Annotated in this window: 51 protein-coding genes and 4 pseudogenes (2 of these 55 running past the window's edge); 22 read left to right on the top strand and 33 right to left on the bottom strand. The window is 36.0% G+C overall.

The window, feature by feature from the left end; translation table 11 throughout:
• The 5 genes and pseudogenes from CPS_RS02330 to CPS_RS02310 form a co-directional block, all read left to right on the top strand.
• A protein-coding gene (locus CPS_RS02330; protein ID WP_011041382.1) for a kinase crosses the window boundary here: on the top strand, positions 1 to 387 show its 3' end. Its footprint begins 480 nt before the window's first position; the window shows 387 of its 867 coding nt (coding positions 481-867); the start codon falls outside the window, past its left edge; it ends in the stop codon at positions 385 to 387.
• A gap of 130 nt (positions 388 to 517) precedes the next feature.
• Positions 518 to 1,381 (top strand): alpha/beta hydrolase family protein, encoded by an 864-nt coding sequence (locus CPS_RS02325; protein WP_011041381.1) that lies wholly within the window; start codon positions 518 to 520, stop codon positions 1,379 to 1,381.
• Between the two features lie 417 nt (positions 1,382 to 1,798).
• Positions 1,799 to 2,412: pseudogene (locus tag CPS_RS02320) on the top strand (flavin reductase family protein).
• A 32-nt stretch (positions 2,413 to 2,444) separates the two neighbouring features.
• Entirely contained in the window at positions 2,445 to 2,855 is a 411-nt protein-coding gene (locus CPS_RS02315) for a thiol-disulfide oxidoreductase DCC family protein (protein WP_011041378.1), read from the top strand.
• Positions 2,845 to 3,579, top strand: coding sequence for an SDR family NAD(P)-dependent oxidoreductase (locus CPS_RS02310; protein WP_011041377.1), 735 nt, complete (start codon positions 2,845 to 2,847; stop codon positions 3,577 to 3,579). The genes CPS_RS02315 and CPS_RS02310 overlap by 11 nt, the downstream gene beginning before the upstream one ends.
• Before the next feature lie 50 nt (positions 3,580 to 3,629).
• Here the strand turns inward: CPS_RS02310 and CPS_RS02305 are convergent, their stop codons facing one another.
• From CPS_RS02305 to CPS_RS24335, 3 genes and pseudogenes are all read right to left on the bottom strand, one after another.
• Positions 3,630 to 3,845 carry a TIGR02450 family Trp-rich protein gene (locus CPS_RS02305; RefSeq protein WP_011041375.1) on the bottom strand — a complete coding sequence of 72 codons (216 nt, stop codon included), beginning with the start codon at positions 3,843 to 3,845 and terminating at the stop codon, positions 3,630 to 3,632.
• 20 nt (positions 3,846 to 3,865) lie between these two features.
• Positions 3,866 to 4,366: a CIA30 family protein gene (locus tag CPS_RS02300; RefSeq protein WP_011041374.1), complete on the bottom strand. Its 501-nt coding sequence runs from the start codon at positions 4,364 to 4,366 to the stop codon at positions 3,866 to 3,868.
• An 86-nt stretch (positions 4,367 to 4,452) separates the two neighbouring features.
• Positions 4,453 to 4,620 (bottom strand): annotated as a pseudogene (locus CPS_RS24335) (DUF3081 family protein); the annotation flags it as partial.
• A 329-nt stretch (positions 4,621 to 4,949) separates the two neighbouring features.
• Here CPS_RS24335 and CPS_RS02295 point away from each other — a divergent pair.
• On the top strand, positions 4,950 to 5,471 hold the full coding sequence (locus CPS_RS02295; protein WP_011041373.1) for a hypothetical protein: 522 nt from the start codon (positions 4,950 to 4,952) through the stop codon (positions 5,469 to 5,471).
• A gap of 238 nt (positions 5,472 to 5,709) precedes the next feature.
• Positions 5,710 to 6,399, top strand: coding sequence for a DUF3667 domain-containing protein (locus CPS_RS02290; protein ID WP_011041372.1), 690 nt, complete (start codon positions 5,710 to 5,712; stop codon positions 6,397 to 6,399).
• 82 nt (positions 6,400 to 6,481) lie between these two features.
• Here CPS_RS02290 and CPS_RS23830 read toward each other — a convergent pair whose 3' ends face one another.
• Positions 6,482 to 6,631 (bottom strand): MmcQ/YjbR family DNA-binding protein, encoded by a 150-nt coding sequence (locus CPS_RS23830; protein ID WP_187148286.1) that lies wholly within the window; start codon positions 6,629 to 6,631, stop codon positions 6,482 to 6,484.
• 459 nt (positions 6,632 to 7,090) lie between these two features.
• Here CPS_RS23830 and CPS_RS02280 point away from each other — a divergent pair, with 459 nt between their 5' ends.
• Genes CPS_RS02280 through CPS_RS02265 form a run of 4 tightly spaced genes read left to right on the top strand, consistent with a single transcriptional unit; the run spans position 7,091 to position 11,832 of the window.
• The gene (locus CPS_RS02280) at positions 7,091 to 7,972 is read left to right on the top strand and encodes a kinase (RefSeq protein WP_011041370.1); all 882 of its coding nucleotides are present in this window, start codon (positions 7,091 to 7,093) and stop codon (positions 7,970 to 7,972) included.
• Entirely contained in the window at positions 7,969 to 8,832 is an 864-nt protein-coding gene (locus tag CPS_RS02275; protein ID WP_011041369.1) for an HAD-IIB family hydrolase, read from the top strand. The genes CPS_RS02280 and CPS_RS02275 overlap by 4 nt, the downstream gene beginning before the upstream one ends.
• Positions 8,825 to 10,051: a glycosyl transferase gene (locus CPS_RS02270; RefSeq protein WP_011041368.1), complete on the top strand. Its 1,227-nt coding sequence runs from the start codon at positions 8,825 to 8,827 to the stop codon at positions 10,049 to 10,051. Before CPS_RS02275 ends, CPS_RS02270 begins: the two co-directional genes overlap by 8 nt.
• A 29-nt stretch (positions 10,052 to 10,080) precedes the next feature.
• Entirely contained in the window at positions 10,081 to 11,832 is a 1,752-nt protein-coding gene (locus tag CPS_RS02265) for an alpha-amylase family glycosyl hydrolase (RefSeq protein ID WP_041736585.1), read from the top strand.
• Positions 11,833 to 11,837: 5 nt separating this feature from the next.
• Here the strand turns inward: CPS_RS02265 and CPS_RS23825 are convergent.
• Positions 11,838 to 11,975: pseudogene (locus CPS_RS23825) on the bottom strand (MmcQ/YjbR family DNA-binding protein); the annotation flags it as partial.
• Positions 11,976 to 12,343: 368 nt separating this feature from the next.
• Between CPS_RS23825 and CPS_RS02260 the strand changes: the two are divergent.
• From CPS_RS02260 to CPS_RS24015, 4 genes are all read left to right on the top strand, one after another.
• The gene (locus tag CPS_RS02260; RefSeq protein WP_011041363.1) at positions 12,344 to 13,429 is read left to right on the top strand and encodes a pentapeptide repeat-containing protein; all 1,086 of its coding nucleotides are present in this window, start codon (positions 12,344 to 12,346) and stop codon (positions 13,427 to 13,429) included.
• A gap of 171 nt (positions 13,430 to 13,600) precedes the next feature.
• Positions 13,601 to 14,293 (top strand): DNA-methyltransferase, encoded by a 693-nt coding sequence (locus tag CPS_RS02255; protein WP_011041362.1) that lies wholly within the window; start codon positions 13,601 to 13,603, stop codon positions 14,291 to 14,293.
• Between the two features lie 45 nt (positions 14,294 to 14,338).
• A complete protein-coding gene (locus tag CPS_RS02250) occupies positions 14,339 to 14,722 on the top strand; it encodes a hypothetical protein (protein ID WP_011041361.1) in 384 nt (127 codons plus the stop codon).
• A complete protein-coding gene (locus CPS_RS24015) occupies positions 14,722 to 16,035 on the top strand; it encodes a DUF6575 domain-containing protein (protein WP_011041360.1) in 1,314 nt (437 codons plus the stop codon). Before CPS_RS02250 ends, CPS_RS24015 begins: the two co-directional genes overlap by 1 nt.
• Positions 16,036 to 16,093: 58 nt before the next feature.
• On the opposite strand, the gene CPS_RS02240 is transcribed toward CPS_RS24015, so the two are convergent.
• The 3 genes from CPS_RS02240 to CPS_RS02230 are packed head-to-tail and all read right to left on the bottom strand — an operon-like array spanning position 16,094 to position 17,758.
• Positions 16,094 to 16,453, bottom strand: a complete 360-nt coding sequence (locus tag CPS_RS02240; RefSeq protein WP_041736583.1) for an MmcQ/YjbR family DNA-binding protein — start codon at positions 16,451 to 16,453, stop codon at positions 16,094 to 16,096.
• Between the two features lie 13 nt (positions 16,454 to 16,466).
• A complete protein-coding gene (locus CPS_RS02235; RefSeq protein WP_011041358.1) occupies positions 16,467 to 17,012 on the bottom strand; it encodes a hypothetical protein in 546 nt (181 codons plus the stop codon).
• A complete protein-coding gene (locus CPS_RS02230) occupies positions 17,012 to 17,758 on the bottom strand; it encodes a hypothetical protein (protein ID WP_011041357.1) in 747 nt (248 codons plus the stop codon). Before CPS_RS02230 ends, CPS_RS02235 begins: the two co-directional genes overlap by 1 nt.
• A 333-nt stretch (positions 17,759 to 18,091) precedes the next feature.
• Here CPS_RS02230 and CPS_RS02225 point away from each other — a divergent pair, with 333 nt between their 5' ends.
• Positions 18,092 to 18,850 (top strand): hypothetical protein, encoded by a 759-nt coding sequence (locus CPS_RS02225; protein ID WP_011041356.1) that lies wholly within the window; start codon positions 18,092 to 18,094, stop codon positions 18,848 to 18,850.
• Between the two features lie 835 nt (positions 18,851 to 19,685).
• On the opposite strand, the gene CPS_RS02220 is transcribed toward CPS_RS02225, so the two are convergent.
• From CPS_RS02220 to CPS_RS02200, 5 genes and pseudogenes are all read right to left on the bottom strand, one after another.
• Positions 19,686 to 20,429 carry an HNH endonuclease gene (locus CPS_RS02220; protein WP_011041355.1) on the bottom strand — a complete coding sequence of 248 codons (744 nt, stop codon included), beginning with the start codon at positions 20,427 to 20,429 and terminating at the stop codon, positions 19,686 to 19,688.
• The gene (locus tag CPS_RS22780) at positions 20,426 to 22,033 is read right to left on the bottom strand and encodes an AAA family ATPase (RefSeq protein WP_049757717.1); all 1,608 of its coding nucleotides are present in this window, start codon (positions 22,031 to 22,033) and stop codon (positions 20,426 to 20,428) included. The genes CPS_RS02220 and CPS_RS22780 overlap by 4 nt, the downstream gene beginning before the upstream one ends.
• 5 nt (positions 22,034 to 22,038) lie before the next feature.
• Entirely contained in the window at positions 22,039 to 22,524 is a 486-nt protein-coding gene (locus CPS_RS02210) for a hypothetical protein (RefSeq protein WP_011041353.1), read from the bottom strand.
• A 520-nt stretch (positions 22,525 to 23,044) separates the two neighbouring features.
• On the bottom strand, positions 23,045 to 25,090 hold the full coding sequence (locus CPS_RS02205) for a recombinase family protein (protein ID WP_011041351.1): 2,046 nt from the start codon (positions 25,088 to 25,090) through the stop codon (positions 23,045 to 23,047).
• A gap of 45 nt (positions 25,091 to 25,135) precedes the next feature.
• Positions 25,136 to 25,417, bottom strand: a pseudogene (locus CPS_RS02200) (MmcQ/YjbR family DNA-binding protein); the annotation flags it as partial.
• 125 nt (positions 25,418 to 25,542) lie between these two features.
• Between CPS_RS02200 and CPS_RS02195 the strand changes: the two are divergent.
• Entirely contained in the window at positions 25,543 to 25,851 is a 309-nt protein-coding gene (locus CPS_RS02195) for a hypothetical protein (RefSeq protein ID WP_011041349.1), read from the top strand.
• Positions 25,852 to 25,876: 25 nt separating this feature from the next.
• On the opposite strand, the gene CPS_RS22775 is transcribed toward CPS_RS02195, so the two are convergent.
• The 5 genes from CPS_RS22775 to CPS_RS02165 all read right to left on the bottom strand — a co-directional run bounded on the left by CPS_RS22775 (position 25,877) and on the right by CPS_RS02165 (position 33,358).
• Entirely contained in the window at positions 25,877 to 26,395 is a 519-nt protein-coding gene (locus tag CPS_RS22775) for a TlpA family protein disulfide reductase (protein WP_187148285.1), read from the bottom strand.
• A gap of 8 nt (positions 26,396 to 26,403) precedes the next feature.
• The gene (locus CPS_RS02185) at positions 26,404 to 27,639 is read right to left on the bottom strand and encodes a sialidase family protein (RefSeq protein ID WP_138140225.1); all 1,236 of its coding nucleotides are present in this window, start codon (positions 27,637 to 27,639) and stop codon (positions 26,404 to 26,406) included.
• 22 nt (positions 27,640 to 27,661) lie between these two features.
• Entirely contained in the window at positions 27,662 to 29,770 is a 2,109-nt protein-coding gene (locus tag CPS_RS02180) for a TonB-dependent receptor (RefSeq protein ID WP_011041346.1), read from the bottom strand.
• A 247-nt stretch (positions 29,771 to 30,017) separates the two neighbouring features.
• Positions 30,018 to 32,267, bottom strand: a complete 2,250-nt coding sequence (locus CPS_RS22770) for a TonB-dependent receptor (protein ID WP_011041345.1) — start codon at positions 32,265 to 32,267, stop codon at positions 30,018 to 30,020.
• Positions 32,268 to 32,446: 179 nt separating this feature from the next.
• Positions 32,447 to 33,358, bottom strand: coding sequence for a penicillin-binding transpeptidase domain-containing protein (locus tag CPS_RS02165; protein ID WP_011041344.1), 912 nt, complete (start codon positions 33,356 to 33,358; stop codon positions 32,447 to 32,449).
• Between the two features lie 519 nt (positions 33,359 to 33,877).
• On the opposite strand from CPS_RS02165, the gene CPS_RS02160 reads away from it, so the two are divergent.
• The gene (locus CPS_RS02160) at positions 33,878 to 35,149 is read left to right on the top strand and encodes a S1 family peptidase (RefSeq protein WP_011041343.1); all 1,272 of its coding nucleotides are present in this window, start codon (positions 33,878 to 33,880) and stop codon (positions 35,147 to 35,149) included.
• Positions 35,140 to 36,210, top strand: a complete 1,071-nt coding sequence (locus CPS_RS02155) for an FHA domain-containing protein (protein ID WP_011041342.1) — start codon at positions 35,140 to 35,142, stop codon at positions 36,208 to 36,210. The genes CPS_RS02160 and CPS_RS02155 overlap by 10 nt, the downstream gene beginning before the upstream one ends.
• A gap of 103 nt (positions 36,211 to 36,313) precedes the next feature.
• Here the strand turns inward: CPS_RS02155 and trpS are convergent, their stop codons facing one another.
• Together trpS and rpe are read right to left on the bottom strand one after the other, a co-directional pair.
• On the bottom strand, positions 36,314 to 37,321 hold the full coding sequence (trpS, locus tag CPS_RS02150) for a tryptophan--tRNA ligase (RefSeq protein WP_011041341.1): 1,008 nt from the start codon (positions 37,319 to 37,321) through the stop codon (positions 36,314 to 36,316).
• A 59-nt stretch (positions 37,322 to 37,380) separates the two neighbouring features.
• Positions 37,381 to 38,055 (bottom strand): ribulose-phosphate 3-epimerase, encoded by a 675-nt coding sequence (gene rpe, locus CPS_RS02145; RefSeq protein WP_011041340.1) that lies wholly within the window; start codon positions 38,053 to 38,055, stop codon positions 37,381 to 37,383.
• Between the two features lie 318 nt (positions 38,056 to 38,373).
• Here rpe and CPS_RS02140 point away from each other — a divergent pair, with 318 nt between their 5' ends.
• Together CPS_RS02140 and CPS_RS23110 are read left to right on the top strand one after the other, a co-directional pair.
• Positions 38,374 to 39,063, top strand: coding sequence for a TorF family putative porin (locus tag CPS_RS02140; protein ID WP_011041339.1), 690 nt, complete (start codon positions 38,374 to 38,376; stop codon positions 39,061 to 39,063).
• 447 nt (positions 39,064 to 39,510) lie between these two features.
• The gene (locus CPS_RS23110; RefSeq protein WP_011041337.1) at positions 39,511 to 39,687 is read left to right on the top strand and encodes a DUF2970 domain-containing protein; all 177 of its coding nucleotides are present in this window, start codon (positions 39,511 to 39,513) and stop codon (positions 39,685 to 39,687) included.
• Positions 39,688 to 39,904: 217 nt separating this feature from the next.
• On the opposite strand, the gene CPS_RS02130 is transcribed toward CPS_RS23110, so the two are convergent.
• From CPS_RS02130 to CPS_RS02090, 9 genes are all read right to left on the bottom strand, one after another.
• Positions 39,905 to 40,714, bottom strand: a complete 810-nt coding sequence (locus tag CPS_RS02130) for a Dam family site-specific DNA-(adenine-N6)-methyltransferase (RefSeq protein ID WP_041737245.1) — start codon at positions 40,712 to 40,714, stop codon at positions 39,905 to 39,907.
• A gap of 252 nt (positions 40,715 to 40,966) precedes the next feature.
• On the bottom strand, positions 40,967 to 42,376 hold the full coding sequence (locus CPS_RS02125; RefSeq protein ID WP_011041335.1) for an SPOR domain-containing protein: 1,410 nt from the start codon (positions 42,374 to 42,376) through the stop codon (positions 40,967 to 40,969).
• A gap of 61 nt (positions 42,377 to 42,437) precedes the next feature.
• On the bottom strand, positions 42,438 to 43,502 hold the full coding sequence (gene aroB, locus CPS_RS02120) for a 3-dehydroquinate synthase (protein WP_011041334.1): 1,065 nt from the start codon (positions 43,500 to 43,502) through the stop codon (positions 42,438 to 42,440).
• Between the two features lie 35 nt (positions 43,503 to 43,537).
• The gene (gene aroK / locus CPS_RS02115) at positions 43,538 to 44,056 is read right to left on the bottom strand and encodes a shikimate kinase AroK (RefSeq protein WP_011041333.1); all 519 of its coding nucleotides are present in this window, start codon (positions 44,054 to 44,056) and stop codon (positions 43,538 to 43,540) included.
• A gap of 240 nt (positions 44,057 to 44,296) precedes the next feature.
• Entirely contained in the window at positions 44,297 to 46,417 is a 2,121-nt protein-coding gene (locus CPS_RS02110; protein ID WP_011041332.1) for a type IV pilus secretin PilQ, read from the bottom strand.
• An 11-nt stretch (positions 46,418 to 46,428) separates the two neighbouring features.
• Positions 46,429 to 46,983: a pilus assembly protein PilP gene (locus CPS_RS02105; RefSeq protein WP_011041331.1), complete on the bottom strand. Its 555-nt coding sequence runs from the start codon at positions 46,981 to 46,983 to the stop codon at positions 46,429 to 46,431.
• Positions 46,980 to 47,576: a type 4a pilus biogenesis protein PilO gene (locus CPS_RS02100; RefSeq protein WP_011041330.1), complete on the bottom strand. Its 597-nt coding sequence runs from the start codon at positions 47,574 to 47,576 to the stop codon at positions 46,980 to 46,982. Before CPS_RS02100 ends, CPS_RS02105 begins: the two co-directional genes overlap by 4 nt.
• The gene (locus tag CPS_RS02095; protein ID WP_011041329.1) at positions 47,576 to 48,142 is read right to left on the bottom strand and encodes a PilN domain-containing protein; all 567 of its coding nucleotides are present in this window, start codon (positions 48,140 to 48,142) and stop codon (positions 47,576 to 47,578) included. The genes CPS_RS02100 and CPS_RS02095 overlap by 1 nt, the downstream gene beginning before the upstream one ends.
• The gene (locus CPS_RS02090; protein ID WP_011041328.1) at positions 48,130 to 49,209 is read right to left on the bottom strand and encodes a pilus assembly protein PilM; all 1,080 of its coding nucleotides are present in this window, start codon (positions 49,207 to 49,209) and stop codon (positions 48,130 to 48,132) included. Before CPS_RS02090 ends, CPS_RS02095 begins: the two co-directional genes overlap by 13 nt.
• A gap of 127 nt (positions 49,210 to 49,336) precedes the next feature.
• On the opposite strand from CPS_RS02090, the gene CPS_RS02085 reads away from it, so the two are divergent.
• On the top strand, positions 49,337 to 51,928 hold the full coding sequence (locus CPS_RS02085) for a penicillin-binding protein 1A (protein ID WP_011041327.1): 2,592 nt from the start codon (positions 49,337 to 49,339) through the stop codon (positions 51,926 to 51,928).
• Positions 51,929 to 52,070: 142 nt separating this feature from the next.
• Here the strand turns inward: CPS_RS02085 and argA are convergent, their stop codons facing one another.
• From argA to CPS_RS02065, 4 genes are all read right to left on the bottom strand, one after another.
• Positions 52,071 to 53,381 (bottom strand): amino-acid N-acetyltransferase, encoded by a 1,311-nt coding sequence (gene argA, locus CPS_RS02080; protein ID WP_011041326.1) that lies wholly within the window; start codon positions 53,379 to 53,381, stop codon positions 52,071 to 52,073.
• A 42-nt stretch (positions 53,382 to 53,423) separates the two neighbouring features.
• Complete coding sequence (argH, locus tag CPS_RS02075) at positions 53,424 to 55,361, bottom strand: argininosuccinate lyase (protein WP_011041325.1); 1,938 nt, start codon at positions 55,359 to 55,361, stop codon at positions 53,424 to 53,426.
• 2 nt (positions 55,362 to 55,363) lie between these two features.
• Positions 55,364 to 56,620, bottom strand: a complete 1,257-nt coding sequence (locus CPS_RS02070) for an argininosuccinate synthase (RefSeq protein WP_011041324.1) — start codon at positions 56,618 to 56,620, stop codon at positions 55,364 to 55,366.
• A 117-nt stretch (positions 56,621 to 56,737) separates the two neighbouring features.
• Positions 56,738 to 57,671 carry the 3' portion of an ornithine carbamoyltransferase gene (locus CPS_RS02065; protein ID WP_011041323.1) on the bottom strand. It continues 8 nt past the right edge of the window, so 934 of the gene's 942 nt are visible here — the last part of the coding sequence; the start codon falls outside the window, past its right edge; the stop codon is at positions 56,738 to 56,740.

Genomic DNA, 57,671 nt, shown 5'->3' with positions numbered 1-57,671 from the left:
TGGGGCGTAACATCTCAAACAGACGAGCAATTACAAACACCAATTAACGACCTAGAATTACAACACGATGCAGAGGGTGAATGGCGTAGTTACGTTAATCAACAACTTAAAACGGGTTATGAACCGCTTTACAAAAAAATGGACTTTTGGTTAGCATTACAAGCGCCGTCTTTCGATTGTGTTTATCAATGGCGATTAGAACAAGAGCAAAAATTACAAGCCAAAAACATTGGCTTGTCTCATTCAAAAGTCATGTCGCCTGCAGAGGTATTAAACTTCACTCACTATTTCCAAAGGCTTACCGTACACGGGAGTAATACCCTTTCAAATTCTGCAGATGCTGTTTTTCATTTAGATAATACTCGTCATATTATAGATATCCCTTAAAGGACGATTAGGAAGTCAGGGGGGATTTCTATGTCTCGAGACTCAATATTCCCAGCTATTGATTTTTATCATAAGCCCTGTAGAGTGGTCATACCAGGCAACTCAATATTAAAACTAAAACATCACCTTTATGGCTAACTTTTATTCAACTGAAGTAGAAATTATATGTGTAGATCAGTACGCTATCGCGGCAACAATCTACACGCCACAAGAAGCGCTGAAGGGTGCAATTTTAATAGGCCCTGCGACAGGAATACAAAGACAATTTTATGCGAGCTTTGCTGCTTTTCTTGCAGAAAAAGGCTATGGCGTGATCACCTTTGATAATAGAGGTATTGGTGGTTCTTTAATTGGAAACGTCAGTGAAAGTGATGCGTCATTACAATGTTGGGGGGAAAAAGATATGCCTGCGGTATTGGAGCAATTGAAAACAACCTTTCCTAATACGAAATATCATTTGATTGGACATAGTGCAGGAGGGCAACTTGTTGGGTTAATGCATAATGCGAAGGATTTCACTTCCATCTTTAATTTTGCAAGTTCATCCGGTCAATTAAAGAATATGAACAGAACTTACGCCATAAAGGCACACTTTTTTATGAATTTCTTTATCCCATTAAGTAATACGCTTTTTGGTCATACGAAATCTCAATGGTTAGGAATGGGCGAGCCTTTACCTAAAGTCGTCGCTCAACAATGGCGAGAATGGTGCAATAGTGAAGGCTATGTAAAAGCTTCATTCGGTAAAACAGTTCATACTCATTTATATGACGATTTATCAACGCCATCTATGTGGGTGAATGCAGCTGATGATGAGATCGCAATTGATGAAAATGTTGAGGACATGCTCAGTGTCTTCACAAAAATAAATGCAGAAACACTCACTTTATCTGCTGGTGACTATGCACTAGATGAAATAGGCCATATGAAATTCTTTAGCCGAAAATCTCAGGTTTTATGGATTCATACCTTAAACTGGTTAGAAAAGTATTAAAAATGTGTAAAAGCGCTTAAGTATCTTGAATTGAGTTCTTACCTCTGTAGTAAAGTAGACGCCTTAACTTACCTGGTCATTATTCCTAAATACAAAATTTCGGTAATAAAGAAATCGTTCTCGCTGCTTTTCAGTACGATTAACACCCAACACTTAGAATCAACCTGCCTCCCTTTTTCATCTACAATCTTTACGCCTAACGCTGCTTCAATAACAACCTTTAAGGTGATGATCCCCACCATACTGAGATATTGTTGATAACCAAGATATATGACCTCAATCTTTCACAAGTTTGCTGATAATATTATTTGTTGAGATCCTTTCAATCAACACTTCCGTATTAAGAAATAATGACGACAATTATTTAGGGGATTCACCATTACTTATAAACATTTTGATTATGATAATTTATTGCGAATGGATAGTCGCTATCGTGCAAAATTTATAAACAGCCTATCTGGTTTTAAAAGTGCCAACCTTATAGGCACGCAAGACCATAGAGGGCAAAAAACCTTGCTATATTCAGCTCAGTTGTACACATAGGATCTTCGCCTGCGCTAGTTGGCTTTGTAATGAGGCCCGATAACGGATCCCGACATACGCTTGATAATATCATCTGTACAAAGTGTTACACCATTAATCAGGTATCCGCTAAATTTTACAATTCTGCTCATCAAAGCTCAGCTCGTTATGAAAAAACACAAAGTGAGTTTACACAACTCGGTTTTTCTGAACATTATTTAGGTAATATTAAGGCGCCATTTGTTAAAGAGAGTCGTTTGAAATATGCAGTAAAGTTAAAAGAAATAATGCCAGTATCACTTAATGATACTCTATTTATCATTGGGGAAATAACACATATTATTTGCGATAAAGTAGCTATTAAAGATGATGGTTATATTGATATTGAAGCGCTAGAAACGGTTACCGTATCCGGCTTAGACAGTTACCATAAAAGTGAACGCCTGACACGTTTAAGTTATGCAAAGCCTGAGTCTTTCGCAACAGATATATCACTCAATGGTACATAGACGAAAGGTATGTTTACATTAAGGAGAATATGATGAAAGATAATATTTTAACTATTTTTTATGACGGTCATTGCCCTCTCTGTACTTTAGAAATGCAGAAACTCAAACACTATGACTCCAAAAACCTGATTGTATTAGAGGATTTACATCAAGAAAATTTCACTATGCTTTTTCCTGAAATCGATAATGATAAGGCAATGAAAATTTTACATGGCCAATACCAAGGCAAAACATTACTCGCATTAGACGTAACGCACAGAGCATGGACACTAGTCGGAAGAGGAGCATTCGTTGTGCCCTTAAAGCTTCCAATAATCAAGCAACTAGCCCATGCTGGTTATTTGCTGCTAGCAAAGTACCGACATCCTATATCGAATTGTTTATATGAGCGTTTTGGCATCGGCATAAACACATGTGATAAAGGAACTTGTTATGACAAATAAAGCAACATTAATCGTTGGAGCTAATAGCGATATTGCAAAGGCATTAGCACTAAAAATCATCAACTCTGAATACCCCCAATTGATTATCGTTAGCCGTGATATCACTTTTTATCAGCAAGCATTATTTAGTCAAGCCATTCTCATTGAAACAGCCAGTTATAACGACGAAGATATAGGTAAAGTAGCTGATACGATCAAGCAAATAGGTGCTAGAGATATATCACGCGTTTTCATATGTCACGGAGTATTACACAGTAAAAGTTATCAACCGGAAAAGCGTTTAGAAGATTTTTCAGCTGAAGCTTTTATTAAAGTGATTAATGCTAACACCATTACCCCAATGTTATGGTTAAAACACTTAACACCATTACTCGCTTCCCAACATCGCTGTAAAATAATCATCTTTACCGCAAGGGTTGGTAGTATAAGCGATAACAAATTAGGGGGTTGGTATAGTTATCGTTCTTCAAAGGCTGCAATGAATATGTTAATAAAATCAGCTGCGGTAGAATTAGCACGAAGAGCAAAAAACATTAAATTGATTTCTTTTCATCCCGGTACAACTGACACACCACTTTCCAAGCCTTTTCAGGCAAACGTACCCCAAGGTAAATTGTTTACCTGTGAATTTGTTGCAAAGCAATTATTAACGATTGTTGAAGATACGGTCATTGATGGAGAAGCAAGCTTTCTTGATTGGCAAGGCAAAGATATCCCGTGGTGATAAATTCGTTGACGTTATTTTTAATACCCTTTTAAGACGCTTGCTTTATTTTATTGCCACCCTATTTTCCAATGAAGACTATTTTTTAAATCACGCCAATTAATAGGATATTCATTGTGAGATATAACAGCTTCAATGACACATTCAATAACCCGCTGTTTATCGTCAAATATCACCTTTGTTATCACAAAATGCTTCTCTTGGTTATCCACACTCATTTTTGTCCATTTGCTATGCATCAATGCTTTGGGGCTTACTTTATTCATGATTACACCTTAAAAATTGATTAGCCCATAAACTTAATCGCTTGAACCGATAAAGAAAAATGTTGCCTCTGGTTAGCCTTAATTAAAAAGCCTACATGGGAAATTGATTCAGCTTCAAGCAAAGGCGCATTTTCAATGATTCGACCTCTAAAAGAGGCTTTAAAATCAGTCAAATTGAACGTGTGATCTTCTACCTCTCCTTTTTTAGTATCAAAATCAATTTTATAAGCAAGCTCGTACCCTGCCACTTGGCTTCGAACTCTCAGTTGGTAACGGTTACCATCGCCTAGGACTTTAATGGTAATAGACTCAATATCATCTGGCAGTGTCGGTAACTTTTTAAATATGCTGGTAAAGCCACCATAGTTTTCAATAGAAATATTGCCTGAAAATACAAAGACTTTATTGTCTAACTGAGTATTAGCTACGGATAAACCTCCCATAACACTATCGTTAGTGACCCTCCACTCATCAAGGCTTCGTTCATTATCAAACGTGATTAACACTGTACTTTTTTTCATATGTTTTTTTCCATTCAAACCCTCAGCACAGATCAGTGTGGAGAAAAATAGCGTAATGCATACTACAATTAACTGATTAAGAAACATTATCTTTTCTTGAAGGTTATCTGTTTATCATCAACAAGTTTGGTAGAACCGTTCAATGTAGCCTTTTCCTGATATTGAAACGAAACCTGATTATAAAAAAATATCATCATAACGAGGTCCTTATAACCGATGTAGCATGCATACCCTTCAAAATTGTGCCAAGCTAAAAGCTCGTCTAACTAAAACCTACCATCACATTTTTACCAAGTGAAAGTATTTTATTAAATACACTTAAGTAATTATATAAATTCATACAAATTTTTCACTACGTCTATATAGCTGAACGGCCTGGTAGGCTTAGCTATACCTTCTAAACTTGCCCTTTCACTGTTTGCTTACTTAGAAGTAAGCAGCACATTCCTATATATGTTTGTACGTAGCAGTAGGCGTAATGGTTCAACAATAAAAATAATTTTTGAATAAAATTTGTGAACTATATCGAATACTCAAACGTACAACATGACTAATAACAGTCCATAAAAACGAGAACTTCTGTATGCGTATTTTATTATTCTGTCTTACCCTTCTTTTAATCACGGGGTGTACCAAAAATTATGCTAATAAGACTATAGAGGGCAAAACGTTCCCTTCAGTTACGGGTCAAAATCTTGAACAGAAAATGGTGAGCATTCCAAACGACTTTACAAGTGACTTCACGCTACTCTTAGTTGGTTATAAACAAAACTCACAATTTGATATCGACAGGTGGCTGATAGCTTTAGACATGACAGAAACTAATGTTGATGTTTATGAGATACCCAGTATTCAAGGATTGTTTCCACGCATGTTCAGTACCATGATTGATAATGGTATGCGTAAAGGTATTCCGAAAGAGCTTTGGAAAGGCGTTATTACCGTTTATAAAGATGGCGAGAGCATTCAAGCTTTCACTGGTAATGAAAAACCCAATAATGCACGTGCAATATTGCTGAATAAAGACGGTGTCATTTTATATTTTTACGATGATGGATTTTCAGTGGCGGCATTGAATAATTTAAGAAGCCGCTTGGGAAGTTAATGAATACTTTATAATTCCTTCGATACTGGATGTCCTCTAATCATGAGTGAGTGAGTTACCCTATTATAAATGTACCAAGATTGATGCCTGATCTTTCTTACTCATTTCACTCACCACCAACATAAACGAATTTTCTAACATCAGCCTGACCGAGACCTATCATTTCATTGTCACCCAAAGCCACTAACTCAAAATTAACAGGTTGCATAGCTTGGCGCCTTCGTTCTATGATAAAAGTATGGATTGTAAAAATTGCCAGACAAAACTTCAGGAGACAGCTCACTTTTGCTTAAAATGTGGGCAAAGTACAGCCAGCCTTAATCGACCATTTTTTGTTGTGGCCAAAGACATACTGCATGAATTATTAGATATTGATGGAAGATTGGGGTTTACTCTTCGCACTATGTTAAGCAAACCGGGACAGCTGACGCTCGAATTTAATCAAGGAAAGCGAGTAAAGTATACACCGCCTCTACGTTTATACTTGGCGATCAGCATTCTGTTTTTCATCCTTTTATCTAGCATATATCAAGTTTACGATCCCAATTATGCATTAACAGACTCTATGAGTAGCTATTACTCCAAGGCAATGTTTGTTTTATTCCCAGTATTTGCATTAATTGTGCAGCTCTTTTTTCGGCAGAGCTTCTATATCGGTAATTTAGTTTTTTCCATGCATCTACATAGCATAATCTATTTAATGTTAATGATTATCGCGCCTTTAGAAGCTTTGGAACAATCTCATCTGATATTTTTACTACTTCAAGCTCCTCCTACCTTATATTTGATATGGTATGTATTTTCAGCTTTTAAAACCGTATATCAGCAGAGTTGGTGGAGAATATTAGGAAAAGCCTCGGCAATCTATTTAATATATATGTCTATTCTAGGAATAGTATTTGATGTTGTGATGAAAAATATATTTTAATCTAGTAACTATCTCACAAGATGTAGTTTTAAAAGGCTACTTTAACAATTTTATCGAGTAAAGGTATTAGGCTTTAGTGAAGTTAGCTGCCTATATGCAAAAGAATAGACTGCTGATCCTTCTTAGTCATTTTACTGACTACCAACATATATGAATTATCCATCATACGCTCAATTTCACCTTGTGGAATTGAGCCATCGAGAATGATTGTATTCCATAGTCTCTTATTCATGTAATCATTAGCGCTACTATTATAGTAAAAGTAGCTTATGCCGTATAAAAGTGAGCACAGCAATTTGATACTTCTGATGATAAGTTTCTCTAATAGCCTATTTGAAAACCTTACCATGCTAAAAGCCTTTATCAATCGCAATGACTTGTTGCAATGAGTTAATCATGCTTTATCAATATTTCTTTGTAGCATGTTGTTATCTAAAACACGTTCTACATACTATTTAAAAAACAGTGTATATCTAATTGCTTAATTACTGTTCTTTAATTGCACCAACATTAGGCAATTGTTTTAAAACTGTGCACTTTCAATAGAGTAAAAACACATAACAACAAATCTAATTGATATAAATAATCATTATTTTACAATGAATTATAAAAAGTAATTGGGATCTGACTGGAATGGCATAGGACTTGAAATAACAACCATAACTTGTATTTTTTATTTCGGATGAAAATTATGGTTTCAACTTTTATTAAACAACACAATTTACCTGAAGAATTTAAACTTGCAGTCAACGAATATTACATACCATTGGCAGATCAGATATTTAACCGATTTACGCAAAATAAGGAGGCTTATTTTGTCGGTATAAATGGTTGTCAAGGAAGTGGTAAGTCAACACTAACTGATTTCATTGCCAGCTATTTAACGACACAGTATCAACTCAATGTTGTGGTGATGTCCTTAGATGATTTTTATTTTTCGAGCGAAAAGCGCAGAACGTTAGCACAAGGTATTCACCCTTTATTAGCAACACGAGGCGTACCTGGAACACATGATGTTGTTGAACTTAATCATGTGTTAACCCAGCTAAAGGAAAAGAAAACAGGGTTTTCTATTCAAAAGTTCAACAAAGCTACTGATAACCCTTATCCTGAAAAGCAATGGCCGACCATTGAAAAAACCGCAGATATAATCATAGTGGAAGGTTGGTGCTGGGGCGTAGAGCCACAAACAGTAGAACAACTAAAAGCTCCAATCAATGAACTTGAATGCCAATACGATAAAACTGGGCAATGGCGAGATTATGTTAATCAACAACTTAAAATCGCTTATAAACCTTTGTATAAAAAAATGGATTTCTGGTTAGCACTTCAAGCGCCTTCATTCGATTGCGTGTATAAATGGCGTTTAGAGCAAGAACAAAAATTAAAAGATAGAAATATCGGTTTAGTCAATTCAAAAATTATGTCTCCCGCAGAGATACTAAATTTCACTCAATATTTCCAAAGACTTAGCGTTCAAGGATGCAAAACATTTTCACAATCTGCTGATGCTATTTTCTACTTAGATTACGACCGTAAAATCACAAAAATGTCGATCACGGAAAGTGTATGAGAAAATTGAAAACGCTTATTTTCAGTGATCTAGATGGAACACTGCTAGATCATTTCACTTATCAATCAACCGCTGCAGATAAAACACTTCAGCAGTTAGAAAGTGCTGAGATCCCAGTTATTTTAAATACCAGTAAAACACTCGCAGAATTAGAAATAATTCATCACGATCTCAATTTAAAGACACCATTCATTATAGAAAATGGCGCCGCGATATATATCCCAATAAACACCTTCAAAACGCAGCCTGCGGGTACCGTGGTTATAGATCATTACTGGGTAAAACCATTTAGTTTACCTAGACAATATTGGATAAATTTATTAGCAAAACATACTGATGAATTTAGCCAGTACTACCAGGGTTTTTCAGCCTTATCAGCATCAGAATTATGCAACATCACCGGGTTAAATTTAGCAGAAACTGAACGAGCTAAACAACGACAATTTGCTGAGCCACTTCATTGGTTAGGAGATGAACCGACGAAAAAAGTCTTTATAGATCGATTGATTAATCTAGGTGTCAATGTCGTTCAAGGAGGAAGGTTTATTCATGTAGGGGATTTTTGCGATAAAGGCCAAGCACTAATTTGGTTGACTGAGCGATACCGCGAGCATTTCGATAACGTTTCCATTTTCACTATTGCCTTAGGAGACGGAGAAAATGATATCACTATGTTAGAAGCTGCAGATATAGCGGTTCAAGTACGCTCTCCTGTCCATGACTTTCCCACATTATATCGCCAGTATAAAACCACTCAAACCCAATTATACGGTCCGGAAGGTTGGGCTGAAGCCATTCAAAAACTTTTAGCGAATCAACTACTTTCACCTTCAATTAACTCAGGAGTAAATCATGGCTGATTTTTATCAAAATGGCACAGTAACAACGTTACACAACTTGGCGCAACGTGAACCTGCGGATATGGCAGATGAATTATTAACGTTCTCAAAAACCCGTTCTCTAGGGTTGATGTTACCGTCTTTATTCTCGGAGTTAGAAGGTCAAGCCTTACCTGACATTATTAATAAAGTTAAGGAAGTAAAATACTTATCTGAAATTGTTATTGGATTAGACAGAGCAGATCTTGAGCAATATAAACACGCTTTATCATTTTTTAGTCAGTTACCCCAACATCATCGAGTATTATGGAATGATGGTCCGAGGTTGCAAGCTATAGATGCAAAATTACAAGCACTCGGATTAGCCCCTAAAGAGCTAGGAAAAGGCCGTAATGTTTGGTATTGCATGGGATACATTTTAGCCTCAGGTAAAGCTGAGTCTATTGCATTACATGACTGCGACATTTTGACTTATGAAAGAGATTTACTGGATAGGTTACTCTACCCTGTTGCCAACCCATTGTTTAATTATGAATTTTCTAAAGGTTTTTATGCACGTGTAGCTGACGGAAAAATTAATGGTCGCGTATCTCGTTTATTAGTTACCCCATTAATTAAAGCACTGAAAAAAACAGTGGGTCATTGTGATTACCTTGAATACATGGATAGCTTTTTATACCCATTAGCGGGGGAATTTTCATTTCGTCGAGACGTATTAAATGATATTCGTATCCCAAGCGATTGGGGGTTAGAAATTGGGGTTTTATCCGAGATGTACCGTAATTACTCACCGAACCGTATATGCCAAGTTGATATAGCCTCAACGTATGATCATAAGCACCAAGATTTGTCTTTGGATAACTCCGCTGGCGGCTTATCAAAAATGTCGATTGATATCAGTAAAGCCTTTATTCGAAAGCTCGCCACACAAGGTGAAACATTCACCGCTGAAAAGTTTAGAACGTTAAAAGCAACCTACTATCGTATCGCGCTAGATTACGTGGAAACCTATAGAAATGACGCCATGATGAATGGACTTAAGCTCGATATTCATAATGAAGAAAAAGCGGTAGAAATGTTCGCTGAAAATATCTTAACGGCAGGAAGCACTTTCTTAGAACACCCCATGGAAACGCCTTTTATACCGTCTTGGAATCGTGTTGTAAGTGCTATCCCCGATATTCTCTCGCAATTAAAAGAAGCGGTTGAATTAGATAACGAAGAATTTAGTAAAAAATAGAATTATCAGTATTAAAAGAAGGCGAAACTATGAAACCGCAGGTTGATCAACTAAAACATAAGTTAACTCAGCAGCTTTCGACTATTTATAAAGATGTTCCTCTTGAGCAATCATTTGATGATATTGCACAAAGACTCATGAACGTTATGCGATTATCAAGCGAGGTGGTGGTTGTAAAACCTTTTACCAACCAATGGTCCGAGGAAGATATTATTTTGATCACCTACGGTGATAGCATTATCAAAGCAGATCAACCGCCATTACAAACATTAAAGCATTTTTTAGACACTACCATTGAAAATACCATTAATAGTGTTCACATTTTACCCTTTTTCCCCTACAGCTCAGATGATGGTTTTGCCGTTATTGATTATTCTTCAGTCAATGAATCTTTAGGAACATGGCAAGATATAGAAGATATCAGTAAAGACTATCACTTGATGTCAGATCTTGTGATTAACCACTGCTCCAGCCGAAGTGCTTGGTTTGATAACTTTGTTAAAGGAGAAGGTCAAGGTAGCGATTATTTTTTCACTGCACTACCCGATGATAATTTAACAGATGTAGTGCGCCCACGTACCTCACCATTACTCAAAGAAGTTGAAACGGGTAATGGCAAAAAATTTGTCTGGTGCACCTTTAGCCACGACCAAGTCGACTTTGATTTTCGTAACCCTGAAGTATTAGCGGCATTTACGTCAATCATCAGGCAGTACCTAGACATCGGCGTTAAGATATTCCGCTTAGATGCTATCGCCTTTTTATGGAAAGTAACAGGTACTACCTGCATCAATTTACCTGAAACACATGAGGTTGTTCGGTTATTGAGAACTCTCATTGAATCGGCTGAACCTCAAGCGATTATCATCACCGAAACAAATATCCCTAATACCCAAAACCTGACGTACTTTGGTAATGCTAACGAAGCGCACGGCATTTATAACTTTTCATTACCGCCCCTTCTATTAAACACCCTACTCACAGGTAATTGCTTATATTTAAAACGTTGGTTAATGAGTATGCCTCCGTCACAAGACGGCACCCTATATTTTAATTTTATTGCCTCACATGACGGTATTGGTTTACGTCCGGCTGAAGGTTTATTAAGTGAAAATGAACTTGATACCTTAGTGCACACGGTAGAAAATTTTGGTGGTAAAATTTCATGGCGTACTTCTGATACTGGCGAGCAAAAAGCGTACGAGATGAATATCTCACTCTATGATGCGATGCAAGGGACGGTTGATGGAAAAGATCAATGGAATTTTGAACGTTTTATTTGTGCACATGCCATTATGTTTGCTCTTGAAGGCATACCAGGTATTTATATTCATAGTCTGTTGGGTACGCAAAACGACTATCAAAAATTAGCAAATACCCACCATAACCGGTCTATTAATCGACGTCGTTGGCAAGAAAATGCTTTAGAAGAGGCACTCGCTAATAAAAGTTTACATCATGCACGAGTTCTCTCGACGTTAAAATCATTATTAAATACTCGCATTAAGCAACCAGCCTTTCATCCCAATGCGACGCAGTTTACACTTCATTTAGGTTTACAACTATTTGGCTTTTGGCGACAAAGCCAAGATAGAAAACAAAGTATTTTTTGTGTCAGTAATGTTTCTGATCAACCCATAACACTGCCATTAAGTGAGCTTAATTTAATTATTACGGAATCTTGGTTTGAGCTTATTAGCAAGAAAGAAATCACTGAATTAACACAAAAAATACTATTAACACCTTATCAAACAGTTTGGATCAGTAATGTAATAACATAAACGCATTAAAAATGTATCAGGATTGACTGCTGATCTTTCTTAGTCATTTGGCTCACCACTAACTTAAACGAGTTATCTATCATGCGCTCAATTTCACCTTGTGGAATTGAGCCATCGAGAATGATTGTATTCCACAAGCGCTTAATATCAAGATATATTATACCCATAACAAAAAATACAAATCACTTTACAATAATGTTTTTAAAAACAGATGGAAATCTATATTTAGCTTTTAGTTAGATAAACACCTACTTATTTGATAAATATGAAAATATGGACTAAATATATTAGATAGAATAGTTGGTTTTCATAATACCATTGGCGCGGGTTCACAAGGTGTCAACTTAATTAACTCTTTGCTTGCTGGAAGCAAAACATCATCTGACAATAGAACAAGATAGCTATGCAAATGGTGATATTACTGATAAAAATAAAACAGGACGTTAAGTACTATACTAAGAAAGGTTCAGCCATTTTTTTTTCTTTTTTAGGTAAGTGATTAAATATAATAATGAAAAATATACTCAAAAACATTGAACATTCAAGTCTGTTTTATATTATAGAATTGTTAACTAAAGTTTCTATCATTTTCGCCATTATTGGGTGGTTTATTTCCTATCCAGAACGAACTAGACAGAACATTTTAAATGCATACTCAACCATTTATTCAGCTCAAGAATATAAAGGAAATGCAGGAAGAAAAGAAGCCCTTCAGACACTTGCTAATCATGAAACGTATATAGCTCATTTATCCATCAAGAACGCTATTTTAAAAGGACTTGTTCTAAAAAACATGCAGCTATTTAAGATGGATTTCACTTTATCTTCATTTGATGATGTTGACATATCAAATAGTGAATTCACTTACAGTAAATTCAATTCGGTAATAGCTCAGGATCATGATGTTCCAAGGGGTATGACGAGTATAGGTATTACAGCAATCAATACTAAATTTTACCGAGGAGAGTTTAATGCGACTGAACTTCAAGGTAATTTCAATAAAGCTAAATTTTACAATGCCTCATTTGGCTCAACAAAATTTAGGGGGTCATTCAAAAATACAGAACTAAATGGCACTCTTTTTCAACTAAGTGACACGTACTGCTCCGAGATACCTAAGGATTCTTATTGTAATGATGGGACACCTACAATTGATAGTTCTGATTTTACTGACGCTAATATGAATGGATTAAAAATATGGCATTTATATTCTAATAATTCTGATTATTCAAATGCAAAATTCGATAAAATTGACGGTAGAATATTAAATGAAGGCGAAGAAAAAGAAAATTCTATTCAATTTGATGGTGATAAATTTATTAATACTGAATTCAAGCATGCACGATTAACGGGTGTTACTTTCAACAACTCTATATTCAAAGGAGCCAAGTTTTACTATATTAGTTATATGAATGTTGATTTTGCTGATTCAGATATGAGTAATGCAGAGTTTTATGAGGCAAATTTAACATATACAAAAATAAGTAAAACTCAACTAGATTCCGCATACGTTTGTCGTGTTGAATTGCCAGACAAGTCATATTTAGATCGTGATTGTGATTATTTTAAGAATAAGTATGGAGATGTCATTTATTAAATAACTTTTATAATAATTAGAGTTAGAAAATATATTAATTTTATAAAAGATATAAATTCAAATCCTTTGTTCAATAAGGAAAATTTACTTATTTAGTATTATCTTGTAATAGCCTCCAATTCTGCTAACATGCTGGATCTTTATACAGCTTAAATTTGGCATTAATATCTCATGGACAGTAATTTTATAATAAGTCAAAGCGATGCTGTTGATTTCCTGAAATCTTTACCTGATGAAAGTTTAGATTTAGTCATTACAGATCCTCCATATGAATCTTTAGAAAAACATCGAAAAATAGGCACCACAACTCGTCTAAAACACAGTAAATCCTCTAGTAACAATTGGTTTGAAATATTTCCAAACTCTCGATTCGAAGAACTATTCATTGAAATATATAGAACATTAAAAAATAACACTCATTTTTATTTGCTATGCGATCAAGAAACCGCCTTTATTGTAAAACCAATAGCAGAATCATGTGGCTTTAAATTCTGGAAGCCTATTGTTTGGGATAAGATGAAAATAGGCATGGGATATCATTATCGAGCAAGATATGAATTTATTCTTTTCTTTGAAAAGGGTAAACGAAAATTGAACAATCTTGCGATACCCGATGTATTGCAAGTACCAAGAGTTTATAGAGGTTATCCAACAGAAAAACCCGTTGCTTTGATGGATATATTAATAGAACAAAGTACTGAAAAAGGCTTTCTGATTTGTGATCCCTTTATGGGATCTGGTTCCGTAGGCGTATCAGCCCTATCACTTTCTAGGAAATTTTACGGCAATGATTTATCTATAGATTCCTTGAATCATACTATCGATCGTATAAAAAATATTGAAGAAACTCCCGATACGTGTTAAAAACTTGCTGAACATGGAAGAACTTATATCACAGTGAGTAGTTTAATGGCAGATTGGCCTGAATTTTATCCAGAAAATACCCCTCCTTCAAAAGCAGTGGCTACTGAAGGTACATCCTTTCGATTAGTTAATGAACACCCACCTACTCGTGGGGACTTCAGGTCAACTTATGAGGAGTATCCTAATAGAAAATTTAATCAGTCTGCTATTGCAAATGCTTGTGGAACCTCTCAATTTAGAGAATTAAAAGATATTCAAAAAAAACGTCAATTATTTCCTCCTCTTAGAAATAAAAAAATAGCTGTGGGTGAACTGGTGCCAACTTTAGGCTTAACAATGAAAACTTTTGAGCCAACTCACCATACTGTTTGGTACTTAAAATCAGCCCAACCACAAATTATATTTGAAGTTTTAAAGGAAGAGATCTAATGGAAATACTTCCTAAATCAGCATATTTCGGTAATTTAGAAATTTTTCATGTTTATGAATATTACGAAGGTCCAAAATTATTTAGTGCTGTCAATGGTGTCGGTACTTATTATATAGCCTTTTGGATTGGTTCAAATGATGATGGAGATGAATGGCTATACGCTCCTGTAAGCGATCAAAGATTAATAGAATTAGAACAATCAAAAATAAAATTAAGAGACGTATTTATCTACCCTAATGATTTAGTTTTCAAGGTGGAAACATATTTCAATGAAGATATTACCTCACAAGTTCAGCAATATTCTGCTTCACAACTGACTGATGAAATATTACCTCCAAGCACATTTTATATTGAATTAACGGATAATTTATCCAAGTCATTTCAAGTAGAAGATGGTGAAGATGTTACAGAACTTTATATTAAAAGGTTCGCAGGTAGATTAGCACCAAACTTAGCTTCTATATCTAAGGTTGCGGATGCTTTTTCTTCATTATATTTAGAAATACTAAAGAGCTTAAAAATTAGAAATAAATCACTGACACCTTTAGATGCTCGTCCTGGTTCGTTCATTTTACGCCTTAAATCTCCCAATATAAAAGAATGTCTACCTGTAATTAAAACAATATTTAATATATTAAACGAAGAACAAAATCCTTTCCCGAAGTTATTAGAATTAAATATTGATGTAAGTACTATTGAAACTCTTTTAGAAGAAGTGATTGATGGTAAAGTTAAAATTCAATTTGGTCTTGCAGAAAAGTTTGAAGCTGAATTAAATATATCTAAAGAAAAAGCTTTAGAATCCCTAGAACAATTAAAAGAACAATCTTCTTCATTAATTTCAAGTTTATTAGTACCTCAGGCCAATAATTTATCTAAGATATTTCATGCTGTAGAATTAAAAAGTGAAGGGAGATTTATTACACCTTCTCTTCTAAACTTAACAACAGAAAGACAAGTGGCTTATTACCTTCATGCGGCTAGAACACTAGGTTTATTATCAAAAAACAACGCTATTAATTCAGTTGGATATCAATTCAGTACAATGAGTTATGCTCAAAAAATGAATATAGTTGCAATCAGGTTTGAGAGTAGCGACTGTGGTTGGGCTTGGCTAAAATGGTCAAATAAAAAATCTGTTGATGAATTAGATCCATCCACTGCTACAGCATTTTTGATTGAGAAATGCCCTTCATTAAGTAAAAATACTGCTGAAAGAAGAGCTAAGACATTAAGTATGTGGCAGAGAGAGTTAAAACCTTTTCGTACCATGACATCAGTTTCAGAACAAATAATTCAACCAACTGACTAATGCTATTCAAATCAAACAACTTAAACTTTATCGAATTTAATATAATTTCAAATTCGATTTAAATTTTAATCAAAATCGACTCTTGATCTTTTTTAGTCATTTTACTAACAACTAACATGTAAGAATTATCAATTAATCGTAGTACCTCATTTTCAGGCACTGAGCTATCAAAATAGATGCTTATCCAGTGCTTTTTGTCCATATGGTATCCTTCAGTTATTGCAGGATATATATCTCGCAAAGCAGCACCTTCATCAGGATCACATTTTAAATTCATCATCATTAAATTGTTTCTTTCTCCAACCAAGGCAAACATTTTATTTTTAACTTTAAAGACAGATGTATCTTCACCAAACGGAAACTCCAAAGTAGATTCAGGTTTAGATAAAATATATTTTTTTAGGTTTTCAAATTCCATCATATCACTCTACTTATATTAAAAAGTTTGGCTTAGGTTTAAGCGTTTGCATCTTAGTGGAACCTGTTCTATTTTTCTTTTCACGATTACCATTACTATGTTTCTTTAGACAGTCACACAAAACCATATTTTCTGATATTAAATATTCAATTCCTGCGGTGATGTCTTTATCCCAACGAATAAATTTGTGTTTTACGTATCGGTGATTATAACAGTGTAACAATGCCTCTTTGACAGAAAAACCTGCTTTTAAATAATGGTATAAATTAAAATCAGGTAATTCACAGCAATCTTTTACATTTCTTAATATTTGTAATTGTGGAGGATTTTTTTTGTCTCGACTGTAAAATAAAAGCTCTTCTTTAAACGAGTCGTTAATATAATCTGACAGTACGCTAGGTTTAAAACACTTTGCCTTTTCAAATAGGTCTTCAAAACGAGGATCAATATCAACTAGAATATCTACTTCTTTTAATATCCAGTTATTTTTAACTAAATTATAATCATTTTCTGATGCTAGCTTTTCACTTATATCTTTAATTAATTTTAAGTTTTTCATTATGTATACCTTCTTTTATTATTTTTTATATTGGTACTTTTTGATTGTTCAGTAGGAACTAATTGACTTGAGGTACCTCTAGTTAATGAACTTTGACAAGATGGTGATGAATTATCATGGCATTCACTTAAGGTATTAATAATTTGTTTGTTTTGTTGGTAATAGTGTTCTTTATATCGTTTTTTTCTTTTTGTTGCAGGTTGATACTGACAGTGATCAAGACCTACTCTTTTTAATACAGATAAATTAAAAGCATGTTTTAACACCCTGACGATACTTTTTTGTTGCAGCTCAATCCTTGTTTCTCCATTGATCACTTTGCCTATTATCATGTTCAAATGTGGATTGTCTTGGTCATGTAAATTTATAAACAGATGATCTTTTATCTCTTCAGCAGATACATTTAAGAAATTGATTAATTCAATGACTATATCTTTACTTATTAACTTCCACTGTTCTAATGTAATTTCTACAGGTAAATTGGGAGGTAAAGAAAAACACACACTTTGGGCAAAAGAATTAAATCCACGACCTCCCTTTTTACGTTTTGCCGTGTGTAATTCTTGTTTAGTGATGTTCAACACCGTCTTTAAATAAAAACGCTCTATATTGCCAAATATGGGCTTTATAGTGGTTTTACCTTTGTGGTTTTTGTGATCATCCGAGACTAAGTATCTTAGAAATTTTAGTAAACCTACGCCTTTTTGCTTTATTGGTTGTGTCACAACCGTCCAGTTTTTTAACATAATTGATTTTCATTGTTTGATACATTAAACATATCAAACAGGAAATTTATTTAAAGAGGAAGAGTGAAAAATGGAAGAAAACCAAATAGCTAATGAGATATTTTTCACTCTTTCCAGATAGGACAACCTGTCACTTCGTTAAGGATTGTCCCTCTGTCAGTACTAACAAAAAATATATAATAGTATATAGAGCCTTGTATTTTAAGCGTTTTATTTAATTATCACGTTGACAGTAAAGTTTTTTATTTGTATTATCACTTCATATTCAATTTTGGAATAACAACCATGTAAAACTTACGAATATATAATAACAACAATATGAGGATATATAATATGAAAAAATTATTTGGAAGAAAACAAGATGAATTAGGCACAAATAACAAGAAAAAGTTTCATTTAGAACGAACGAATACACATACAATTCGGGATAAAGAAGGAAATACAATTCACTACGAAGAAGACGTGATTTTCAAAACAGTTAAAAATACACAGCCACATTATTTCCAGACTTATACACAGCATTTAGATGGCTTAAACACTTTAACTAAGCAAGAAAATAACATAATAAGAAGATTGGCAGATCTAGCAGACTTTGAGTCGAGTATTATTAATTTAAATTCATCTATCAAAAAACAGATCATTAAAACACTAGAAATTGAATTAAAGACATTTGATAATATTTTACTGATTCTAAAAAAGAAACAAGTATTATTTCATTTAGATAAAAGCGTATTTGTACTCAATCCATTTTATTTTGGTAAAGGTGCATGGACAGATCAGCTAGAGCTTAGAAAGGCGATAAAAATAACAAAAACAAACGATCAGCCTTATAAGTTTGATTATTCAAATCTCGTTATCGCTTATAAAGATACACCTAAAAAAACAGATAAAGTTAGCTGTGTAAAAACTGATGTGCCTATTAGCAAAGAACAAAATGATAATCACAGTTCTAAAAAGATTAATTTAACTTTTTTAGAACGTCTTAAATTCGTATTTTTCAGCTCAAAGAAATATCCAAAATTAGAAACACCACTTGATAATAAACAGGTCAATGAAAGCTCCCCACCTGATAATGATTCTAAATTACACTAATCAGTAATATATACTAAAGAATGAATTTATTTAAAATCCTCTAGAAATAGCTGGATTTTAAATATCGTTATCACTTCTAACAAGGCGTAATGTACATTTATATAATAAGCTTTATGCCTTGAGTTAATTCCCATTTAAATTTATTTTCAACCTGTTATTTTTTAACCAGTAACAAATAATGAACCTAAATAAGGTAAACCATTCACTTATGGTTTATTTCTAATACCAGAAATGTCTGTTCTTTACCCACAGATAGGCTTTTAGGCTTTTTAGTAAATTAGCCAGATGGGTAAATTTATTTAAGAGCCTTAAAGTCAATGTTTAAGGTTTAAATAATTAAACTGTTAACCTTATTGTCAGATTATAAATAAATCCCGCTATTCAGCCTTTCACCTGCCTCAAATGAAAGATTCAAACAACTATGAGGTATATGCTGCATTAAGCTTAAGATAATCAATTGAAACAAAAGGTCTTTATAAAAATAATAACGATCAATGCTTAAGTGTTTAAATAAATAAAAACTCTCATTAAGGAAAATGTTTAGCATTACCATACTGTTAGACAATATATACTAAAGAAGAGTAATTTCAAAAAACCTTGATAAATAGCGGTTTTTCTCACTTTGTTATTCATCATGAAGATGTATAAAGTACATTTATAAAAGGCAAAAACTACCTTTTGTCAAAGTACATGCTGATTATTGGAGTGTCGAAAGTATGTTTAATCATAAAATCCAAAAATACTAATTAGTTGACGTAACCATTTGAAAAAATCAATTTATGCCACAAAAATAATATTAGTGAATAAAAGTTAGATTTTTATTGGTAGCTCTATCTTAAACATAATCAAGTACTAAAGTAGAAGCTTTCAGAATCAAATCATCTAATTCTTCAGATACTATGTCTGCTTCTCTCATCAGAGACATCAATTCAATAAACTTAGGATCTGTGAGTAAGTTCGTAGCTGTAGAAGCCGAGTAAGAAGATGTAGGTTGGCACTCATTAAGTAGTCCCTGGACTAAATTAACTAACTTATTTTTACTACGAGTATTATTTCTTACTAAATATTCATTCCAACGTTCAAAACCTAGATCAATCATTTCACTGATTTTTTCACCTATTTCATAACGGCAAAATACCGATCTATCTGAGCTGTTTAATTGTGTCACTTCAATTGTGCTCTGACCTTTATCAGATTTTGCCCTAAACCGATATAAACGCATTGATAGGTGATTTTTTGGGTCTTCAACATATGGATTAATTATTGGATCACCGATTACATCATGTTGACCTTTAGCTCCATTGCACTTCTTACAAGATGGTAACAGATTTTCCCATAGAACCACCTTTTCTGGATAATGATTTTTATCCTCAAAATGCTCAACTTCCATATAGTTGCTTGCAGAAGTCAACGGGCATTCACAATAAGCACATTTACTATGACTAGATCTCAGCAGTGGTATTTTTATATGGTCATGGTTCCAAACCGATTTTTTAGTAGCTTTAAAGCTTTCCGTGAGTTCAAAAACTTTCTCATCTGATAAATAATCAGGTTTAGTTTCTCTTTCCAATTTTATCATTCGACTTCACTTTTTACTGACACTAAGTCAAGTTTAAGGAGTTTTCTTAAATGGTTATTTGGATGGAGTAAGTTATCTAGTTCAGTAAAAGAAGCTTTTGCGAGTAAATAGTTATCTTGTTCAATAGCAACCTCAAATTCTTTAATTCTCTGGTGGTATTCATCTGTTCTTGTATCAGACATACCCATAATATCATGAAGTATTTCTTCAACAGTCCAACCTTGGCAGCCATATTCTGTATTTATAATATCATTAGCTAAATTATTATTTTCACTGTTTTCCATAAGTACAAGAGATGAGTTATTTTTAATTACATTCGATATAATATGAGGTGAATGTGTCGCAATAATAAAATGACACGCTGTGTAATTTTTAAATGAATTATGAATAACTGAAATGATATTAGATTGCCAGTGTGGATGTAGACTTATCTCAGGCTCATCTATTAATATTAAGGAGTTATTGAGTATTTTTGATGATATTCCGAAAATAAGATTTAATACACATAATTGACCTGAACTTAATCTACTAGAATCAATACTTTGCTTTTCAAATTTTAGATTATAAAAATAAATATTTGAAACAAATAATACGTCATATTCAATTAACGTTTTTACATAACCAGTCATCAATGTATAGCTATTAAAATCAATGTCAAAATCCAACTCTCTATTCATAGAGTCATGATATTGATTTGATTCTATAGTGAATAAATTAGGCTCTAATTTATGTAAACCATCTATAGCTTTTATAATTTCGGTTTTATCTTGATTTTTTTTACTTTCAATTTCTTTTTCTGTATTTTTACCTACACTAGAAAATCTAGTATCTCTATATCTGTTTGAAACCACTCTTTCTGCTAATTCTTTACTGTTATTATTTAAATATTTAAAACTATCTTTTATTTTAAGTGTAAATTTTATTTTCTCCGAGAAACCTAACATTCTAAATAAATGACTAAAATTAGTCTTATGATGCTCAGATAAAGATCCACAAATAGACATTGTTAATTGTTTAACTTTTGGATGAACATAATCATCACTTTGATGATTTAAATATTCATTTTTTTCTTCTGTATTTACCCCTATATTGTAATAATTGAAATAGGAATCTGATTGCAATATAGGGAACTTATTATAAGGACTTTCCGAAATTGCAATTATACTGCTCTCTTTGTCATAATCAGCTTTATTACATACCGTAGCCGATGTTTTGAAATTATAGATATATCGAAATGAATTTTGATTTAAGTTTATTTTTTTACCATCGAATCCAATTATTTCTCTTGGTGCATCTGTTTTTTCAAACGAAATACTTATTTTTTCATCTTTTTTTTCGAAAACCAAATTAGATTTAATTTTAAAATCGACTAATGAAGATTTATATCTATTTTCTAGGTGTTTATCCAACATATCCCTATGCTGTTCATGCTGTTCATGCTGAAGCTGATAACGATTAAGAGAATTAATTATTTGAACTAAACACTCCGTTTTCCCCGACCCATTTTCGCCTACCAGAAAAGTATACTTATTATCTAAATCATTACATTCATTTGATATGAATTTATGATTTGTTCCGTTTAATTCAAAACTCAATAACTTCATTCTAGTTAAATTCCAAACATAGAGTTACTATTTTTCGATGTATTATTCGACATATTATTATTACCAATAGATAAATGAGAATGATCACCATGGATATTTAAACCTAATGGACGAAAATCAAGCTTATAAACTTCTAAAATATTACCTTTATGATTACCCGATTCTACAATAATATCTTCACCCAACTTGATTTGGAAACCGTGGACACTTGCAATAAGAGATAAATCAGGGTGCTTCAATTTAGAATCTACAATTAAATCCAAATAATGTTGTTCCTTTTTTGATCCTACAGAAACGAGATGTTTTATTGAAAGCCAAACACGAGGTATTTTTCCTTTACGTATTACTAGAGGGTGCCAACCATCTTCTGAAGTAAATATATGTTTTGTATTGATTAGGGCGTTACTGCAAATAATGAGTTCATTATAAAGCTCTCCTTGCTCATAATTATTATCTAATATTTCTATTGTTCTTGAATCAATACCATCCATAGTTTCTACATTACCCATATAAGAAATAGGAATTCAGTATATTTAAAACTATTACACAAAGAAAGCCGCCGACTATTTTATTTATGTCTTTATTAAATAAATGCTAATAGTGATTTTTTTGTAAAATTCTAAAGTATTTGGAAATTACATTTAATGTTGGAAGAAGATGGCTAAAATTGAAACTAACATGCCAGCAATGCACACATTTCCACATAACAGTCTAAATATGACTAAAGTTCACTATAATGAACAGTAACCTAGTCAACTGCATTGGTATGATCGGTGAGGGACTCTTTTATAAACATTAAAGTACATAACCCTTTAATAATAAATTTAAAGCTTTGGTGATAATCTGAATAATCACCCCAAATAGCCGCATACCAATCCATCACACAAATAAAAGTTAAATCAACAACAAGAATTAAATAATTTCAAATCATTCACACGAGGTATATGTCTATGTATATACCTCGTGTGAAAGCATATTAGAATGACTAGTCATACACTTATTATCGAGGAATTAACTAACCTCAAACCAATACTGCTCTTCATTGAATTTAACGCTAAAATCATTCCCTCCTGCTTTAAAAGAATCTGCCAAAATTTTTGGGTAAGACATTACATGACTAAAGTTTTTTTCTAAATTTAACAGTCCCTCATTTTCTGATTCATTTAAAGAGGTTGCAGACATATTCATTTTTCCGTCAATCAACATCATGACAAGATCATAAAACGCATCTTTAAACGCATCCTGATATGAGCTTTCAATCTTGGATGAAAACTTAAAGCTTGGTAAACGAACAGTTGAAAAAATGGTTCCTGTTGCAATCTCATCTTTAATATCTACTAATTGTATTACATTACTTTTATAAAAAATTAGAGCTTTTAAACGCAGGGTGTCGACATAAACATGAGAAATTAATGATGTAAGTAAACTATTAACTTTTTGACGTTTAAAATATACGTCATCATTTTCTTTTGATTGATTTGAAATATCGATTTCTTTTATCAATTTTTTAAAAGACATTTCATCTAAGTTCACTGATGAAGTGCGTGTTAACATATTTCCTAATTTAACTTTTTCATTACTCCATTTACTATTTAATGTACGTTTTTCCTTTCTTAATTCAATTAGCTTTAGTTTTATTTCATCAGCGAAATCGGGATCATTGTCATCATCAAATTCCATGTATTTATGAAACTGTTTGCTTATTTTATTTAAGTTCGCTTCCACAATATCGATAATATTTTGCTGTTGGCTAATTTCCCCAACGCTTGGTAATTGAATATTACTAATTAATTCAGAAAAATTTGTTCCTTGAACAAACTGCAGCACGTTATATTCTAATATACTGTAGTTAATACTCGTAGCTGAACAACCACCTTTAATGCGAGCATTTGAACATTGTAAGTATACCCAACGTTTGCCTTTTTTACTGGTTCCCTTATCTGAATGAACCATACTTGATTGACACTTTCTGCAGAGAGCTAATCCATTAAATAAATTTGAAAATCTTTTTCCTTTTTTACCTCGTTTTCCTTTAAATTTTTCTTCTCGTTGATGAGTTGCGCGATCAAATTTGTCTTTAGATATTATTACAGGGAAAAATTCTTCAATTGCTTCACCATCATTTTCAAAATACGGTTTCTCTACTGGATAAGATTCATTAAAATCATCATGATGTGTATATTCTTTTTTCACTAATAATTTAGGCTGATATATACCGTAAACTGCTTTATTTGTAATAATTCTGTTTATATTTGATGCATGCCAGTAGTCTGTTCTTTTTCTTTTACCACTTTTGATAATGGGAATATTTTCGTTATTTAAAATTCTGGCAATTTCAATAGAACTAAATTTAGTATTTTCAACGGATATTGACAGCTCAACTTCATTATCAATCGCATCTCCTGTAGCCAAGTCAAAAATTAACTTCACCGTATTCACTTCTATTTCTTTTATTTCATATACGAATCGATCATTTTCTTTAACTATTTTCAACCAAAATGGACACATTTTTGTTAAAGCTGTAACTTTCTTATCTGTACCCGCTTTATTCTTAGCATCAGCCCTAGCAGCTTCTTTTTTTCTCTTCCATACCTTTCCTATACGATAAGATTTGTCTACACTTTCTTGATGCGCTTTTGCCAACATCATTACACTTGTTACAATATCTGATAGCTCACAACCTTGCTCATAAACCTTCCCATCCGCTAACGTAAGAATTGATATTCCTTGTTTAAGAATACCTAAAAATAAATGCATACTTGTAGTGACTTGAGCACGGGATAATCGATCTAGAGATTCAACTAATAAATGAGTTTCTTTAGGATTTGATATCTCCCCCCTTTTTAAAGCATTTAAAAAATAATTAAGACCAGATTCAGGGGCAAGGTTAACTGACTTGTATGCTGACTTTCCGAGATCTTTGTAATCCTTAACTATCTTAATATTATTTTCGAAACAAAATCTTTCTGCTTCTTCAAACTGCCTATTATACGAATCTCCTAGTGATTGTTCTGCAGTAGAAAAGCGTATATAACTAATAGCGTATTTACGATACATATTTGATCAACTTCCTTTTAAACACATCATGGGTATTATAACACTTAATATTTTATTCATATGATAGCCAGGGATAATCGATGGAAATATATCACGTAACATAACTGCCTCATCGGGATCGCACTTCAAGTTCATCCACCAATCTTCTTTTTCAGACGATTCGCTATTACCATTGCCCTTGCCCATTTTTCCGATAGCCAGCGTCGCAAACATTTTGTTTTTCACTTTGAATACTTTAACTTCCTCGCCGAATGGGAACTCTAAGGTTGTTTCTGGCTTATTAAGTAAATAGTGTTCAGCTTGAGTATGGTCTGGGCTATCAGTCATAGTTTGGTTCCTTAGCGAATAAAATCCTGATTAATAATCTATAGCAATTCAATAGTAGATGAAATATAAATCCCAGTATCAGGTTCTTCTTTAGTATCAGTTCGATTTATATCACAGGTGAACTTATGTGTAGTACACCAAAACCAAAGCAAAAAATTAAAGGTAAAACCTCAACCAATGTGGTCAGTATTTTATCTCAGATGAATGCTGAAAAAAGGAAACAGTTTGCTGAACGTGCCAATGAAGCGAGTGAACGACGAGAGATAAAAAAACAAAAAGCTATATTAGAACAAATTCAGGTAGATCAGAATAAAGCTCATGCTCCGTTAAAGAAAAAGACCATGACGAGTAAGCCATGGCATTATTGGTTGATAAGCGCTAGTTTTAGTGAATTATTTCAAACGCTATTCCATAAAAATCATGCAATGAAATAACGCTAAAACACACAAGCTCTTAATTTTAAAGTATTAATAACCACTGCGTTAAAAACTCTTCAGCGATTAAACCACTCTTTCCATGAAACTTTCCCTGTTCATCAATAAAGTAGCTGCGCGGCAATTCACCAAACCATTGAGGGTCAACTTGGTACCTTTGTTGAGCCTCCTGCCCTTGTGTGAAGTGAAAGTTTTTCAAATTCATCAGTTTAAAGTGTTTTATAATGTCGGCTCTTTTCTGCTCACTGCTCTCTTCAGTGTCTGTATTTATGATCACTACCGCTAAATTTTTCTGTTTTTGTTGTAACTTTTGCACTAATGCGAGTTCTTTCATACAAGGAGGACAGTCAACAGACCAAAGTAACGCTAACCACTTTTGACCTTTTCTCTCTTGTGTCACTTGTTCAAAACGAATTTTGCTAAACTCAATAGAGCTATTACCTACAGGCTCTGCTTGAACTAAGCCACTAATGAATAGCGTGCCCATCAGCAGCGCACTAATAAGAAAAATTACATTAGTAAATAGTAGTGTTTTTACCCACATTAGCCTTTTCATAATTGGTTCAACCAATGACCTTGTTGAAAGCGATGCCAAGACACAAAACTATTGTTTTGTCCTTGGACTATAAAAGGTCTATCAGAACCCTTAGTCGATGTTGCTAGCACCCTAGCAATTCCAAACGTCACGCCTTTATCGGTAGATTGTTGATGCCATAACTGATGTTCAGTTCCTGTGAATTGGGTCCAAACAATATCAATAACACCCTTTCTTTCACTCATATGTGGATGAGCCGCTTGTGCTGCTTGTTCCCCAACCGCTAAAGGTAATGATAATGACTTACCTGCATCGTTAGAATAGCTATAGAAAATACCTTTGCCTTTATCACCTTGGTTGTACCAAACCATGTGATAGCGATTATCTTGAGCTATAGATAAAGCGCCTCCTTGGTGTGGGCAACCGTTTATTTTCCAGTGATCATGACTTACTTGATAGGGCGTACTCTGCTCACCTAGCGTGGTAATGGCAAATTCTCTGATATTATCCCCATAAATATGACGCCATAATATAGCGAGCTTACCTTGCTGGTTATAATCCACCGCTAACCTGCAACAAACGCAGGTGCCATTAACGACTTCTTGATTAACAAACTGTGATTTTGCTTTTGTCATGTTGCCACTGGCAATGAAAATGGCAGAGCCATTGCCGGCATCTTTCCTTTGCTTTAAACGACCATCTAACCAGACGATGCTAACGTCGCCTTCGTCGTTGACTACCATTTCATTAAAGCTATGTCCCGTGAGCAAACCATCATCGTTTACGGTAATAGGCGTGGAAAAAGTTTTACCGTAATCACTGGAATAACTATATCGAATATCTGCGGTGTATTTTTTCTCACGCGGTGAAGCCCACGACAAATAGACACCTTGCTTTGAATCAAACGCTATTTTGGGTCTATTCTCATTTCGTGCTGATATCTTTTCTTTGGCTATACCAACAGCTTTAGCTATACCAAAATTTTGACCGTTATCAGGTGAAATTTGATAATAAATGTTATCTTGTTGACTCCAAATTCGCCAAAAGTCACCGTTAGGTGCAAAAGCACTGGTAACCGTTTTTCCACATGTCACTGCAATTTTTTGACAAATTGTCTTCGCTTGCTTTACTGATTTTTGACCTTGATGCTGACTATGATCCATGGGCTCAGCCAACACTTGCTGACTAATGCCCGTGCTTAAGATAAAGGTCACCAAAATTAATAGCTTTAGTCGGTTGTTAATATTTTTCATAAGAATTCTCATTTAGTTATTATTACCATTGATAACTCATACCCATATAAGCAGTTCTGGGCGCACCCGGTGACCAAGAATTTTTGCCATAACGATATTCACCGCCTTGGGCATAGACCTTGTCTGTTAAATTAAGAATTCTTGCATTGAAAGAAAGTTGACTATTTAGCTGATAACGCGCTTTTAAGTTAACAATGCTGTAACCATCATCTTTTCTTTCAAGGCCAGTGTCAGGGTCTGTGCTGTTTGCATCATCCATCCAGTATTCGCCAACCGATTGTAGCTCTACTTGGCTTGAGAAACCTTCAAGGTAACTTGGTAAATAACGTAAGCGAACATTAGCAATGTAATCGGGTGCCATACGCATTTCATTACCTGAATAATCGTCATGTTCATCAAATTCATGTTTACTCTTACTGTAAGCAACGCTCAAATTTAATTCGTCATTGATTACCCATAAAGTAGATAGCTCAATACCTTTATGAAGTACCCGAGTGGCGTTAGTTAAATAACGCTGACCTTGATCGTTATAGGCATGTACTATGCCGTCATCAACATCCATAAAATATAGAGCTGCATCGAATGTTATGTTATCAAAATTACCTTTATAGCCTATCTCATAGGTGTCTGAAGTTTCAGGATCAACAGGTGCAGCAACTTCACTATCCTTAGTGGTTAAATGATAAAGGCTACCCGCTGTTGGTAATCTAAAGCTGTTGGCATACCTAAAATAGGTACTCGTATTCTCAGATAAATGATAATTCAAACTTGCTTTAGGGCTGAGATGTGAAAAATCATCATCTCTGTCTTCTAAGCTTATTTTTCCATGTCCTATATCACCATAAACCCCAAGGTGATTAGTAAATTCATATTTCGCATAGTCATAACGAACCCCAAGGGTTAAATCGAGATTTTTTGTCAATGTGCGCTTGTGTTGCAGGTAAGGTGAAATGCTGGTGTAACTTGTGGTGTCATCGTAGAATTTCTCACCTTTGACAAAGGTATCAGCGCCCCAACCTGTCGTGGTGAAATCTAGTGGCTGATAAGAGAGTTGGTCACCTTCAGTGTATTCAAAATCAACACCTATTGTTGTTTCATTGTCAGCCGTATGAACAAAATTCGCCAGCGCTAATAAACCTACCGTATTCACTGTCGATTGCACTCTAGGCATGTTCTTATTCCATGTCGCCGTATAATCATTAGTACGGTGACGCAAGTAAGGAATTACAGAATAATAACTGTCCTCATTCATTTGATCCCACTGCGTTGTTAAACGCATATATTGTGTTTTACGTAAAGGATCACTCGCCAGTACTTCATCAGATAAACCTGAGTTAGTACGATCGTTTTCAATCTGGTCATCATTCAAGCTCGCTGCCATTTCTTGTTCAAGATCAGAGGCAGTAAAAGAGGTGATTAACCGCTCATTGGCTGATAATTCATATTCATGGCGCAAGTTGATCTCTGCACGCTGTGAGGCTGTATGATCTCGCCAGCCTTCATTTGTGACATAGGAAGCCGATGCTCGAATACCTTGTGTATTTGAAAGTTTATTACTGTGACTAATTTGTACTTTACCGTATTGCTCTTGACCCAACACAACATCCATCGCAGTTTCAGTTTGTTCGACAACCGGTTTGGTCAAAATGTTTACGGTGGCGGCAACAGCGCCCGAGCCATACAAAGCGGTTCCTGCCCCTTTAAGTACTTCCATTCGGCCAACATTAGAATTGAAACTAGACCACCACAAGGCATTATGATTGAAAAATGCAGCTGACTGTAAAGGCACATTATCTTGCAGAAATAAATAGTAACCACTGGTATTCATCGGCATTCTAATTGATGTTTTATGACCTTGACCACCTGATAACTGATCAATTAACACCCCTGAAATACTGTTTAATGATTCAGCGACATGCTGGCCATTATCCATTTGGAGTTCTTCTTCACTTATACCATGCACAGACATGGCTAAGTCTGTATCAAGGGCTTCTTTACGGGTTGCGGTAACAGTTATTCGTTCAAGATCACTTTTGGCCGAACCGTCGGGTAATGTTTCAGCTGATGATGCATAACAAGTATTGGCAATAAGTAAAGCCAATAGAGATGGAGTAAAAACGTAAGGCTGCATAATTATAATGTTAATTAGTGTGAAAAATTTGTATTATTTTAGCAGTTTAAAAGTACGTATAGGTGCGTCATATTGTCGCAAAACAGCAATTAACAAAAATAAAATACCATTAAAAATCAGTCAATTAAAATAAAAACCTTGGTAAAAACAAAAAAGCCTTTACGTTAAAAAGTAAAGGCTTTTGGAATTAATATCGGTCGATTTTTATTAGGTAAATGATCTACATCATCTACTCAATAAAGCGTCATTAAAAAGAGTATGTCGCTTCTACCCACGCGCTCAAACCTTCACTGGGCAATCTATCCATTACTGGCGTACCAACTTCTTTAACACGATTATAGCCGCCTAAATGATTTTGATATTCTCTATCAAGTAGGTTATCAACCCCCCCACGTAGGGTAAAATCAGCTGTTACAAAATACTCAATATCAATATTAACTAAACCATAACCAGAGGTTGCCTGCTCGGTATTCGTTGCAGAAACATCATCTTGTGCCGAAACAGCAACTAACGTTAAGTTGGTGATGACATTTTCATTATGGTAACTAACGCTTACTTGACCATTAAGTGGTGCAATGCGGTATAAGTTATCATCAATATCACGACGTTCACCTCTAACATAACTGGCGATTCCCGATAACTGGAAGTTGTCTGTGAGATTGTAATACCAATTAACATCCGCGCCATATAATTTAGCATCAACATTACTAAATTTAAGTGGGTTATCATCTTGAGCCATCATCGACGCCATCATTTTAGCTGATGCATCGTCCATATCCAGTTGCGTGCCTTGAATGTAGTTATCAATGTTTTGATAAAATACATGTGGCGCAATCATGAAGTCACTTGATTGCCAGGTTAAACCAAGGTCAGCTTGATACGCTGTTTCTGATTCAAGGTCGATATCACCAATATAAGTATGACCATCTGCTAAACCACCGGTAGATTCCATTGGTGTCCATAAGTAACGCTCTTGGTATGATGGTGCACGGCTTTTCATACCCACACCAACATAAAGTGATAGAGTTTCACTTAGTTGTGTTTGAGTACTTAAGGCAACATCTACATTAGTGTCTGAAACTTTGCGGTCTGCATTATTAAAGTCACCTTCAAGATCACTTAACAAACTTCCCATGCTTGGCATCATAGCTGAGTTCATGTCGTCCATACCTGAATTCATATCACCCATGCCTGAGTCCATATCGCCCATACCTGAATCCATGCCACCCATTCCTGAGTCCATGTTCATGTCAGCCATATTCATTGCCATATTACCGCTTACTTCATCAGCATTTGATATAGCATGTTTTACTCTAACGCCTAACTGAACAGTAGTTTGTCCATATTGATTCTGCCATTCAGTAAAAAAGCCAAAACGGTCATCTTGCACATTATTAAAGTTGACTACTTCGAACATAGCATTCGTTGGATTGGTAATAACTGAGTCATGCGTTGCAAGATAGCCATCAACACCAAAACTCAATTCACCAAAGCTGAACTCACGATTTAGTACAAACTTAAAATCTGTCGTGTCTGCAAGAGCGGTGTTACGACGTTTTTTCATTGGATCATGGGCACGCATTAAAAAGTTAGTCATACCATGATCAGCATCTAAATAGCCTACTGACCATTCACCTTGCCATTGTCCTAATTGAAAATCACCATCTACATTAAATCGGCGACTTTCTATATATTCTATATCCATTGGCAGTGCTGGCGTGCCTGAGTCAGTCGTTTTTGTATAGTGATAACTCAAACCCACAGTATTATTTTCAGTCGCATGTCTTACATCAAAACCTGCTTGAGTTTTATCAAAATCAGTCGGCTCAATAACCGTTCCGTCACCACTTTCCATACTATCGCCGGCCTGAGTATTGCCATACAGTAATACCGCAACATCACCTGTAGCAATATTGGTCACACCTGAAAGTGTACTCGCGCTATTATTACTTCGGTAGCCTGCTTGCAAATCACCTGATACTTGCACATTCTCCGAATTCATTACTTCTGCTTTACGCATTGAAATATCGATAGCACCACCGATTGTACTCATGCCAGCAGAAACTGGCGCAATACCACGGTATACCGTCATTGAATCAACAATAAGTGGCGTTGAGTAACTTAAAGGTGTGTCCATTGCATTAGGGCCAGCACCAATAATAGGATGGCCATCAAGTGAAGTAGCAACTCTGTCGCCGAATAAACCACGGTACTGAGCTATGCCTGTAATTGGGCCATTACTGTTAATGTTCGCACCGGGGACAGAAGCTAGCCAATTGGCTAAATCAGCTTCGGTAGTTTTACCTTGCGCGTAACTTTGATTGTCTACGAGAGAATTATGACGCTGATTTGAGATAGTGATGACTTCAATATCTTTAATCGTGCCTTGAGCCGTATTTGCTACAAATGGGAGCGCTAAAGCAGGAAGCGCCATAGCACTGCTACCTAAGATGGTGAGGTTAACAGCGAGAGCAATAGGTTTTAGAGTAAAATTCATGTGATTTTCACTTACAGTAATATGAAATAAATTCAATTAATTGAATTGGTATAACGCTATTCTGTAAGTGATTACATTTGGAAACAAATGGAATTAGGCAATGTGCGACAAAGTGTCGCACCTTAAAACTCGCTTAGTTGCGCTAGGTCAAAAAAGCAGAAATTGACAGCTAAATAATATTAAATAACACCTGCTTTTTTCAAATGATTTCTAGCAATTTTAACGCGAACCGCTTTCATTTCTGCATAACTACCACGGGTAAAATTGAAAGCAAAATAATGCACACCTTTATCATTTTCAACAAAGCCCACATACCAACCTAACATGGCCTTACTGCTTTTATCATTGCTATTTGCTTTGCCTGCTCCTGTTTTTGCATAGAGTAAGTAGTTAGCATTTTTTTCAACTAACATAACTTCTTTTAGAGTATCAATACTGTGCTGACTAACACCTAATTGTCCTCGATGCATTTTTTGTAAAAAACGTACTTGCTCTAATGCCGAAATTTTCATACTGCCATTTAGCCAAAAATCATCTAGTCCCGATGAGATATCATGATTTCCGTAATTGAATTTTGTGACGTAAGACTGCATTTTATCTTGACCAATATCCGTCGCTAGTTGTCTAAAAATGGGCACCATAGAAAATTTAAATGCAGTGGTAAGGTCGTATTCTGGAAGTTTCCAAACCGATGGCCACCACACTTTTACCGGATACTTTTCTTTATCAAACGTTAACACTTGTTGTGCGCTGGCTATTTGCTTGCTATCCAATGCAATAAGGCTATTAGTGATTTTAAAGGTAGAAAAAGGTGATAAGCGTTGCTTAGATCTCTCTTCATTTACCACTGATAGCATCTCATTTTCTTCTGTGTATGAAGAGCCTTGAGTCACTTTGGCGCTATGGTGAGTATTTACATCTTCACTCGTTGTCTCACTGACTACTTGTGTCATCACCTCACTTTTCTTCTCGCTAATTAACACAAAAGTACAATCATTATTACTAACAAGGCAGAGTTCACTACTGGCAACTGCTTGGTGGGTAAAACTGCTCAGTGCTAATACACTCACAATACTGATAACTTTTTTCACACAAACCTCTTTATTGGAAAACTGAATAGGAAACTATAACCGATCTACTGAACTTGCATATTGCAGTATAACGGGCATATACCCGCTCCACTCGGAGATGCTCGTTTCAGGAAGTCTGAACGATTCATAATCAAGACGCATTTTTTTATTAAGGGTTACTCCCTTAAAAAGAAATGTAACGCAGAGTATGATTTGCTCAGACTCACCCAAAGGGCTGGTTTATAAACGCTTTATGCTACGTTATTGATTTCGATAATAGAATAACTATTCTCTTCAATCAATGCCTTGCCTAAAAGTGTTTCTAATTCCAGCTGAATCATGCATCTTCAAGTGGAACGGGTATAGATAAAAGAAAAATCATACGCGGCTTCAACATGGGGAACAATGACATAAATCAAGCAAGGGGGTTTATACCTAAGTAACTAGCATCTTCAAATTACTTAGGTATATGTCATTGATAAGGTGACAAATACAAATTTAGTGTCACAATAGTTAAATAGGTTATCAACAGGAAAATGAATGAAAGCTTTTTTTACCTTAGTTATTATACTATTAAGTTCTACTACTTTTGCCTCTGAGCAAGCTGAAGAAATATTTGCGCAACTCACCCCCTCTCTTTACCAAATTAAATTAATTGATAAAGCCAGTGGAGAGAAGTCCTCTATTGGTTCAGGTTTTCAAATCAGTGAAGATGGCATTATTGCAACCAACTATCATGTGATATCTAGCTATGCTCGTCATCCCGAAAAATATCGTATTGAATACTTGGATCACCAAGGAAAAATGGCTGAGGTGGAATTGGTCAGTGTTGATGTCATTAATGATCTGGCACTAGTAAAACGTCAAGTTGAAGGTGAAATGCCTTATTTCCTGCTTTCTGATCAAAAACCTATTAAGGGTGAAAAATTGTTTGCCTTAGGCAATCCTCATGATTTAGGTATGATTGTGGTACCGGGTACCTACAACGGTTTAAAAAAAGAATCATTTAATGAGCGTATTCACTTCACCGGGTCGATAAACTCCGGCATGAGTGGCGGGCCTGTAGTAAACAAGTCTGAAAAGGTAGTGGGTATTAATGTCGCGACATCAGGCAACCAAATTGGCTTTTTAGTACCTCATGATAAATTGGTAAAACTTTTTAATGATTATAACAAAGAAGCCCCTACCGATATTAAGCAACAAATGGCCGAACAGTTATTAGCTAACCAAAACAAGCTGATGACGGCGTTACTTAATAATACTTGGCAAAGCAAAGAGCTGGCAGGCAAAGCAATGATCCCAATTATCGAGGTCCCCTTTATTCGCTGTTGGGGTGATTCTAATGCAGATAAAACCGATGCGCTTATTTTAGCAGCCATTGCAAATTGCTCGCTCGATGAAAATACTTATCTTTCATCACATTTTTTTACTGGCAGTGTCGAGATTGAATTTCGCTATATGCAGGCAAAAAACTTAAGTGATAATAAATTTTATCATTTATACCAGCAACAAATAGCCCGAGCAGGTGCCGGTAATAGAGCAGGAAAAAATGATGTCAGTGAGTATCAATGCCATAATGATTTAGTTACGCCTTCAAGTACTGCTAATACAAATAAGGCTATTAATAACAAGAGTATCTTCTGTACTCGTGCTTACAAAGACTTCCCTGGATTATTTGATGTTTTGTATTTAGGCGCTAGTGTCGATAAGAATCAACAAGCATTAGTGAGTCACTTTACCATTGCTGGAGTTAGCCAAGAAAATGCTATGGCATTTACCGGTAAGTTTATGGAGGCCGTGTCATGGAAGTAGGTATGGAAGTAACTCAACGCACTGAAGATTACACTGCAGAGATAGAGCCAACGAAACAGATTAAAAACGATGATTTATCACTTGAGCAAGGTGAGATAATTATTGAAGAAATTAGCCGTAATCATAAACTATTACATCGCCATAAATTAAAACGAAATGAAGTATCTATTGGCCGAAATTATCACAATGATATTATTTTAACAGATCCACATATTTGTCCGCAGCACCTATCATTAAAATATTCTCAAGGCATCTGGCACCTTAATGACAACAACTCAGTTAATGGGACGTTATTAGAGAACAACCTAGATAAGCGGCAAGATGCTCATCAACAAGTGATTAACGACGGCGATGTTATCATTTTAGGGAAAAGCCAATTAAGAGTACTATTTAGTGATCATCAAGTATCAAACACTATTGCACTTAGCCCATTTGAGTCCCTTATTGATTTAATCCGACATCCTATTGCGGTCTTTATTAGTGTTGCTTTGTTTATGCTAATAGCCGGTAATATTTCCTATTTGAACCAACAAGTAGAAACTAATATAAGTCAGTTATTTGTTAGCGCTTTTAGTATGAGCTTATTATTTTCTCTATGGCCTGCAGGCGTTGCCTTAGTATCTCACCTCACTAAGAATGAACCGAGGATATTAGCTCAGTTTGGCATTAGCTTTGTCTTTTTCATACTGATGTGGTTCAGTGATTTACTCGAAGAGGTTGTTGCCTTTAATTCGGCTAGTAACTCCGCCTTAGGCTTATTAATTACGTTACTGCCTATTTTGCTAGCTTTTAGCTTGTTCTGGTTAAATAGTTATATTGGTTTTCATATGAGCGCTAAGCGGAGGATTGTCGTGGCCATCAGCATTACTGCGTTATTGTTTGGCGGCACTTATTTATTACAATACAGTAAAAAGCGTGAATTCAATCCGCACCCTAATTATAATGCCACCATAATGGCACCTGTATTTTTAATAGCACCTAGCAACAGTGTTGACGATTTTGTTAAACAAAGTAATGCTTTATTTGAACAAGCAAGTGAAGCTGCATTAGAAGAAGACTAATACCAAATAAAATAATATAGCGCTGATAAAAAGCCAAAAAAAAAGCTTATTTTCTCTATGAAAATAAGCTTTTTTTGTCTAAATAATTGCTGATAGCTCGGTGTTACGGTCGAGGAATAAAGCCTACCGCTTCATATACTGAAGCAAGTACTTTATTCGCTCGGGCAGAGGCTTTTTCAGCACCACTATGCATAACTTGCTCTAAGAATGCTGTATCAGCACGGTATTGGTGGAACTTAGTTTGAATCGGCTCTAACAAAGCGACTACTGCATCAGCAACGTCGCCTTTTAAATGACCATACATTTTATCTTCATAGGTAGGCACTAAGTCGGCAACACTCTTACCTGTGGCACAAGACAATAGTGACAATAAATTTGATACACCCGGTTTTTCTTCAAGATTATAATATATGCGAGCTTGTTCATCAGAATCAGTAACTGCACGTTTAATTTTCTTGGCAACCTTTTTAGGGTCTTCTAATAAACCAATGAAGTTACCTGGGTTTGTATCAGATTTAGACATCTTTTTAGTGGGTTCAAGCAAACTCATTACACGAGCACCGTGCTCAGGTATAAACGGATCTGGTACTGTAAAAATATCGCCATACAGGTTGTTAAAACGTGTAGCAATATCTCTAGCTAATTCTAAATGCTGCTTTTGATCATCACCTACAGGAACACGGTCAGCACCGTAAAGAAGAATATCAGCAGCCATCAATACTGGGTAAGTAAATAAACCTGAATTCATATTGGCTTCAGATTTTTGAGACTTATCTTTGTATTGAGTCATGCGATTTAACTCGCCCATTTGGGTATAACAGTTCAGCACCCAACTCAATTGTGCATGTGCTGGCACATGCGATTGAATAAAAATAGTACTTTGCTCTGGGTCAACTCCACAAGCTAAATAGAGTGCTAAGCCGTCTAGGGTTGCGTTGCGTAAATCTGCAGCCTTAGGACGAACGGTAATAGCATGTTGATCTACCAACATGTAGTAACATTCGTGCGTTGACTGCATATTAACCCATTGTTTTAATGCGCCTAAATAATTACCAATAGTTAACTCGCCTGACGGCTGACAGCCACTTAATACAATAGGTTTACTTGTCATTTTTTTACCCTTTAAATTCTGAATGCTTTACTTATTTATTGCTTATGTTCACTTACTGTTTATTGCGAAACTTTCGCTAACTCAGCGCGCATTTCATCAATTGCGACTTTATAATCATCTTGAGAAAATATTGCAGAACCCGCAACGAACATATCAGCGCCTGCATCAGCAATTTCAGCAATATTATTGGCTTTAACACCACCATCAACTTGTAAGCGAATATCATAGCCACTTTGCTTAATTTTTTCTTTTACCAAACGCAATTTATCTAATGTTGTTGGAATAAAAGATTGGCCACCAAAACCTGGGTTTACTGACATTAATAAAATAACGTCAAGCTTATCCATAACAAAGTCTAAACAATGTAAAGGTGTCGCTGGGTTTAGTACTAAGCCTGCTTTACAACCATTGTCTTTTATCAGCTGTAAGCTTCTGTCGATATGGTCACTGGCTTCAGGATGGAAAGTGATTATGTCAGCTCCCGCTTCAGCAAAACCGGGAATGAGCGTATCAACATTCTTAACCATTAAATGGACATCAATTGGGGCTGTTATGCCGTAGTCACGTAGTGATTTACATATCATAGGACCAAACGTTAAATTTGGGACAAAGTGGTTATCCATCACATCAAAATGAACAACATCAGCGCCTGCAGCTAAGACTTTAGCAACATCATCACCTAAGCGAGCAAAGTTGGCTGATAATATAGAAGGGGCAATTAAAAATGGTGACATGAGCAAAGTTTCCTAAAAAAATATGCCGCTATTATACCCAAGCGTTATCTAAATGCGAATAGCCTAACAGAGAATAGCTTAAATGAATGTCATAACGCACTGCTTTTGAACATAGTGTAAATTAACGCACCAAAAAAGCGCGACACAACGTTCCTAATGATATGGCACAACTTAACAAAAATAACTTATCCCACTGTTTTTTATAAATAAAAACTCAATGAACGCTTAAAGATCAACTTAGGCATTAAGCTTGCAATTATCAAATTAGCTTAAAACTATCTTTAATTTATCTAATAACTTTCACACAATGAGAATAATATGAAAAAGACACTAGTAAATATCGCACTCACTTCCGCTTTAATAGCAGGTTCACTTGTAGCATCTTCAGCATTTGCTGTTGAAGGTTTGTCAGCAAACGTTGGAGCAACTAGCAACTATTTATGGCGTGGCGTAACACAAACAGATGACGCTGCCGCTATTTCTGGTGGTATTGACTATGCACACGAATCAGGATTCTATGCTGGTACTTGGGCTTCTAATGTAGACTTTGGTGATGATGCTAGTGCTGAACTAGATTTTTACTTAGGATTTGGTGGTGAGTTAGGTCAAGGTTTTGGTTACGATGTTGGTTACATTTATTATGCTTACCCTGATTCAGCTCAAACTGACAGTACTAATGAATATGATTTTGGTGAAGTCTACGGCTCATTAAGCTACTCATACTTTTCAGTTTCAGCCAACTATGGTGTAAATAATGATGATGGTGCTGAATGGGCTGATAGCGCACTATATATTTCTGCTGACGCGGAAATTGAAGTTGCTGAAGGCTTAACTTTAGCGCTACACATAGGTGATTATTCTTTCGATGATGACTACAAAAGTGATGATTATAGCGATTATGGTGTAAGTTTAAGTAAAGGTGGCTTCACCTTCGCGGTATCAGATACTGATATGGATAACGATGATATGAAATTTACAGTTTCTTATTCTATTGATATCGATTTATAGAATAGTTTATTGATTGTTTTTTCGATTAATTGACGAATAAACAGTCAAAGACATAGAGGTGAACTTGAGCTATACTTGTTCACCTCTTTTCGTACACAGTGAAAAAAACCATGTCAAAACGGATTATGACAAACGCTTCTTTTACAAAGTTTAAGCAATTATCTTTTGCTTTTACCCTTACTATTGTTCTTTTATTTACTCTAAACAAGCATACCGCTAGTCAAAGCATACAAGCAAAATTACTAAGTTCATGTATGCTTGTAGAGTCAAAATTGCCTATGAATCATATAAATCATCCATGCCATATCACTAATATGTCGAACAAAAGCTGGATATCATGGTTATCAGGGGAAAGTAAATCTACGCATTTACACTTTTTAGATTTAGTAGAGCTTATTCATTATAGCTTCCATTAAAACAACTTTAGCTTTTATCATTCAAAGCAGCATGAAAAACACTTTCAAAAGTGTTGCTGCTGCTTTTTTTGGTGTGCAAAATGAAAGTAACCGAAAGCGAGATTTCTCTGAAGGAAAACTATCTCACTTTATTATTGCAGGCATCATCGCTGTACTGATTTTTATAGGGTGTTTAATAGCGGTTGTTAGCTTAGTAATGCCAAGCTGATACAGCTGAGCTATCTATATTCTTCTGGAACGACTAATCACGACAAAAGATCTATTACCTTGACTCAGAGGTTTATCGATTATGGATTGCTGTAAGGGCGAAAGGTAGGTGTTGTTCATTACTTAAAGGCTGAGTAACTAAGCCGGCTAACAGACAACCTTGGGTTGTCTGACTTAACTGAATCCAGTGCTATCGTCTCTGATACGGAGTATAACGCTTATTTATACAGTGCTAATACTTCTTTAACTTTAACTCGTCCTTGTCCCTTTGGACTAATTGAACGCTGTACTTGAAAAAATTCTCTTTTATCCGCATTTTTATAAAGTTCACGAGTAAAATCGACATGATGATTAGAAATAATAGTTGCTACACCTTTCTGCTTTGCTTTTTCAGCACAAGCCACCAATCTTATCTGATCTTCATCAGTAAATGAATTACCAGCGTAAGCTGTGAAATTTGACGTTCTATTAATTGGAGAGTAAGGAGGATCACAATAAATAACATCATCACTTTTAAGTTGAGAAAATGCTTTTTCAAAATCACCTTGTACAAACGTTGCTTTTTGAGCTTTCTTTGAGAAAAAATCTAACTCAGCTTTAGGGAAGTATGGGTGCTTATATCTTCCAAATGGCACATTGTAGCCACCACTTTTATTATAGCGGCATAGTCCATTGTAACCATGTCTATTTAGATACAAGAAGAGTACTGAGCGTTGGTATGAATCATTGGATTCATTGAACTGCTTACGTAACTCATAATACTTCTCAGGGTGATTGTAATCACCAGCAAAGTACATTTGAGCATCAGCAATAAATTGTGTAGATTGGTTTTTTATGATGTTAAATAGCGAGATTAGATCTTTGTTCATATCAATTAACAGATATTCATCAAAGTCTATATTCAGAAAAACAGAGCCACCACCAACAAAAGGTTCAACGAGCCTTTTTTTACCCTTTACAGGTAAGACCTTTAGGATTTCACCTACAACTCTTTTTTTGCCGCCCGCCCACTTTAAAGGTGATCGCATATTAATTTGCAATGTATCTTTACTCACTCTAGACCTTATTGCCAATACTGTAATTTATGCTGGCGTAATTTTCTGAAGAATATAGCAGTTGTAATCTTTAGCCTAGATCTTAGCAGGAACAAAGTATACAAGTCTAATAACAATGTTATTGAATATTAGAAGTTTACCTTGTTCAAGCTTGTTCTTTACTCTTATTGCTACAGAGCTAAGCTGGGGTCTACTTAATAATTTAATGGCGGATTGTAGCTTGAATTATCGCTTAAAGGTATTAATTTCGTTGATAACTGACGAAATAGGCTTGACCCAAGGTTTACGTTCAATCAGTTGTATTGGTAATGACTGAATTATTGACTTAGCTTCCGTTTTATTTGGAAAGGCTTTCGTTGTGATAACAGTAAATTCTTTCCCGTTCAGTTGCTTTTGGTAGCTATGCAGGTTTTCTTCAGGGTAAAGTGACAAAAATCGATCCGATAATCTTTCATCAGAAAAACCGGCAATTTGGATGACATATCCATTTTCATATTCTTTTGCTTTGCTTTGATAATAGTTATTAGTGATTTCAGCGGCAGGGTTTTGGTTAACCGTTTCTTTACTCTGAATGTTGATAACCTCGGCATCAATTTTATTATCAGCAATAGCTAATGCTTGAAGAACATCACCAGCTTTAGCGGGTATTTTTTTGATAGGAGTAACTGACTGGATAGTCATTAACGCCTGATTAATTTCTTCACTTGTCGCTTGTACTATATCTGAGGATTCACTGGCATGGACCGATGGTTCTAATAGAGCGGTCTTTTGTTTCTTTTGCATTTGTCTGGTATTTTCGTTATCAGAAATATCGTTTACATTAGGCGATGATAAACTCTGCAAAGTGCCACTTTCCAGAACAGTTTGCTCTTTTATGTTGAACGCTTGATTATTTGCATCTTCAGCTATTAATAAATAAATCCAGGTAAGTGCCGCACCAATAAGCAAAATAGCACTAACCAAACTTATTTTTTGCCATAAAAGTATCGGACTAGCACTCTTTGTAATCATCATTTTTTTATCATCTAAGCCAATCACTTGGCCGGATTCAGCATCAATGATAGCCATTTTGTTCTTGAACAAGCTTTTATTAATCGCTAACTGCTGTGCAGCTTCGGTTAAACCAAAAAGTACAACGTTAATCGTTAGTTTGCTTTTTTTGGCTAAAGTCACCAATTGACACAATTCATATTTAACTTGTAATGAAAGCGCATGGGCATGATCTATTACGATAGAAATAGATTCACCATGTTGCTTGGCGAAGCCCAAAACACTTACTGCTAAAGATTTCTCAGGATCAAACAAAGTATTTACAAATAGCTGCTCAATTAAACGACAACGTATTTGAATATCATTTAATTTTGAAGACGCGGCAACAAACGCCACATTGATGTGCTTATCTTGAGTATCAGAATGGTTCACATTTGATAGACTGACTAGAAATTGGCTAGCCAGCTGTGAGTATTGTTCGGTATTATCACCAACGACTAGCACAGCTTGTTTAGCAAACCGTAAGTTGTAGTCAATACGTGCCGTAACACTAATAGCCACACTACCATCCGCTAATGTAGATTCGCTCTCAGTTAGCCTATGTGTTGTTTGATATGTCGAATGGGAGTTTGCGGATGCTGACATGCTTATTCCTTTCTATGCTTTAAATTCTTCTCGTAGACAGCACGCCTACGAGAAAAGATAATTATAGAATTTCTTGAAGCGTATCTTGAGTGACATCGTCACGAATTTCAGATTGACCAATAGCTGTTGGTATTATAAATCTCAGCTTACCGGCGATATTTTTTTTATCTCTACGCATATGACGAATAAACTCAGCGAAGCCCATGTTTTTAGGAGCCGTTATGGGTAAATCAAACGCTGAAATTAATTTTTCTATACGTCGAAATTCTGACACTTCAAGCAAATTCATTGCTAATGCTAATTTAGCAGCAAGTACCATGCCAGTAGCTACAGCTTCACCATGCAACCATTTTCCATAACCTTGCTCGGCTTCAATAGCATGACCAAAAGTATGACCTAGATTCAGCAGTGCTCTAACTCCTGATTCTTTCTCATCACTAGCGACTATATCAGCTTTACATTGACAGCACTTTTCTATCATTTGTGCTAAAACTTGTTTTTCACCCGCTTTAATGGCTGAAATATTATCTTCAAGCCATAAGAAAAACTCTTTATCACCTAAAATACCATACTTAATAACTTCAGCCATTCCCGCATTAAACTCGCGAATTGGTAAAGTAGTAAGGCTATCAATATCAATAAATACAGCTTTAGGCTGGTAAAATGCGCCCACCATATTTTTACCTAGTGGATGATTTACTGCTGTTTTGCCACCTACTGATGAATCAACTTGTGAAAGCAGGCTTGTCGGAATTTGTATAAAATCAATTCCACGCTGATAACATGCAGCAGCAAAACCAGTTATATCACCAATAACTCCACCACCTAATGCAATCAAAGTTGTATCTCTGCCGTGCTCAAGAGTAAGCAGGTGGGAAATAATAACCTCAAAATTAGCTAAATTTTTCTCAGCTTCACCATCAGGGAGTATGACTTCATCGACTTCAAAGTCGGTTAACTTCGCTTTTAATGAGTCTAGATATAAAGGTGCAACAATATCGTTTGTTACAATACACACTCGTTTCGCACGAATATGAGAAGAGAGCAGGTCTGTTTTATTTATCAGACCTGAATCAATATAGATAGGATAACTACGTTCGCCTAGATCAAGATTAAGAATTGCCATAAAAGGGTACTACTAGACTCCAACGCTGATTAAATTTAAAAGTCGAGACGCTCGATAATCTTATGAGCGACAACTTTGGCGCTTTGATCATCGGTTTGCACTATAATATCAGCGATATCTTCATAAAGCGGATTACGTTCAACAGCTAAATTTTCTAAAACTGTACGCGGCTCTTCTGATGTTTGTAGAAGTGGTCGACGACGGTCTCTTTGGGTACGAGCGACTTGTTTATCGATTGTTGTTTCAAGATATACAACAATACCGCGAGCAGATAAGTGATTACGAACATTAGTGCTAATAACTGAACCACCGCCGGTAGCTAACACAATACCGTGCTTTTCACTTAGGTCCTCAATGACCGTTTCTTCTCTTTTGCGGAAACCTTCTTCACCTTCAAGATCAAAAACCCAAGCAATATCTGCTCCTGTGCGGCGCTCTATTTCTTGGTCAGAGTCAAAAAACTCAAGATGTAATCGGTCTGCTATTTCTCTACCGATAGTGCTTTTACCAGCACCCATAGGGCCTATAAGGAATATGTTACGTTTTTCTGCCATTAGATTTACTTAATACTCGTTGGGTTAACAGAACAGTCAAAAGTCTAAATACTGTGAATTTGAACTTTTGACGCAAAAGAGGTCTCCCTCGGAAATTTCAAGGGCGTAATTATCGCAAGTGTTAAGCATGAATTGCAAGCAACAATAGTACTATCTTAGTTAAAAACTCTCTTATTAAAACAAAAAATCCATTAAATGACGAAAAATCACGGCATTTAATGGATTTCCTATAAATATAGACTAAAAGTGTTCAGTTACAATTCGAGGTGTAACGAAAATTAATAATTCTTTTTTCTCGTTTAGCTGACTTGAATTTCTAAACAACCAACCAAGGTAAGGAATATCACCTAAGATTGGAATTTTAGACACTGTGCTGATAATGGCTTGCTGGTAAATACCACCCAGTACAATTGTTTCACCGTTATTAACTAACACCTGAGTGCCAATACGCTGAGTATCAATCGCCGGTGCAAAACCACTTGTAATATCCGATATAGTATCTTGTGTCACTACTAAATCTAAAATGATTTTATCATCAGGGGTAATGTGTGGCGTTACTGTTAAACTCAACACTGCTTTTTTGAATTGTGTTGCTGTTGCACCGCTTGAAGCCGCTTCTTGATATGGAATCTCTACACCTTGTTCTATGTAAGCTTCCTTTTGGTTAGCTGTAGTTATGCGTGGACTAGCAATAACTTCACCTTTATTTTCTTTCTCAAGTGCAGAAAGCTCTAAATCAAGAATAGTACCATTGGCCAAACGGGCGACCTGAAAAGCAATTGTGCCTGCAGCATTAGCCACCGGAAGATTCACATTTAGGCCATCACCTATAGTAGGGACTTGACCCACTCCTGGGGTGGTTACTCCTCTTGTACCGTTGGCGCTACTAGCTCCTTCAATAGAACCTGAAGTAGCAAATTCACCATCCGTATTAGTCACTCCCCAACGAATACCTAACTCTTCATTCATATTATCTTTGACAGTTACCATACGAGCTTCAATCACCACTTGTCGAACAGGTACATCAAGAATAGTGATCATCCGTTTGATATCTTCAATACTCTTAGCTGTATCGCGTATTAATAGTGTATTAGTACGTTCATCTACTGAAACACTGCCGCGATCAGATAAGATACTGGTATCTTCATTTTTAATCAGTTCTGAAAATTCAGCAGCTTTTGCATAATTAATTTGCAGATATTCAGAATATAAAGTGGCCAACTCTTCAACTTGTTGCTTTGCTTGCAGGCTTTGAGCTTCTCGGGCAGCCAGTTCATCACTCGGTGCGACCATTAAGATATTACCTTGCATGCGCTTATCTAGGCCCTTCACTTTTAAGATAATACTTAATGCCTGGTCCCAAGGTACGCCATCTAAACGAAGCGTTATATTACCTGTAACGGTGTCGCTGATAATTAAATTAAATTCATTATAATCCGCAATTATCTGTAAAACAGTTCGAACAGGAATATCTTGAAAGCTTAATGAAATACTACGACCAGTAAAGTCATCAGTGTCTCCTAGGTAGGTAGGGGCTTTTTCAGGTTTTTTCTTTACCGTTAATATGAATAAGTTTTCTTCTTGTTTTTGAGTGAAAATAAAACCACTCTCAACGTCAATGACTAAGCGTGCATTCCGTCCTTCTTTAAACGTTTCAATACTGGTAACGAGTGTACCAAAGTCAGTAACATCTAACTTATAAAGTAAGTCGTCAATAATTTCAGTATTATGAAATTCGACATTTAATTTGCCTAATTTATCATTTACGTCAGCAGCTAACATACTGTCTTTTAGGTAAACTAATATTTGCCCTTCATTATCACCATTTAGTCTAAAGTCGATTGACTCTATAGAATTAATAAAATCATCACCTGCAGGGCTTAATGTTTCAACAATTTCAGCTGATTCTCCATAGTTAAAAGTAATAGAAAATTCTTTTTCATTATTCAATGAAACATCAAAAACAGCCAGTTTCTCTAGACTAATTAATGCTACAACTTTGCCAGTTTTAGCATCTAAATTGATTCCTTTTATGCCTGCATGGTTAATTAAAGTCTCAGTTAGATCTTTACCATAAGTATTGGCGTCAAACGTCACTTCTACAAACGCAGGAGTCATTGATGTTTTAACTATAGGTAAGGAAGTTATGTTTTTTGTAAAACTAAAAACAACTACAATTTGATCACTTTGAATGGTGTTATATGAGATACCAATCAATTCATTATTATTTATAGAAACATCATTGCTCGCAGCACTTACTGAAAACGATAGCGTGAATACAGACAATATAAATAGGTTCAAAAGCCAGAGTTCTTTTACAGCAGTAAAGCCTTTATAATTTTTCATTTTATTAAATAGCATTATTAATTCCTTTACTTATTTGACTCTTCAGATTGCACAATATTTAATGTAGCTTCACGCTCTACCCAACACCCTGAACCATCTGGAGCTAATTCAATTATTTTCACTGTTTTTGCACTCACCTGTGTAATTCGACCATTATATAAACCAAGATAATTTCCTAGAGCAACTCGATGAAGACTTAAGTCTGAAGCTTCTAGTAAAGCCCATAACATACTTGCATCGCCCAAAGTACCGCGCATAGTTAAATCACTTAAAGCATACTTTTCTAACGGTTGTTTACGACGGTTAGTATCGGGACTTAAGCATCCTGCCATTTGCTGCATTTTTTGCTGTATAGCTTCAGGCCTAGGTAACACAAATGGGCTACGTAGGTCATCAGCAGAATAAGCGATGTGATTAAAAGGGTTCACCTCTGGCATAGGATCAATGTAATTGGTCGTTGTTGCCTGCACTTGAGCCATGTGCGTTTTTATTTCTGAAGTATCGTCAAAACACCCCGATACCAAAGTCAGCGCCGTGAGACTGAGAATAATTTTTGTCGATATTTGTTGGACTTTTATCATTTGGCTGCCTCCTCTTGATAACGGTATGTTTTAGCTTGTAGCTTTAAATTCAATATTTCACTATCACTTTGTGAGATACTAATCTTAAAGTCGTGCAAGGTCACAATTCTGGGTAAGCCAGCAATTTTGCTAACAAACTGACCAAAGGAGTGATAAGGACCTATTACTTCAATATCAATCGGTAATTCAATATATATTTCTTTACTAATTTCTGGTTGCCACTCTAATTTTACAAAATCAAGACCACTGGTTGTACCAACAAACGTAATATCATCTAATAAACCTGGGATCTCATGGCTATTGGGTAAACTACGCAGTTGATTAGCAAAAGTATCTTCTGCTTCAACCATTTGAGCGCGAAACAAGTCTAAATTAGCTGCAACATGGTATTTAGCACGGTAAGATTCTTTTAACGTTTTTTCTTCGTATGAGACACGATCAAGTTCTTTCATTTGATCGCTAATTAAGCCCATATAACCTAAAAAACCGACCATGACCGCTAGAAAAACAGCTAAAAGCAGCTTTGCCGCTGCGGGCCATTGACCTATATTATCAAGTTCAAGGTTGTCAAACTGGGATGCATCAAATTTCATTATTTGCTCCCTTTCTTAGCATCATCTAAGCCTTTAATTTTCACTTTCATTTTAAAACTGCTAAGTAGTTTAGGAGATCCATCATCAGCAGTAATAGACTCAGGGGTGGCATCAACAAATAAATCAGATAACTCAACCGCACGAATCATATTAGCTAAATGGTTGTTCGATTCGCTCTTTCCAGTTAGCTGTAAAGTATTACCTTGTTTTTCTAGCTCGATTATATAGATACCATTAGGGATGATTTTTGCTATTTCATCAAGTACTTGTGTGCCTACATTACGACTACGTTGTAATTGTTCAACAACATTAATTCGTTTTTGTAACGCTAATTTCTTCGCGTTTAAGGTTTTTATCTCATCAATCTGAATATCAAGTTGGGCAATTTCATTTTTCAAATATTGATTTTTACTATTTTGACCATCAATATGAGCTTGATAATAAAAATTAATAACTAAAACCAGAGCTAAGGTAAGTAAACCAACCGCGGCTAAAATGGTAAAGTATTCTTTTTGCTGAGCCTTCAGTGCTGCTGCGCGCCAAGGAAGTAGGTTTATATGTGCCATGGGGTAAAACTCCTTAAGGCTAAACCTGTTGCCACCATTAATTGAGGTGCAACATTAGCAAGCTCAGCTTGCTCAATAGATTCACCACATGACATATCATTGAATGGATTAGCAATAACGGTATGTATTCCTAATTCTTCTGTAAGCAAGCTTTCAATGCCTTCTAATGCCGCTGTACCGCCAGAAATCAATAAGTAATCGACTTTGTTTTGACCACTGGTCGTTAAAAACATCTGAATTGCACGACGTATTTGCTGCATTAACACCGTATGAAAAGGTGCTAGGACTTCAAAAGTATAGTTTGGTGGTAAGTCGTTAGAGGTTTTTGCTTCTTCAGCCTGCTCAAAGGATTTATTGTAATAAGAGACAATAGAACGAGTGTACTGTTCTCCTCCAAACATTTGATCTCGACTATAAATATGTTTACCCGCATCAGTTGCTGAGAACAGTGTGACCGTTGATCCTATATCAACAATTGCCACAACTTTATCTTTTGCGTCATCTGGAAGTTGTGTTAAACATAAATCATAAGCTCGGCCAACGGCATAAGATTCAACATCAATGACCTTGGCATGGAAGTCTCCGGCATCTAATGCTGCAACACGCGCTTCAATTGATTCAGTTCGAGCCGCACTAAGCAACACATTTACTTTGCTAGGGTCCGATTCATTAACATCAAGAGTTTCAAAGTCTAAACTAACTTCATCAAGGGGAAATGGAATGAGGCTATCAGCTTCAATTTCAATTTGGCTTGCCAGTTCATCCTCTGTCAAAGCTACATCCATATAAATCAATTTAGTAATAACAGTTTGCCCTGATACTGCAGCTGCTGCATCAGTGGCTTTTGCAGAAATCTTTTTCCTCAGTTTCGCTATAACGGCACCAACAGCTTCGATATCTTGAATCTCACGATCAACAACCGAACCTCGAGGCATTGGCTCAATGGCAAAATCTTCAATTATAAAGCCTTCATTTCCCTGACCCAATAGTACAGCCTTCGCTGAATGAGAACCAATATCGATTCCAACCATCATTGAGTTTTTCTTTTTCCATAGTTTGTCTAGCATAACGACCTACAATTTTTATTTTTGTAATTATTTTAGACGCAAAATACGCATAAATACATTTATTACATGCTTTTACACGATATACTAGTACTATCTTACATTTTTATCCACCAATTGGTCTTTTGCTGTGTTGTCAATCAAAAATTTATTAAAAGTCAGCTTGATACTGTTAATTTTAGTCTCAATTGCTGTTTATAGTTTATACCTTTCGATGCGTTCAGATTTACCTAGTGTTGAGTTATTAAAAGACTTGCATTGGCAGACACCATTACAAGTTTATAGTCAAGATGGTTTGTTAATTTCACAGTTTGGTGAAAAGAAACGTACACCATTAACACTAGAGGAAGTTCCTCAACAACTTATTGATGCTTTATTAGCTACCGAAGATGACCGATTTTATTTACATTTTGGTGTTGATCCAATAGGCATGGGTCGTGCCGTGCTTGGTAAACTAATGGGTCAAGATAAAGGCGGCGCTAGTACCATCACTATGCAAGTAGCACGTAATTTTTTCTTAACTCGTGAGGTAACTTACACACGTAAAATTCGTGAAATATTCTTATCATTTCACATTGAAAATTTACTGAGTAAAGATGAAATATTAATGCTATACATTAATAAAATTGAATTGGGCCATAGAGCATTTGGTTTTGGTGCTGCAGCTCAAGTTTATTATGGTAAAGAGATTCATGAGCTTAATCTTGCTCAAATTGCGGTACTCGCCGGGCTACCTAAGGCTCCTTCAACATTAAATCCTATTCGTTCACCAAAACGAGCTCAAGCTCGACGGTCTGTCGTTCTTCAACGTATGCTAGTGAGCGGCTACATTTCTGACCTACAATATCAAACAGCTAAGAATGCACCTATCACAGGAAAAAGACATGGTGCTGAAATTGAATTAAATGCTCCTTACATTGCTGAAATGGCTCATAATGAAGTGCTTAAGCGTTACGGAAAAGATAAAGCTTATACAGAAGGCTACAAAGTATTTACTACTGTAACGGCAAAACTACAAACCGCTGCAGAACAAGCCCTGGTAAATAATTTATTGAATTATGACCAACGTCATGGATATCGTGGACCTCTCTCTTCACTTAGACCTCAAGTAAGATCTACCGACGACACTTCTGAAATACAGATAGTTCCGTTGTTACAAAAAGAGCTATCCAAGGCGTTATCAGATGCGACTTATTATCAAATGCTTGAACCGGCGATAGTGCTTGCCGTTGAAGAGAAGTCGGTCAGTATTCAATTACGCAACAAAGTGACTGCAACAATTAAGTGGCAAGGATTAGCTTGGGCACGTCCTTATATTAATGACCAAAAGCAAGGTAGACCACCCAAAACTGCAAAAGATATCCTGACGTATGGTGATGTCATTTTAGTTAGTAAGATGACTGATAATAATTATCGTCTAGGACAACTTCCAACCGCTAGTGCCGCCATTGTGTCTTTATCTCCAAATGATGGTGCAATTAAAGCAGCCGTTGGCGGCTTTAGTTTCAAACAAAGTCAATTTAATCGTGTTACTCAAGCTAAGCGTCAAGTGGGGTCAAATATCAAGCCCTTTATTTATTCTGCAGCTCTCGAGCATGGATTCACTCTAGCTTCATTAGTGAATGATGCTCCGATAAATCAGTGGGATAAAAGTTCAGGGGTTGTATGGCGTCCTAGAAACTCGCCTGAAAAATATGTGGGTCTATTGAGAGTTAGATTAGCACTAGCACAATCAAAAAATGTGATCGCAGTTCGATTATTAAAAAGTATTGGCGTTACCAATACCATAAAGCACTTAACCACCTTTGGATTCAATGCTAACGATTTACCGCGCAATGAAACGTTAGCACTTGGCTCTGCCTCCTTAACACCGTTAGAAGTCGCCACAGGCTTTGCTGCGTTTGCTAATGGCGGATTTTTAGTAGAGCCCTATCTAATTCAGCGTATTGAAAATAGCGATGGTGAAATTATTTATCAAGCTGATCCGGCCATAGCTTGTGATCCATGCATTCAAACTGATTTATCAGATGACACTGACCAAGAACTGGATGTATTAAGTAATAATATTCCAGATCACAATATAACAATTGAAGATGAACAACTATCTAAGCAATCTGAGGACGATCAAACTGTTGAGATCAAGCAAGCAAGTCGCATTATCAGTCCACAAAATGCTTTTTTAATCACTCAAGCGCTTAATAGTGCAATTTGGGGCGCCGATTGGAATACTAAACATGTCTGGCAAGGTACAGGATTTCGAGCGAGAACATTAAAGCGACGTGATATTGCAGGTAAGACGGGAACAACCAATGAAGCAAAAGATGCTTGGTTTTCCGGGTTTAGTCGAAATATTGTTACCACCTCATGGATAGGCTTTGATGATCCTCGCCATATTCTGGGGCAATCCGTTTATAATAATAACTTAGGGAAAAATCAAACAACGGGTAAAGAATTTGGTGCGAAATCAGCGCAGCCGGCATGGATTGACTTTATGCGTATTGCTCTGGCTGACGCTGAGCCAGAAGCTTTTCAACCTCCCGTGGATATTGTTTCGGTCCGTATTGATAAAACAACAGGAAAGTTAACCACCAAGACCGATAAAACCAGTCAATTTGAATACTTCCGTCTAGGAAAAGTACCAACAGAATATGTTACTGAAGACAGTAGCAGTGAAATATTATCTGGCGGTCAGCAAAAAGAAGAAGAGGAAGAGCTGTTTTAATCAAGAGTTAACTCTGTAAAGTCAGTTGTTCTTCATCTTACAAAAACAAAAAAGCAGCGAGTGATTTACACTAGCTGCTTTTTGTTTATATGGTCTTCGTCAGATCCAGTGTCTAGCTGAATATCACCATTAGAACCATCAGTTATATATCTTTGATAAAGACTTTTGAGTTACGTTGAAAGTTATACATCTGTTTCTTCCCTTCAGGTAACCTTTCAAGTGATGCCTCAACAAAACCTTGTTCTAGAAACCAATGTCCGCTGACGGTAGTCAATAAAAATAGTGACGTTAAACCTTTCTTTTTTGCACTCAACTCTAATGCATTGATAATTCTTTCACCTCGATTGCCTTTCCGGTAATCAGGGTCAATAACAACACAGGCAACCTCAGCCATTTTTGCTTCAGGATAAGGATATAAAGCAGCACAAGCGATAATGACTTCTTCTTTTTTAAGCACAGTGAAATATTCTATTTCCATCTCCAGTAACTCACGAGAGCGCTTCACTAAAACCCCCTCCTCCTCGAGCGGCTGAATCAATTCTAGAATTCCAGCAACATCATCAATAGTTGCAGTAGCAATCAATTCCTTATGATCTTTGGCAATCAAAGTACCCGCACCATCACGGGTAAATAGTTCTTGCAACAATGCAGTATCACTTTGATAACTAACACAATGACAACGCTCTACCCCGTTTTCACCACTTTGAATGATTGAGCGGAGTAATAGCTGACGCACATGGCAGTCTTTTTCATCAAGCAAGGTTTTTACCGTGCGAACACTACAGCTACGAATTAACTTTCCAGACTTATCAATAAGTCCTTCGTCTTCAGTGAATGCAATAAGCTTATCTGCTTTCAGTGAGATAGCTGTTTGTGTAGCCACATCCTCTAAAGCCAAGTTAAACACTTCACCTGTTGGTGAATAACCAATGGGAGAAAGTAAAACAATTGAGCCGTAGTCCAGCTGCATGTTAATGCCATCTGAGTCTATTCTTCTCACAGTACCTGTGTACTTATAATCAATGCCATTGCGAACACCCATAGGTTTTGCAATGACAAAATTACCTGTACTAACTCGAATTTGCGAGCCGTGCATAGGTGAATTAACCACCCCCGTAGAAAGCAATGCTTCGATATGAAGACGTAAGGAGCCGGTAGCATCCTTCACAGCCACTAATGTTTGTGCATCAGTGACTCGAATATTGCTTACAACATTTTCCTCAAGACCTCGTTGCTGCATGCGATCTACAATTTGTGGCCTTGCGCCATGCACTACCACTAACTTCACACCTAAACTACGTAACAATGAAATATCATGAATAATATTAGCAAAATTTGGATGCGTAACTGCTTCACCACCAAACATAAGTACCACCGTTTTTCCACGATGGGCATTAATATAGGGCGCTGCATTTCTAAACCATTTAACGTAATTTTGCTCGCTATTATTCATGTTTTCCATTCTTTAATATAACTTAGGTATTTTCAGTAAAGACTACTTACTTTGACCAACAATATATTCCATCGCTACTTCATCAGCAGGATCTTTATGCGGGCTTGGTTCACTGTCTTCAATGATATTATCGGCGAGCGAGTTCTTATCTATTACGTTAAAACCAAGCTGTTCAAAATACTGAGGAATGTAAGTTAAAACAATAATCTGTTCTAATTCCATTTGATTAGCAAATTCTAACAAATATTGAACAAGCGCCTCACCTTGACCTTGCTTTTGTGCATCATCTTGCACAACAACAGAGCGTATTTCTGCTAAACCTGTTTGATAAATGTAAAGCGATGCGGTGCCAACAACATTACCGTCAAGTTCAGCTACGACGAAATTCTGGATATCATGGATTATGTTGTCACGAGTTCGAGGTAAAATCTCACCTTTATCAGCCCAAAAGTTAGTCAGTTGATGGATACAATCAACATCAGACATTCTGGCTCGACGGACAGACATAGCTGCAGCGCGTTGTGCATTTAAGCGCTGTTTTACTTGCTTAAGTGCCCCTTCAATTCGTTGTTTTCCTGGTGCGCCAACAACTTGTTCATTTAAAATAGCTTCATTGCCAGACTGGGTAGTTGCCAGCGCTTTTTTAACTTGTGAACGTGAAGTACCACCAAGCGCTTCACGCTTATTAAGCGTTGATTCAATTGAAAGGTGTTGATAAACATCTTGCTCAATTTTATCACTAAACTCTTTCAGTTGACTTATGGTTAAGTCTTCTAAAGGTACACCTTTATCGATGGCAGCTAATACCACTTCACCAACAATATGATGTGCTTCACGGAACGGAATGTCTTTACCCACTAAATAATCAGCAAGCTCAGTCGCATTGGCATAACCTTGTTGAGCCGCCGCCAATGTACGAGAACGATTAACTTTTAAACCGTCAGCAACTAACACAGCCATTTCCATACATTCTTGCCACGTATCAAGCGCGTCAAACAAACCTTCTTTGTCTTCTTGCATATCTTTATTATAGGCAAGCGCCAACGCTTTCATTGTGGTTAACATGCCCGTTAATGCACCAAAAACACGTCCTGATTTACCACGAATTAATTCACACGCATCCGGATTTTTTTTCTGTGGCATTAATGAGGAGCCAGAGCTAACTAAGTCACTCATCTCTACAAAACCAGCTTCACCTGAATTATAGAAAATTAAATCTTCTGCAAAACGTGATAAATGCATCATCGAAATACTGGCTGAAGCCAACAATTCAATAACATGATCTCTATCAGAAACAGCATCAAGGCTATTCATCGTGGCCGTTCTAAAACCTAAGCTATGTGCTAAAGCATTACGGTCTATTGGATAAGCAGTACCTGCTAAAGCACCAGAGCCTAATGGCGAAACATCTAAACGATAAAGCGCATCTTTTAAACGACCAATATCACGGTTAAACATTTCAACATACGCTAAACACCAATGACCGAAAGTAACCGGTTGTGCTCTTTGAAGATGGGTATAACCCGGTAACACAGTATCTTTTTCACGTTCAGCTAAATTCATCATCGCTTGCTGTAGATTCACCAGTGCAAACAATAAATCGCCACCAGTTTCTTTACACCACAGCTTTAAATCAGTTGCTACTTGGTCATTACGACTACGACCTGTATGGAGCTTCTTACCTAAATCACCGGTTTTTTCAATTAACTGAAGTTCCACCCAACTGTGAATATCTTCCGCATCTGATAACAAAATTTGCTCAGGATCGGCTTCAACAGACGCTTTTAACTCATTAAGTGCTGCCACTAAACGTATGTGCTCTTCATCACTTATTACGCCAACACTATTAATAGCACCTGCCCAAGCAATTGAACCAACAATGTCTTGCACTGCCATGCGGTAATCCACTGGTAGTGAGTCGTTAAATCTTTTAAATTGTACGCTAGCTTCGCCTTTAAAGCGGCCGCCCCATAAAGCCATTGTTATTCTGCCTTATCTTTTAAAGAGTCTTTTTGAGAAAGCGCGGTAATCCTGCTTGATAGACTAAATAAACGAATAAAACCTTCGGCATGTTTTTGGTCGTAAACATCATCAGCGCCAAAAGTAGCAAACGCTTCAGAATACAAACTATTTGGAGAGCGACGTTGAATCACTTGCGCCATACCTTTGTATAATTTAACAACAACATCACCTGTTAGCTTTTCAGCAAACGATGCAGCAGAGGCTAGCTGTGCTTTAGCAAGTGGTGTAAACCAACGTCCGTCATAGATAACATGAGAGAATTCAAGTCCTACAGATTCACGGTATTTAAGTGATTCTTTGTCTAGAATAAGCGTTTCTAAGCCTTTGTAAGCGGCCATTAAAATAGTACCACCTGGTGTTTCATAACAACCACGAGATTTCATACCGACTAAACGATTTTCTACGATATCAATTCTGCCGACACCGTGTGCTGAACCTTTCTCGTTAAGGTACATTAAGGCTTCATAGGCACCAGCGCCATGTTGAGAAAAATCTTTACCATCAATACCAACCAATTCACCTTCTTTAAAGCTTAATTGTACTTTTTCCGGCACATCTGGCGCATCCATTGGATCAACCGTCATGGTCCATACTTCTTTTGATGGCTCACACCATGGGTCTTCTAACTCACCACCTTCATGAGAGATATGCCAAGCGTTTGCATCACGACTATAGATTTTAGTTAATGAAGCAGCACAAGGAATATTACGTTCTGCTAAATAATCAAGTAAGTCTTCACGAGAAACCATGTCCCATTCACGCCATGGTGCAATAACAGTAAGCTCTGGCGCTAAAGCGGCAAAACAAGATTCAAAACGTACTTGGTCGTTACCCTTACCGGTACAGCCATGACACACTGCATCAGCGCCAACTTTAAGCGCAACTTCTATGTGTGCTTTAGCAATGATAGGACGTGCCATTGACGTACCTAACAAATATTGACCTTCATACACTGAACCTGTTTTCAGAATTGGGTAGATATATTCTTTTACATATTCTTCTTTAAGATCAACTACATAACATTCTGATGCACCTGATGCTATGGCTTTTTCTTTAACGCCTTCAAGTTCTTCATCACCTTGGCCTACATCAGCACAAAACGCGATAACTTCACAACCGTCGTAATTTTCTTTTAACCATGGAATGATAGCTGAAGTATCTAATCCACCTGAATATGCCAGTACTACTTTTTTAATTGTTTTCTTTGCTAAAGCCATGTTCTTCTCTCTTAAATTTTTAGATATAGCTAGTTAGTATCATTACTAACTTAGCCAAAATTAGTTTGTATTAATTATTCAAAACGCTGTCAAATCGACCAATACTTAACACAGGGATTACTTACTAAATAGTGCAACAAGTACGGCATTTTGTGCCCACATTCTATTTTCTGCTTGTTGGAATACTTTTGATAATTCACTATCAAATAACTTCGTGGTTATTTCTTCTTCCAAATGCGCTGGTTGGCAGTGTAACACCATGGTCGCTTGCGCTTTTTCCATCAGATCATGATTTACTTGATAGGGTGCAAATTTAGCTAATATTTCAGCTTTCTTGCTACTATCTTCATCACCCATAGAAATCCAAGTATCGGTATAAATGACATCTTGTTTACCAATGGCGTTGATATCATTAGTAAGCGTCAACTGACACCCTGACTCTTGCGCAAGTTCTTTGGTTTTTTCAACGATGTCAGCTTGCGCTTCATGACCCTCAGGGCTAATTAACGTGAAATCTACACCTAAAATTGCCGCCATAATCATTAATGAATTGGAAACATTATTACCATCCCCCACATACGCTAGTTTTACTTGGCTTAAATCAGGGTAAGTCTCTGATAAAGTAACAAAGTCAGCAAGCGCCTGACATGGATGATAAACATCGCACAAAGCATTAATTACCGGAACACTAGCATGTTCAGCTAAACCTTGAATTGAATCATGGCTAAATACCCGAGCAACAATAGCATCAGCAAAACAAGATAAGTTTTTTGCATAATCACTAACACGTTCACGTTCACCTAACTTACCATTTTGTTGGCCCAAGTACAGTGCATGACCGCCTAGTTTACTGATGCCCATATCAAAGCTAACATGAGTTCTTAACGACGGTTTTTCAAAGATCATAGCCACTGACTTACCAGCCAATACTTGACTATAATCCGCAGGGTTTTGCTTAATGTTAATCGCTAATTCGATTAATGCTAATAATTCGCTTTTATTTAGCTGATCATCAGCCAAAAAATTGTTTAATTGTTGTAATGCTATATTT

Source organism: Colwellia psychrerythraea 34H (assembly GCF_000012325.1).
GTDB classification, from domain to species: Bacteria; Pseudomonadota; Gammaproteobacteria; order Enterobacterales; family Alteromonadaceae; genus Colwellia; species Colwellia psychrerythraea_A.
The sequence above is the reverse complement of the archived record's forward strand: the minus strand, read 5'-3'. Positions and strand labels throughout refer to the sequence as shown.

Bases quoted from the DNA above. Each gene is read 5' to 3' on its own strand.
- CPS_RS02220 (WP_011041355.1), bottom strand. From the start codon at position 20,429: ATGATAAAATTGGAAAGAGAAACTAAACCTGATTATTTATCAGATGAG.
- CPS_RS02100 (WP_011041330.1), bottom strand. From the start codon at position 47,576: ATGAAATTTGATGCATCCCAGTTTGACAACCTTGAACTTGATAATATA.
- CPS_RS02195 (WP_011041349.1), top strand. From the start codon at position 25,543: ATGTGTAGTACACCAAAACCAAAGCAAAAAATTAAAGGTAAAACCTCA.
- CPS_RS02225 (WP_011041356.1), top strand. From the start codon at position 18,092: ATGAAAAAATTATTTGGAAGAAAACAAGATGAATTAGGCACAAATAAC.
- CPS_RS02310 (WP_011041377.1), top strand. From the start codon at position 2,845: ATGACAAATAAAGCAACATTAATCGTTGGAGCTAATAGCGATATTGCA.
- CPS_RS23830 (WP_187148286.1), bottom strand. From the start codon at position 6,631: ATGAATAAGAGACTATGGAATACAATCATTCTCGATGGCTCAATTCCA.
- CPS_RS02260 (WP_011041363.1), top strand. From the start codon at position 12,344: ATGAAAAATATACTCAAAAACATTGAACATTCAAGTCTGTTTTATATT.
- CPS_RS02250 (WP_011041361.1), top strand. From the start codon at position 14,339: ATGGCAGATTGGCCTGAATTTTATCCAGAAAATACCCCTCCTTCAAAA.
- CPS_RS22775 (WP_187148285.1), bottom strand. From the start codon at position 26,395: ATGTGGGTAAAAACACTACTATTTACTAATGTAATTTTTCTTATTAGT.
- CPS_RS02185 (WP_138140225.1), bottom strand. From the start codon at position 27,639: ATGAAAAATATTAACAACCGACTAAAGCTATTAATTTTGGTGACCTTT.
- rpe (WP_011041340.1), bottom strand. From the start codon at position 38,055: ATGTCACCATTTTTAATTGCCCCTTCTATATTATCAGCCAACTTTGCT.
- CPS_RS02280 (WP_011041370.1), top strand. From the start codon at position 7,091: ATGGTTTCAACTTTTATTAAACAACACAATTTACCTGAAGAATTTAAA.
- CPS_RS02095 (WP_011041329.1), bottom strand. From the start codon at position 48,142: ATGGCACATATAAACCTACTTCCTTGGCGCGCAGCAGCACTGAAGGCT.
- CPS_RS02270 (WP_011041368.1), top strand. From the start codon at position 8,825: ATGGCTGATTTTTATCAAAATGGCACAGTAACAACGTTACACAACTTG.
- CPS_RS02325 (WP_011041381.1), top strand. From the start codon at position 518: ATGGCTAACTTTTATTCAACTGAAGTAGAAATTATATGTGTAGATCAG.
- CPS_RS02305 (WP_011041375.1), bottom strand. From the start codon at position 3,845: ATGAATAAAGTAAGCCCCAAAGCATTGATGCATAGCAAATGGACAAAA.
- CPS_RS02110 (WP_011041332.1), bottom strand. From the start codon at position 46,417: ATGCTATTTAATAAAATGAAAAATTATAAAGGCTTTACTGCTGTAAAA.
- argH (WP_011041325.1), bottom strand. From the start codon at position 55,361: ATGGCTTTATGGGGCGGCCGCTTTAAAGGCGAAGCTAGCGTACAATTT.
- CPS_RS02230 (WP_011041357.1), bottom strand. From the start codon at position 17,758: ATGTTAAAAAACTGGACGGTTGTGACACAACCAATAAAGCAAAAAGGC.
- CPS_RS02255 (WP_011041362.1), top strand. From the start codon at position 13,601: ATGGACAGTAATTTTATAATAAGTCAAAGCGATGCTGTTGATTTCCTG.
- trpS (WP_011041341.1), bottom strand. From the start codon at position 37,321: ATGACAAGTAAACCTATTGTATTAAGTGGCTGTCAGCCGTCAGGCGAG.
- CPS_RS02295 (WP_011041373.1), top strand. From the start codon at position 4,950: ATGCGTATTTTATTATTCTGTCTTACCCTTCTTTTAATCACGGGGTGT.
- CPS_RS22780 (WP_049757717.1), bottom strand. From the start codon at position 22,033: ATGAAGTTATTGAGTTTTGAATTAAACGGAACAAATCATAAATTCATA.
- CPS_RS02210 (WP_011041353.1), bottom strand. From the start codon at position 22,524: ATGGATGGTATTGATTCAAGAACAATAGAAATATTAGATAATAATTAT.
- CPS_RS02125 (WP_011041335.1), bottom strand. From the start codon at position 42,376: ATGTCAGCATCCGCAAACTCCCATTCGACATATCAAACAACACATAGG.
- CPS_RS02300 (WP_011041374.1), bottom strand. From the start codon at position 4,366: ATGAAAAAAAGTACAGTGTTAATCACGTTTGATAATGAACGAAGCCTT.
- CPS_RS24015 (WP_011041360.1), top strand. From the start codon at position 14,722: ATGGAAATACTTCCTAAATCAGCATATTTCGGTAATTTAGAAATTTTT.
- CPS_RS02130 (WP_041737245.1), bottom strand. From the start codon at position 40,714: ATGCGATCACCTTTAAAGTGGGCGGGCGGCAAAAAAAGAGTTGTAGGT.
- CPS_RS02265 (WP_041736585.1), top strand. From the start codon at position 10,081: ATGAAACCGCAGGTTGATCAACTAAAACATAAGTTAACTCAGCAGCTT.
- CPS_RS02315 (WP_011041378.1), top strand. From the start codon at position 2,445: ATGAAAGATAATATTTTAACTATTTTTTATGACGGTCATTGCCCTCTC.
- CPS_RS02105 (WP_011041331.1), bottom strand. From the start codon at position 46,983: ATGATAAAAGTCCAACAAATATCGACAAAAATTATTCTCAGTCTCACG.
- CPS_RS02290 (WP_011041372.1), top strand. From the start codon at position 5,710: ATGGATTGTAAAAATTGCCAGACAAAACTTCAGGAGACAGCTCACTTT.
- CPS_RS02205 (WP_011041351.1), bottom strand. From the start codon at position 25,090: ATGTATCGTAAATACGCTATTAGTTATATACGCTTTTCTACTGCAGAA.
- CPS_RS02180 (WP_011041346.1), bottom strand. From the start codon at position 29,770: ATGCAGCCTTACGTTTTTACTCCATCTCTATTGGCTTTACTTATTGCC.
- aroB (WP_011041334.1), bottom strand. From the start codon at position 43,502: ATGGCAATTCTTAATCTTGATCTAGGCGAACGTAGTTATCCTATCTAT.
- CPS_RS02240 (WP_041736583.1), bottom strand. From the start codon at position 16,453: ATGGAATTTGAAAACCTAAAAAAATATATTTTATCTAAACCTGAATCT.
- CPS_RS22770 (WP_011041345.1), bottom strand. From the start codon at position 32,267: ATGAATTTTACTCTAAAACCTATTGCTCTCGCTGTTAACCTCACCATC.
- aroK (WP_011041333.1), bottom strand. From the start codon at position 44,056: ATGGCAGAAAAACGTAACATATTCCTTATAGGCCCTATGGGTGCTGGT.
- CPS_RS02155 (WP_011041342.1), top strand. From the start codon at position 35,140: ATGGAAGTAGGTATGGAAGTAACTCAACGCACTGAAGATTACACTGCA.
- CPS_RS02140 (WP_011041339.1), top strand. From the start codon at position 38,374: ATGAAAAAGACACTAGTAAATATCGCACTCACTTCCGCTTTAATAGCA.
- CPS_RS23110 (WP_011041337.1), top strand. From the start codon at position 39,511: ATGAAAAACACTTTCAAAAGTGTTGCTGCTGCTTTTTTTGGTGTGCAA.
- CPS_RS02090 (WP_011041328.1), bottom strand. From the start codon at position 49,209: ATGCTAGACAAACTATGGAAAAAGAAAAACTCAATGATGGTTGGAATC.
- CPS_RS02235 (WP_011041358.1), bottom strand. From the start codon at position 17,012: ATGAAAAACTTAAAATTAATTAAAGATATAAGTGAAAAGCTAGCATCA.
- CPS_RS02275 (WP_011041369.1), top strand. From the start codon at position 7,969: ATGAGAAAATTGAAAACGCTTATTTTCAGTGATCTAGATGGAACACTG.
- argA (WP_011041326.1), bottom strand. From the start codon at position 53,381: ATGAATAATAGCGAGCAAAATTACGTTAAATGGTTTAGAAATGCAGCG.
- CPS_RS02070 (WP_011041324.1), bottom strand. From the start codon at position 56,620: ATGGCTTTAGCAAAGAAAACAATTAAAAAAGTAGTACTGGCATATTCA.
- CPS_RS02160 (WP_011041343.1), top strand. From the start codon at position 33,878: ATGAAAGCTTTTTTTACCTTAGTTATTATACTATTAAGTTCTACTACT.